At 56.2% G+C, this 54,702-nt stretch carries 60 protein-coding genes (1 of these 60 only partly in view); 20 read left to right on the top strand and 40 right to left on the bottom strand.

Features of this window, described 5'->3' with window-relative positions:
* The 3 genes from flbT to G7G_RS0109255 form a co-directional block, all read right to left on the bottom strand.
* A protein-coding gene (flbT, locus tag G7G_RS0109265; protein WP_010440747.1) for a flagellar biosynthesis repressor FlbT crosses the window boundary here: on the bottom strand, positions 1 to 319 show its 5' portion. 83 nt of this gene lie to the left of the window's left edge; only the first 319 of its 402 coding nucleotides appear in the window; the start codon lies at positions 317 to 319; its stop codon lies off the left edge, out of view.
* Complete coding sequence (gene flaF, locus G7G_RS0109260) at positions 319 to 693, bottom strand: flagellar biosynthesis regulator FlaF (protein WP_010440745.1); 375 nt, start codon at positions 691 to 693, stop codon at positions 319 to 321. The genes flbT and flaF overlap by 1 nt, the downstream gene beginning before the upstream one ends.
* Positions 694 to 770: 77 nt before the next feature.
* Positions 771 to 2,018, bottom strand: coding sequence for a flagellin (locus G7G_RS0109255; protein WP_010440744.1), 1,248 nt, complete (start codon positions 2,016 to 2,018; stop codon positions 771 to 773).
* Here G7G_RS0109255 and G7G_RS24485 point away from each other — a divergent pair.
* Positions 2,008 to 2,175, top strand: a complete 168-nt coding sequence (locus tag G7G_RS24485) for a hypothetical protein (protein ID WP_162096913.1) — start codon at positions 2,008 to 2,010, stop codon at positions 2,173 to 2,175. The genes G7G_RS0109255 and G7G_RS24485 overlap by 11 nt on opposite strands.
* A gap of 53 nt (positions 2,176 to 2,228) precedes the next feature.
* On the opposite strand, the gene G7G_RS0109250 is transcribed toward G7G_RS24485, so the two are convergent.
* Positions 2,229 to 2,576, bottom strand: a complete 348-nt coding sequence (locus G7G_RS0109250; protein ID WP_010440742.1) for a flagellar export chaperone FlgN — start codon at positions 2,574 to 2,576, stop codon at positions 2,229 to 2,231.
* Entirely contained in the window at positions 2,569 to 2,841 is a 273-nt protein-coding gene (locus tag G7G_RS0109245) for a rod-binding protein (protein ID WP_010440740.1), read from the bottom strand. The genes G7G_RS0109250 and G7G_RS0109245 overlap by 8 nt, the downstream gene beginning before the upstream one ends.
* Positions 2,842 to 2,954: 113 nt before the next feature.
* Here G7G_RS0109245 and G7G_RS0109240 point away from each other — a divergent pair, with 113 nt between their 5' ends.
* The 3 genes from G7G_RS0109240 to G7G_RS0109230 all read left to right on the top strand — a co-directional run bounded on the left by G7G_RS0109240 (position 2,955) and on the right by G7G_RS0109230 (position 5,765).
* Positions 2,955 to 4,175, top strand: coding sequence for a flagellar hook-length control protein FliK (locus G7G_RS0109240; RefSeq protein WP_010440738.1), 1,221 nt, complete (start codon positions 2,955 to 2,957; stop codon positions 4,173 to 4,175).
* A 3-nt stretch (positions 4,176 to 4,178) separates the two neighbouring features.
* Complete coding sequence (locus G7G_RS0109235; RefSeq protein ID WP_010440736.1) at positions 4,179 to 4,844, top strand: flagellar hook capping FlgD N-terminal domain-containing protein; 666 nt, start codon at positions 4,179 to 4,181, stop codon at positions 4,842 to 4,844.
* Between the two features lie 147 nt (positions 4,845 to 4,991).
* Positions 4,992 to 5,765, top strand: coding sequence for an aminoglycoside phosphotransferase family protein (locus G7G_RS0109230; RefSeq protein ID WP_010440734.1), 774 nt, complete (start codon positions 4,992 to 4,994; stop codon positions 5,763 to 5,765).
* On the opposite strand, the gene G7G_RS0109225 is transcribed toward G7G_RS0109230, so the two are convergent.
* The 5 genes from G7G_RS0109225 to G7G_RS0109205 form a co-directional block, all read right to left on the bottom strand.
* A complete protein-coding gene (locus G7G_RS0109225) occupies positions 5,760 to 7,061 on the bottom strand; it encodes an NAD(P)/FAD-dependent oxidoreductase (RefSeq protein ID WP_010440732.1) in 1,302 nt (433 codons plus the stop codon). The genes G7G_RS0109230 and G7G_RS0109225 overlap by 6 nt on opposite strands.
* The gene (locus G7G_RS0109220) at positions 7,058 to 7,876 is read right to left on the bottom strand and encodes an ABC transporter permease (RefSeq protein ID WP_010440730.1); all 819 of its coding nucleotides are present in this window, start codon (positions 7,874 to 7,876) and stop codon (positions 7,058 to 7,060) included. The genes G7G_RS0109225 and G7G_RS0109220 overlap by 4 nt, the downstream gene beginning before the upstream one ends.
* Positions 7,873 to 8,763, bottom strand: a complete 891-nt coding sequence (locus G7G_RS0109215) for an ABC transporter permease subunit (RefSeq protein WP_010440728.1) — start codon at positions 8,761 to 8,763, stop codon at positions 7,873 to 7,875. Before G7G_RS0109215 ends, G7G_RS0109220 begins: the two co-directional genes overlap by 4 nt.
* A complete protein-coding gene (locus G7G_RS0109210; RefSeq protein WP_029621870.1) occupies positions 8,763 to 9,890 on the bottom strand; it encodes an ABC transporter ATP-binding protein in 1,128 nt (375 codons plus the stop codon). Before G7G_RS0109210 ends, G7G_RS0109215 begins: the two co-directional genes overlap by 1 nt.
* A gap of 70 nt (positions 9,891 to 9,960) precedes the next feature.
* Positions 9,961 to 11,046: a polyamine ABC transporter substrate-binding protein gene (locus G7G_RS0109205; protein ID WP_010440724.1), complete on the bottom strand. Its 1,086-nt coding sequence runs from the start codon at positions 11,044 to 11,046 to the stop codon at positions 9,961 to 9,963.
* A 140-nt stretch (positions 11,047 to 11,186) separates the two neighbouring features.
* Here G7G_RS0109205 and G7G_RS0109200 point away from each other — a divergent pair, with 140 nt between their 5' ends.
* A complete protein-coding gene (locus G7G_RS0109200; protein ID WP_010440722.1) occupies positions 11,187 to 11,870 on the top strand; it encodes a GntR family transcriptional regulator in 684 nt (227 codons plus the stop codon).
* Between the two features lie 75 nt (positions 11,871 to 11,945).
* Positions 11,946 to 13,343, top strand: coding sequence for an aspartate aminotransferase family protein (locus tag G7G_RS0109195; RefSeq protein WP_010440720.1), 1,398 nt, complete (start codon positions 11,946 to 11,948; stop codon positions 13,341 to 13,343).
* 39 nt (positions 13,344 to 13,382) lie between these two features.
* Here the strand turns inward: G7G_RS0109195 and G7G_RS0109190 are convergent, their stop codons facing one another.
* Both G7G_RS0109190 and G7G_RS0109185 read right to left on the bottom strand, forming a co-directional pair.
* The gene (locus tag G7G_RS0109190; RefSeq protein WP_010440718.1) at positions 13,383 to 14,699 is read right to left on the bottom strand and encodes a lytic murein transglycosylase; all 1,317 of its coding nucleotides are present in this window, start codon (positions 14,697 to 14,699) and stop codon (positions 13,383 to 13,385) included.
* A 70-nt stretch (positions 14,700 to 14,769) separates the two neighbouring features.
* Positions 14,770 to 15,477: a helix-turn-helix transcriptional regulator gene (locus G7G_RS0109185; protein ID WP_010440716.1), complete on the bottom strand. Its 708-nt coding sequence runs from the start codon at positions 15,475 to 15,477 to the stop codon at positions 14,770 to 14,772.
* Between the two features lie 22 nt (positions 15,478 to 15,499).
* Between G7G_RS0109185 and G7G_RS0109180 the strand changes: the two genes are divergently transcribed.
* Both G7G_RS0109180 and G7G_RS0109175 read left to right on the top strand, forming a co-directional pair.
* Positions 15,500 to 16,258 carry a glutathione S-transferase family protein gene (locus G7G_RS0109180; protein ID WP_238528778.1) on the top strand — a complete coding sequence of 253 codons (759 nt, stop codon included), beginning with the start codon at positions 15,500 to 15,502 and terminating at the stop codon, positions 16,256 to 16,258.
* Positions 16,255 to 16,641: a DUF1801 domain-containing protein gene (locus tag G7G_RS0109175; RefSeq protein WP_010440713.1), complete on the top strand. Its 387-nt coding sequence runs from the start codon at positions 16,255 to 16,257 to the stop codon at positions 16,639 to 16,641. The genes G7G_RS0109180 and G7G_RS0109175 overlap by 4 nt, the downstream gene beginning before the upstream one ends.
* On the opposite strand, the gene rnr is transcribed toward G7G_RS0109175, so the two are convergent.
* The 3 genes from rnr to dapE are packed head-to-tail and all read right to left on the bottom strand — an operon-like array spanning position 16,632 to position 20,666.
* Entirely contained in the window at positions 16,632 to 18,890 is a 2,259-nt protein-coding gene (rnr, locus tag G7G_RS0109170) for a ribonuclease R (RefSeq protein WP_010440712.1), read from the bottom strand. The two genes, G7G_RS0109175 and rnr, sit on opposite strands and share 10 nt — an antisense overlap.
* A 57-nt stretch (positions 18,891 to 18,947) precedes the next feature.
* Positions 18,948 to 19,523, bottom strand: a complete 576-nt coding sequence (locus tag G7G_RS0109165) for a TIGR04282 family arsenosugar biosynthesis glycosyltransferase (RefSeq protein ID WP_010440711.1) — start codon at positions 19,521 to 19,523, stop codon at positions 18,948 to 18,950.
* A gap of 3 nt (positions 19,524 to 19,526) precedes the next feature.
* The gene (gene dapE / locus G7G_RS0109160; protein WP_010440708.1) at positions 19,527 to 20,666 is read right to left on the bottom strand and encodes a succinyl-diaminopimelate desuccinylase; all 1,140 of its coding nucleotides are present in this window, start codon (positions 20,664 to 20,666) and stop codon (positions 19,527 to 19,529) included.
* 207 nt (positions 20,667 to 20,873) lie between these two features.
* On the opposite strand from dapE, the gene G7G_RS0109155 reads away from it, so the two are divergent.
* Complete coding sequence (locus G7G_RS0109155) at positions 20,874 to 21,932, top strand: transporter substrate-binding domain-containing protein (RefSeq protein WP_010440707.1); 1,059 nt, start codon at positions 20,874 to 20,876, stop codon at positions 21,930 to 21,932.
* Here G7G_RS0109155 and G7G_RS0109150 read toward each other — a convergent pair.
* The 3 genes from G7G_RS0109150 to G7G_RS0109140 are packed head-to-tail and all read right to left on the bottom strand — an operon-like array spanning position 21,929 to position 23,188.
* Positions 21,929 to 22,273, bottom strand: coding sequence for a hypothetical protein (locus G7G_RS0109150; protein WP_010440705.1), 345 nt, complete (start codon positions 22,271 to 22,273; stop codon positions 21,929 to 21,931). The two genes, G7G_RS0109155 and G7G_RS0109150, sit on opposite strands and share 4 nt — an antisense overlap.
* A gap of 37 nt (positions 22,274 to 22,310) precedes the next feature.
* Complete coding sequence (locus G7G_RS0109145) at positions 22,311 to 22,904, bottom strand: TetR/AcrR family transcriptional regulator (RefSeq protein ID WP_010440703.1); 594 nt, start codon at positions 22,902 to 22,904, stop codon at positions 22,311 to 22,313.
* Between the two features lie 11 nt (positions 22,905 to 22,915).
* Positions 22,916 to 23,188 (bottom strand): hypothetical protein, encoded by a 273-nt coding sequence (locus G7G_RS0109140; protein ID WP_037321149.1) that lies wholly within the window; start codon positions 23,186 to 23,188, stop codon positions 22,916 to 22,918.
* 104 nt (positions 23,189 to 23,292) lie between these two features.
* Here G7G_RS0109140 and G7G_RS0109135 point away from each other — a divergent pair, with 104 nt between their 5' ends.
* Complete coding sequence (locus G7G_RS0109135; RefSeq protein WP_010440699.1) at positions 23,293 to 24,480, top strand: aromatic ring-hydroxylating oxygenase subunit alpha; 1,188 nt, start codon at positions 23,293 to 23,295, stop codon at positions 24,478 to 24,480.
* A gap of 55 nt (positions 24,481 to 24,535) precedes the next feature.
* Here the strand turns inward: G7G_RS0109135 and dapD are convergent, their stop codons facing one another.
* From dapD to G7G_RS0109110, 5 genes are all read right to left on the bottom strand, one after another.
* A complete protein-coding gene (dapD, locus tag G7G_RS0109130; RefSeq protein WP_010440698.1) occupies positions 24,536 to 25,363 on the bottom strand; it encodes a 2,3,4,5-tetrahydropyridine-2,6-dicarboxylate N-succinyltransferase in 828 nt (275 codons plus the stop codon).
* A 91-nt stretch (positions 25,364 to 25,454) separates the two neighbouring features.
* Complete coding sequence (gene bioB, locus G7G_RS0109125; protein ID WP_010440696.1) at positions 25,455 to 26,420, bottom strand: biotin synthase BioB; 966 nt, start codon at positions 26,418 to 26,420, stop codon at positions 25,455 to 25,457.
* Positions 26,413 to 27,000, bottom strand: a complete 588-nt coding sequence (locus tag G7G_RS0109120) for a biotin transporter BioY (RefSeq protein WP_010440694.1) — start codon at positions 26,998 to 27,000, stop codon at positions 26,413 to 26,415. Before G7G_RS0109120 ends, bioB begins: the two co-directional genes overlap by 8 nt.
* A gap of 118 nt (positions 27,001 to 27,118) precedes the next feature.
* Entirely contained in the window at positions 27,119 to 27,718 is a 600-nt protein-coding gene (locus G7G_RS0109115) for a GntR family transcriptional regulator (RefSeq protein WP_010440692.1), read from the bottom strand.
* Between the two features lie 44 nt (positions 27,719 to 27,762).
* Positions 27,763 to 28,674: a threonine/serine dehydratase gene (locus tag G7G_RS0109110; protein WP_010440690.1), complete on the bottom strand. Its 912-nt coding sequence runs from the start codon at positions 28,672 to 28,674 to the stop codon at positions 27,763 to 27,765.
* 78 nt (positions 28,675 to 28,752) lie between these two features.
* Here G7G_RS0109110 and G7G_RS0109105 point away from each other — a divergent pair, with 78 nt between their 5' ends.
* Both G7G_RS0109105 and G7G_RS0109100 read left to right on the top strand, forming a co-directional pair.
* Positions 28,753 to 29,595: an LOG family protein gene (locus G7G_RS0109105; protein WP_010440688.1), complete on the top strand. Its 843-nt coding sequence runs from the start codon at positions 28,753 to 28,755 to the stop codon at positions 29,593 to 29,595.
* A 3-nt stretch (positions 29,596 to 29,598) separates the two neighbouring features.
* On the top strand, positions 29,599 to 30,699 hold the full coding sequence (locus tag G7G_RS0109100) for a cystathionine gamma-lyase (RefSeq protein WP_010440686.1): 1,101 nt from the start codon (positions 29,599 to 29,601) through the stop codon (positions 30,697 to 30,699).
* On the opposite strand, the gene G7G_RS0109095 is transcribed toward G7G_RS0109100, so the two are convergent.
* Positions 30,694 to 31,083, bottom strand: coding sequence for a hypothetical protein (locus tag G7G_RS0109095; RefSeq protein WP_010440684.1), 390 nt, complete (start codon positions 31,081 to 31,083; stop codon positions 30,694 to 30,696). The two genes, G7G_RS0109100 and G7G_RS0109095, sit on opposite strands and share 6 nt — an antisense overlap.
* A gap of 161 nt (positions 31,084 to 31,244) precedes the next feature.
* Here G7G_RS0109095 and G7G_RS0109090 point away from each other — a divergent pair, with 161 nt between their 5' ends.
* The 3 genes from G7G_RS0109090 (at position 31,245) to G7G_RS0109080 (ending at position 34,219) form a co-directional block, all read left to right on the top strand.
* Positions 31,245 to 32,162, top strand: a complete 918-nt coding sequence (locus G7G_RS0109090; RefSeq protein WP_010440682.1) for a DnaJ C-terminal domain-containing protein — start codon at positions 31,245 to 31,247, stop codon at positions 32,160 to 32,162.
* Positions 32,159 to 32,503 carry a hypothetical protein gene (locus G7G_RS0109085; protein WP_010440680.1) on the top strand — a complete coding sequence of 115 codons (345 nt, stop codon included), beginning with the start codon at positions 32,159 to 32,161 and terminating at the stop codon, positions 32,501 to 32,503. Before G7G_RS0109090 ends, G7G_RS0109085 begins: the two co-directional genes overlap by 4 nt.
* Positions 32,504 to 32,566: 63 nt before the next feature.
* The gene (locus G7G_RS0109080) at positions 32,567 to 34,219 is read left to right on the top strand and encodes a peptidase U32 family protein (RefSeq protein ID WP_010440679.1); all 1,653 of its coding nucleotides are present in this window, start codon (positions 32,567 to 32,569) and stop codon (positions 34,217 to 34,219) included.
* A gap of 3 nt (positions 34,220 to 34,222) precedes the next feature.
* Here the strand turns inward: G7G_RS0109080 and G7G_RS0109075 are convergent, their stop codons facing one another.
* From G7G_RS0109075 to G7G_RS0109055, 5 genes are all read right to left on the bottom strand, one after another.
* Positions 34,223 to 34,846 carry a cytochrome P460 family protein gene (locus G7G_RS0109075; RefSeq protein WP_010440677.1) on the bottom strand — a complete coding sequence of 208 codons (624 nt, stop codon included), beginning with the start codon at positions 34,844 to 34,846 and terminating at the stop codon, positions 34,223 to 34,225.
* Positions 34,847 to 35,071: 225 nt separating this feature from the next.
* Positions 35,072 to 36,259 (bottom strand): dual-specificity RNA methyltransferase RlmN, encoded by a 1,188-nt coding sequence (gene rlmN / locus G7G_RS0109070; RefSeq protein ID WP_010440676.1) that lies wholly within the window; start codon positions 36,257 to 36,259, stop codon positions 35,072 to 35,074.
* Between the two features lie 77 nt (positions 36,260 to 36,336).
* On the bottom strand, positions 36,337 to 36,714 hold the full coding sequence (locus G7G_RS0109065; RefSeq protein WP_010440675.1) for a lysozyme inhibitor LprI family protein: 378 nt from the start codon (positions 36,712 to 36,714) through the stop codon (positions 36,337 to 36,339).
* 100 nt (positions 36,715 to 36,814) lie between these two features.
* On the bottom strand, positions 36,815 to 36,985 hold the full coding sequence (locus tag G7G_RS24520) for a hypothetical protein (protein WP_010440674.1): 171 nt from the start codon (positions 36,983 to 36,985) through the stop codon (positions 36,815 to 36,817).
* A gap of 176 nt (positions 36,986 to 37,161) precedes the next feature.
* On the bottom strand, positions 37,162 to 37,695 hold the full coding sequence (locus G7G_RS0109055) for an invasion associated locus B family protein (protein WP_010440673.1): 534 nt from the start codon (positions 37,693 to 37,695) through the stop codon (positions 37,162 to 37,164).
* Positions 37,696 to 37,874: 179 nt separating this feature from the next.
* Here G7G_RS0109055 and G7G_RS0109050 point away from each other — a divergent pair, with 179 nt between their 5' ends.
* Positions 37,875 to 38,873, top strand: a complete 999-nt coding sequence (locus G7G_RS0109050) for an asparaginase (RefSeq protein WP_029621866.1) — start codon at positions 37,875 to 37,877, stop codon at positions 38,871 to 38,873.
* A gap of 3 nt (positions 38,874 to 38,876) precedes the next feature.
* Here G7G_RS0109050 and G7G_RS0109045 read toward each other — a convergent pair whose 3' ends face one another.
* From G7G_RS0109045 to G7G_RS0109035, 3 genes are read right to left on the bottom strand one after another with little or no spacing between them, the layout of a single operon-like run.
* Complete coding sequence (locus G7G_RS0109045; RefSeq protein ID WP_010440670.1) at positions 38,877 to 39,197, bottom strand: YciI family protein; 321 nt, start codon at positions 39,195 to 39,197, stop codon at positions 38,877 to 38,879.
* Between the two features lie 22 nt (positions 39,198 to 39,219).
* Positions 39,220 to 39,648 (bottom strand): SRPBCC family protein, encoded by a 429-nt coding sequence (locus G7G_RS0109040; RefSeq protein WP_010440668.1) that lies wholly within the window; start codon positions 39,646 to 39,648, stop codon positions 39,220 to 39,222.
* Positions 39,636 to 39,965 (bottom strand): ArsR/SmtB family transcription factor, encoded by a 330-nt coding sequence (locus G7G_RS0109035; protein ID WP_010440666.1) that lies wholly within the window; start codon positions 39,963 to 39,965, stop codon positions 39,636 to 39,638. The genes G7G_RS0109040 and G7G_RS0109035 overlap by 13 nt, the downstream gene beginning before the upstream one ends.
* A gap of 136 nt (positions 39,966 to 40,101) precedes the next feature.
* Between G7G_RS0109035 and G7G_RS0109030 the strand changes: the two genes are divergently transcribed.
* Complete coding sequence (locus G7G_RS0109030) at positions 40,102 to 40,929, top strand: hypothetical protein (RefSeq protein ID WP_010440664.1); 828 nt, start codon at positions 40,102 to 40,104, stop codon at positions 40,927 to 40,929.
* Positions 40,930 to 40,959: 30 nt separating this feature from the next.
* On the opposite strand, the gene serB is transcribed toward G7G_RS0109030, so the two are convergent.
* The 5 genes from serB to hutI all read right to left on the bottom strand — a co-directional run bounded on the left by serB (position 40,960) and on the right by hutI (position 47,116).
* Positions 40,960 to 41,835 (bottom strand): phosphoserine phosphatase SerB, encoded by an 876-nt coding sequence (gene serB, locus G7G_RS0109025; RefSeq protein WP_010440661.1) that lies wholly within the window; start codon positions 41,833 to 41,835, stop codon positions 40,960 to 40,962.
* Positions 41,836 to 41,903: 68 nt separating this feature from the next.
* Complete coding sequence (gene hutU / locus G7G_RS0109020; RefSeq protein ID WP_010440659.1) at positions 41,904 to 43,586, bottom strand: urocanate hydratase; 1,683 nt, start codon at positions 43,584 to 43,586, stop codon at positions 41,904 to 41,906.
* A gap of 1 nt (position 43,587) precedes the next feature.
* Positions 43,588 to 44,379: an N-formylglutamate deformylase gene (hutG, locus tag G7G_RS0109015; protein ID WP_010440656.1), complete on the bottom strand. Its 792-nt coding sequence runs from the start codon at positions 44,377 to 44,379 to the stop codon at positions 43,588 to 43,590.
* On the bottom strand, positions 44,379 to 45,914 hold the full coding sequence (hutH, locus tag G7G_RS0109010; protein ID WP_010440654.1) for a histidine ammonia-lyase: 1,536 nt from the start codon (positions 45,912 to 45,914) through the stop codon (positions 44,379 to 44,381). The genes hutG and hutH overlap by 1 nt, the downstream gene beginning before the upstream one ends.
* The gene (gene hutI, locus G7G_RS0109005; RefSeq protein ID WP_010440652.1) at positions 45,911 to 47,116 is read right to left on the bottom strand and encodes an imidazolonepropionase; all 1,206 of its coding nucleotides are present in this window, start codon (positions 47,114 to 47,116) and stop codon (positions 45,911 to 45,913) included. The genes hutH and hutI overlap by 4 nt, the downstream gene beginning before the upstream one ends.
* A gap of 81 nt (positions 47,117 to 47,197) precedes the next feature.
* Between hutI and G7G_RS0109000 the strand changes: the two genes are divergently transcribed.
* The 3 genes from G7G_RS0109000 (at position 47,198) to G7G_RS0108990 (ending at position 50,846) form a co-directional block, all read left to right on the top strand.
* Positions 47,198 to 48,553: a formimidoylglutamate deiminase gene (locus tag G7G_RS0109000; RefSeq protein WP_010440650.1), complete on the top strand. Its 1,356-nt coding sequence runs from the start codon at positions 47,198 to 47,200 to the stop codon at positions 48,551 to 48,553.
* Positions 48,554 to 48,556: 3 nt separating this feature from the next.
* The gene (locus G7G_RS0108995) at positions 48,557 to 49,261 is read left to right on the top strand and encodes a GntR family transcriptional regulator (RefSeq protein WP_010440649.1); all 705 of its coding nucleotides are present in this window, start codon (positions 48,557 to 48,559) and stop codon (positions 49,259 to 49,261) included.
* A 67-nt stretch (positions 49,262 to 49,328) separates the two neighbouring features.
* A complete protein-coding gene (locus G7G_RS0108990) occupies positions 49,329 to 50,846 on the top strand; it encodes a malonate--CoA ligase (RefSeq protein ID WP_010440647.1) in 1,518 nt (505 codons plus the stop codon).
* A gap of 3 nt (positions 50,847 to 50,849) precedes the next feature.
* On the opposite strand, the gene G7G_RS0108985 is transcribed toward G7G_RS0108990, so the two are convergent.
* The 3 genes from G7G_RS0108985 to G7G_RS0108975 all read right to left on the bottom strand — a co-directional run bounded on the left by G7G_RS0108985 (position 50,850) and on the right by G7G_RS0108975 (position 54,510).
* On the bottom strand, positions 50,850 to 51,578 hold the full coding sequence (locus tag G7G_RS0108985) for a metallophosphoesterase family protein (protein WP_029621865.1): 729 nt from the start codon (positions 51,576 to 51,578) through the stop codon (positions 50,850 to 50,852).
* 124 nt (positions 51,579 to 51,702) lie between these two features.
* Positions 51,703 to 53,298 carry a phosphoglycerate dehydrogenase gene (gene serA / locus G7G_RS0108980; RefSeq protein WP_010440643.1) on the bottom strand — a complete coding sequence of 532 codons (1,596 nt, stop codon included), beginning with the start codon at positions 53,296 to 53,298 and terminating at the stop codon, positions 51,703 to 51,705.
* A gap of 57 nt (positions 53,299 to 53,355) precedes the next feature.
* Positions 53,356 to 54,510, bottom strand: coding sequence for a phosphoserine transaminase (locus G7G_RS0108975; protein ID WP_010440642.1), 1,155 nt, complete (start codon positions 54,508 to 54,510; stop codon positions 53,356 to 53,358).
* Between the last annotated feature and the right edge of the window lie 192 nt (positions 54,511 to 54,702).

Genomic DNA, 54,702 nt, shown 5'->3' with positions numbered 1-54,702 from the left:
CCAACGCTTCTGTGGCATCGGCCAACACCCGGCGGCTATCGGTATCTGTAAAGACTTGGCTTAACTCCTCTACGCGTCGCAGCAACTGCTGACGCGCCTGATCGGGTTCTGTGTCACCAGACAGCACAAGCTGTGCTGCATAGCAGACACGACGCACTGGAGTGTTCACCTCTTCAGGGTGAATAGCATCGCGCAGACGCAGAACATTGGCTTGCGGTGTCATGATGGAAAATCTGCTGCGGCGTTCACCATTTTCGATGACGACACCGTTGATCAGAACCCGCTCTTTTGGGGCAAGCTTTAGCACCAGACCGCCCATCAATTCCCCCTCATTTGACGCAGTCCTCGCAAGACTGCCATGTTGATTTCAAGCAGCGGCTCTACTGTCGCTTTATTTCCCAACACCTGACTGCTGTGTTGTTCCGTGAATTCAGCGAGATAAAATATTCGAGCCCGCAGATTGTTCGGCAGTGCATTATCAGCATCCGCAACATCGGTCGCCAACACGCTCCATAACCGGCGGTTTTCATGCAATGCCTGGACGAAGGCGCTAAAATCCGTTTCCATGCGTGCTGACGCAGACTTTAGGCGATGTGTGATTTTGGATATCGCCTCATATTCCGTATCCCGGGGCGTTCGCGTCGGTGCAGCAGATTGCGCATAAGCGCGTTGGGCGAGCGTTTGCGGAGTCACTTGAAATCCTTCCGATTGTCCATCAGCGGGCAGTTAAGGCCGGGGCACGGTACGCGCGCCCCGGCTGAGTTCCTGAATTAGCGGAACAGCGACAGGATGGACTGCGGAGCCTGGTTCGCAATAGAAAGAGACTGCGTCGCCAGTTGTTGTTGCACCTGCAGAGCCTGCAACCGCGCCGACGTCTCTTCCATGTCGGCGTCGACCAATGAGCCAATACCGGATTTGAACGAGTCCGCCAGGTTCGAGATGAACTCTTTCTGGGTTTCAATCCGGCCCTGCGACGAACCAAATGCGGCCGATGCATCAATCGCGGTATTGATCAGTGTCTCGATGGTTCCTAGTGCTGCCGCGGCACCTGCATCGGTCGATACGTCAATCGACGACAACGCACCCAAACCGCCTGCTCCGGCATTGGTGAATTGCGCCGAAACGGTCACATCGCGATCTGCGTCGGAACCCGCTGTTGCAGTCCCGGTAACGAATGAGAGCGTACCCGCCGCGCTGGAGTCATAGTCGATAGCCACACCGGTAATACCCAAGGCATCAATCTGGTTCTTCAACCCAACTGCGACAATCGCATCAGTATAAGCTGAGTCGTAGGTGCCCGACGGGTCCAGATCTCCAGCTTGAACCGTATAGGAAGCAACTTTGTCACCGATGGTAATCGACACCTGGTCACCAGCAGCAAAGTTGTCAGTCGAGCTGTCGATAACGATATCACCCGAACCGCCGGACTTATCCATTGTGAACCCGGCCGCATCATTGTCGGTGGTTACGTTATCCGACCCCGCCAGAACCCCCTTCGACGCATAGCCGCCGGTCGACAAATCCTGGCTCGCAACCGAAATTGATGATGCATTTACGTTTCCAGCGCTATCACGATCCAGCGACGCAAGAATGGACGCTGTACCTGCCGACCCATCGACTAGGTTTAGACCATTGAATTGCGCCGCGCCTACGACCGATGCGATCTGGTCCCGCAATGCCGTCACATCGTCATTGATCTTGCCGCGGTCGACATTGTCTTCCTGTGCCGCAACAATCTTGCCTTTCATCTGGTTCAGCAGATCTGTAACCGTTTCCGAAGCGTTCCGTGCAACTGCCACTGTGGATTCACCCAGCGCCAGGCTGTCTTTGATGGCGTTGAAACCCTTAACGTCCGATTCCATCACTTTGGAAATAGCCCAGACGGCAGAGTTGTCCTTGGCCGTCGCCACATCTTTACCGGTCGAAATCGCGTTCTGCGTCATCGCCAGGTTCTTGTTTACGGATTTGAGAGTTTGCAGCGCAACCATTGCGCCATTGTTCGTCAGAATGCTGGACATATTTGTCATCCTCTTTGCGTTCGAGCGCCTTCGACGCCCATGTTGGACCCACCGAACCGGCGGGCATTCCGTCGTTCTGACCTTTGCGTCGCGCCCTGTGGCCTTCGCGCCACCTGCTGTTCCAGGTGCAATCCCAACTTTGACCCTGATCCCCTAACGGAGTGCTAAGACGAATAAATCCAAAGCTTTGGATTTGAATCAAACCCAGCCTTATGCACGCTTCTCCAGCTTTGCCTGCAAGCGCACCGAATACCCATTCCGCTGACCCGCCGCGTCATAAGTACTGAACTCCTGACGCACGCGACGCAGTTCCGACATGCGTTCAGCAACGGCGCGGATGCCCTCGGCTGCACTGGTCAATAGTGCCTGATTACGCGCGACTTTCATCTGAACACGAACAAGGCCGTCGCTATCAATGACTTTCAGGCCGTTGAGAGCATCAATCAGGTCTTCCTTTTCAGGTGCCAATCGGTTCAGGTCGTCAAGATCGCCGCCTATCAATGCCTTACGCTCCTGATCCAGCAGATCCTCCAACGCCTTTATCGGATTTTCACCCATCGGCCTTCTCCATCATTGCATTAAAGAGAACCTCTGACAGACCAATTCCACCAGCGCGGGCCATCTGCTGGGCCTGCTGCTGAATTAGAAACGAAGAAAACTGATCTTCACCTGCGCCTCCTCCGAACGATTGCCGCGCCTGCCCAAGGCCCGCGGATTTCAACATCTCGGCGAGAAAGGTCGCCTCAAGCTCGATTGAGGCAGCTCTAAGCTTATCTGAAGCTTGAGCGGCCGGCGTCGTTGCTCCAATCGCTGATATCGACATTGGATTCTCCGTAAATTGCTTCGAACTTTCATGATCAAAGAGGAAAGCAGTTAAAATAATTGTAACCTCCTGAGGTCAGAGTCCGGGTCAGGCAAACACAGCCGGAGCAAGAAATGTCCAACCCGCTGACCGTTTTGACGGCCTCAACCACAACAGGAAGCAAATCCGATGCCCAGCACGGGGGGGCGCGAGAGAACAAGGGAGCTCAGGCCTTTGAGGACGTCATGAACGAAGAGGCCGAGTTGAACGATCCTGAGAGCTTGCCAACAATTTCAAAACAGAAAGTCGCAGTAGAAGAACAGCCGGATGTCGAAATCAACGACTCTGTTAGAACTACTGTGAAACCACTATCCCAAAACGGTGATGAGGAGCTGCCAAATCCCGAGGCTGCGTTTCCGCAACTGTTGACGCTTGCGGACAGCGAATTGCAAGCGCCAAGACAGTCGGAAATAGCAGTACCCTCGCCCGCTGTAGATCCGGTGTCTAATCAGAACATATCCACTTCACCAACCGATCAGACAAATAGGTCGACAACAATAAGTTCGACCACCCCTGCAGCGTCCGAAATCCCGCCAGCGCCGGAACAAAAATCCGATAAAGTTGAAAAACGGGTGCTCACACGGACGCTAGGTCGGTCCGGGATCAGCCCGGATTCGAATGCACGCCCGTTTCAGTCTCGAAATTCGACCGAAGTCGGCATCCGCCCGGATTTAGACACACCGATCGCGTCGGTATTTAAAGTAGTCTCGCAGCAGCAAACAGCTAGCGCCACAAATGCGCTGATATCGGCCCAAGCCACAAATATAGCTCCTGTGGACACAATCCGCGAACCTGCAACAGTACACGAGATTCTCGATATTCCGACACTAAAGGAAGCCACAATTGTGCCCACGCAGCGGGAAACCATGGGCATAACACCATTTATACCCCATCGCGCCGAATATGCCCGCGCCATTGCGGGCCAACTGGCAGCCGTCATCTCAGCAAGGCCCGGCGTTCAGGGCGTAGACATTGCCCTCAACCCCGAGGAACTGGGCCGCGTCTCGATCACATTAACCAACCGTGAAGATGGGTTGCATCTGATGATCATGACGGAACGGCCAGAAACGCTTGATTTGATGCGGCGGCACATCGCGCTGTTATCCGCTGAATTCGAGAAACTTGGATACCAAGGTATGTCGCTTGATCTGGGCCTGTCCGGTAACACAGCAGAGCAAGAAAAAGATCCCGAGGCTCAGCAGTTCTCTGACACATCGGAGGTCGCTGTTGATGAGTTTCATAATGCACCAATAGTTCAATCCGGCCCGCGTGGTGGCCTTGATGTGAGGCTTTAAGCGATGATCACCCTGTCGAGTTCAACCGCAAACCCAATTGCAACCTCAGGTGTACCCAGCAACGCGCAACGTTCTGCTCTGACGTCGGATTTCGAGACATTCCTGCGCATGCTGACGGTACAGGCACGAAATCAGGATCCGCTGGAACCATTGGACTCATCAGAATACGCCTCGCAGCTCGCGCAGTATTCGATGGTCGAACAACAGGTCAAAGCAAATGAACTTTTATCTGGTCTGGCTTTGACGTTGGGATCGGTCAATCTGAATCAGCTTGCCAGTTGGGTTGGTATGGATGTTCAAGTTGCCGCACCATTTCAGTTTGAAAACCAGCCTGTTACGCTCTTTTCCAGTGCAGCTCCTGATGCAACCAGAGCTGAACTGATCATCCGCAACACGCAGGGCGACGTGGTCGACCGAATTACCGTACCCGTCGATGAAACCGAATTCGAATGGCACGGTGTTGACAGTACCGGCACTGCGTTTCTGGCAGGGAGTTACTCTGCGTCTCTCGCGAGCTATAAGGGAGACAAATTGCTGGCTGAAACCCCCACCGCAGCTTTTGGCCGTGTTGTTGAGGCCCAAGTTGGTGACGGCGCGGTCATGTTAACACTTGAAAGCGGGGCAGAAGTATCTGCGAATGAGGTTACTCAAATCCGAACAGGTGCTTGATCTGTTGGGCGGCGCAGGTCAAAGCTTGGCAAAATCGACTCGCTGCTCAATCTGGTAACTTCCCTGTCTGACCAAATCCCACCTCCGCCAAAGCTGGTTGCCCAGTTACATTCTCAAGGGCTGATTGATGTTCGAGCCCAATTCCAGGTGCTGTACGGTGGGCGTACAAATCAGGTGTGGAAGGTACTGTCGGATCACAGCGACGCGGTCCTCAAGCTGTATCGCGCACCGTTTCAGAACCCACTGTTTCGCAACGACGCTAGACTTGAGGCGAACTGCTTGCGCGCACTCAACAGCACCGGCTTCGTGCCCAATCTACGGGCGACCGGGTCTTTCGAGAAGGCGAGCTGGGTTTACTACGATCATGCACCAGGCAATCCATGGCGCGAAGGCGTCGAAAACGTCGCGGTTCTGCTGAGGCGACTACACAGTCTATCGATAAATCTGGACCTCCCCACTGGCTGCAATGGCAGCGAGGATCTGAGATGCCATGCTGAGCAGATTTTGCGCAGTTGCCAGAACGCTGAGACACAGCAGCTGATCGCGTTGAAACCGCGGGGGCAAATACCACCCTTTGCCGAGCGATGTCTGATCCATGGTGACCCGGTGGCGGGCAACATTCTGCAATCATCAGCCGGGCTGACACTCATCGACTGGCAATGTCCGGCCTCGGGTGACCCATGCGAAGACTTAGCGATATTTTTATCGCCCGCGATGCAGCAGCTTTATCGCGGTACACCTCTGTCGGAGGTGGAGGTAACGAACTTTCTAACCGCCTATGATCGGCACCAAGTTACTGCGCGATACTTATCTCTGCGCTCTTGGTATGGCTGGCGAATGGCGGCCTATTGTCTGTGGCGGGTCGAAAACGGATCACCCGAATATGTTCGGGCCTTTGAATTGGAAATTCAGGCCTTATAGATCCGCAAGACCAAGCAATGCATAGGCTGGCGGCATCAAGGCACGACGCCATCTACCCAATGGAAAACGGGTTGGCGGTTGCTTGATCGGCAAAGGAAGCTCGCTCGGTTGCCCGAGGACCATCCGGGCGAGGGCTCGGCCACAATAGGTCCCCATAGCAACGCCGTTGCCGTGATATGCAAAGCCCGCAAACAACCCGGCTTGATCCGGAACCGGACCCGCAAAGGGCACGAGGGCGCGGGACAGGCAGACCATACCGGACCAGATATGCGTAACGTCAATCGAGGCCCACGCAGGAAACAAGCGTCTGAAATCCTGCAACGCCTTTTGCCGAATGCGCATTTCGGCACGGGGTGACGACATCAATCCCCCACGCATTCCGAACAGAAACCGCCTATCGGGCATCAACCGGAAATAATGCAGCAGGTTGCGCGTGTCATATGCGATCTGATCCGAAGTCCAGCCTTGAGCCTGTAATTCGTTTTGGGACAGAACGCGTGTGACAAAAGCCGTCGATTGCGTCGGCATATAGCGCGCAGCCATCCATTGGGGTAAATCCTCGCTGGAATACCCATTTGTGCAGGTTAGCACGTTCGAAGCCCGAACTTGACCGGTGGGGGTATGCAGATCAAAGCCTTGCGCGATTTTGCATATCTTCTGAACCGGGCTGTGTTGGTACAACTTTGCACCCTCAGCCTGCGCTGCGTTGGCCAAACCAAAAAGGTACTTACGAGGGTTCAAACCAAAGCCTACAGGCGTTGTGTATCCGCCAAAGAACGCGCCTCCCAACCCTAAATCTGCCAGTTCATGCTGCTCATGCAGCTGGCCTTCTGAGGCGACGCTTTGACGTAGTCGTGCCATCGCTCGCTTGGAATGGGCCAGTTGAGTTTCACCCCGCGAGTGCCTGTCCGCATCGATTTCATGACGCGCCAGAAGATCGGCAACCAACGACACTGCGTCTTTTTCAGCCTGAAAATATGCTGCTGCCTCAATTGCACCGTAACGGCGTCTGAGAGTGGCTTCACTGAGCTTCGAACCACCCAGACAGCAGAATCCTCCGTTTCGCCCTGACGCGCCCCAGCCCAGAGAGTTCGCCTCGAACACAGCAACCGATACGCCCTCTTTCGCTAAATGCAGCGCTGCAGATAGGCCCGTGAACCCGCCACCGATTATGGCAACATCGACCTTCAGCTCTCCTTGGTGCTTAGGCCAATCAGGTGCCTCAATCGTCTCGTCCCACCAGCATCCTGAACGAGGGGCCGCACTGTAGGCGTAATCCGAAAAGATTCGCTTCATTCGGTGCGCGCCGCGGCTTGTTCATCCTGCTTTTGCCGCATCATCGCGCGTTTGGTCACCAATGATGCGGTGATGACACCCACCGTTACCACAGCGATCATAAGCGTCGACAACGCGTTGATTTCTGGACTGACACCCAGACGCACAGCCGAGAAAATCTTGATGGGAAGTGTCGTGGCGGATGGTCCTGAGGTGAAGGACGCAATGACTAGATCATCAAGCGACAAGGTAAACGCCAATAACCAGCCGGAAACTACGGCGGGCGCAATGATCGGCAACGTCACTAGACGAAAAGCCTGCCCCGGCGAGCACCCCAAATCCAGCGCGGCCTCTTCCAGCGACCTATCAAATGTAACAAGGCGCGAAGAGACGACGACCGAAACGAAACACATGGAAAATGTCGTATGAGCCAGAACGATGGTCAGGATCCCCCGATCCAACCCGATCCCGATGAATAACAGCAGCAGAGACAGGCCCGTTATCACCTCTGGCATCACCAGAGGGGCGTAGATCATCCCCGAGAATAGCGTTCGTCCAAAGAACCGCCCGCCACGCACCAGAACATATGCCGCAGCCGTGCCAAGGATCGTCGCCAAAGTAGACGAGAACACAGCAACCCGCAGTGTAACCCATGCCGCGTCAAGGAACGCTTCGTTCTGAACCAGCTCTCCGTACCATTTGGTCGAAAACCCGGCCCAGACCGTGACAAGCTTGCTTTCGTTGAAGCTGAAGATGATCAGGATGATCATCGGGATATACAGGAACGCGAACCCCAACGTCAGCGACACTGTGTTGAACCAGCTGAGTCTGCTCATTGTTCAGCCTCCGTCTGCTTTTGCTGGTTGCGCTGGAACAGCACGATCGGAATCACAAGGATCAGTAGCAAAACAACGGCCACCGCACTGGCGACCGGCCAGTCGCGGTTCGAGAAGAACTCTTCCCAAAGAACCTTACCGATCATCAGAGTTCCGGAGCCACCCAGAAGCGACGGGATCACGAACTCACCAATCACCGGGATCATCACAAGAAAACAACCCGCGATGATACCCGGGCGTGAAAGAGGGATTGTGATCAACCAGAAAGCCTGCATGCGCGAACACCCAAGGTCTTCGGCGGCCTCGATCAGCGACCCGTCCATACGTTCTAGAGACGAGTAAATCGGCAGAATCATGAAGGGCAAATAAGTGTAGACGATGCCAATATAGACCGCCGTATTGGTGTTAAGAATGGTCAGCGGGGTTGAGATAATGCCCGTCCACAGCAGCAGTTGGTTCAGATAACCTTCATTGCTGAGAATGCCCATCCACGCGTAGACCCGGATTAGGAATGACGTCCAGAAGGGCAAGATAACCAACATCATGAATGTGGGCCGCCATTCTTCAGGCGCGCGCGCCATCGCGTAGGCGATCGGGTAGCCGACAATCAGCGTAAGAATTGTTGAAATCAGGGCGATTTTGACGCTGGAAAGGTAAGCTTTCCAGTATAGATCGTCCTCGGTCAGCCAAACGAAGTTCTCAAGATCAAGCTGGCTGAAGAAGTTCTTAATGCCTGTCCAGCCCTCAGAGAAATCCAATGTCGGCGTGTAAGGTGGAATGGCCAGCGCGGTGTCCGAAAGTGAGATTTTCAGAACGATAAAGAACGGCACCAGAAACAGCGCCAGAAGCCAGACATAGGGAATGGCGATCAGAACAGCGCGACGCATCAGTTTTCCAACAAGACTGCGGCAGTCGCTGTCCAGGACAGCCAGACCGGGTCTTCCCAAGTAAACGAGCGGCGCGAGATACGACGGGTATTCGCCGTTTGTGCTTTGATGATCGTGCCGTCTGGCAGCTCAACATGATAGGTCGACAGGTTGCCCAGATAAGCGATGTCATGCACCTTGCCCTGGATCGCATTGATCGCATCTGTGGGGCGCTCGGCTGAAATGGCGACTTTCTCGGGACGGATCGCCAGATGGCAGCCCTGCCCATCGGACAATTGGGTTGCAGTTGAGGCTGTGAGCGGAGGTTGCCCCTCGGCCCAATCAATCCGATAGTTTTCATCCCCTTGTGCCGTGGCGCGCCCTTCGATGATGTTCACGTCGCCGATAAAATCAGCGACATAGACGGAATTCGGTGTCTCATAGATGCGATCGGGTGTCGCCACTTGCATCAACTTGCCCTGATCCATGACAGCCACTCGGCTGGCAACGGTCATCGCCTCTTCCTGGTCGTGAGTCACGATGACAAAGGTCGTGCCGGTCTTTTCCTGAATGTCCATCAACTCGAATTGGGTATCTTGACGCAGCTTCTTATCCAGCGCCCCCAAGGGTTCGTCGAGTAAAAGCAGTTTTGGCGCTTTGGCCAATGACCGGGCCAGCGCCACGCGTTGGCGTTGACCGCCCGAGATCTGATGCGGCTTACGGCGCGCAAACTGCTCAAGGCGGGTCAGGCGCAACATCTCTTCAACTCGTTCTTCCAGATCGCGCTTGGGCATGTTGTCCCGACGCAGACCAAAAGCGATATTGTCCCAGATGCTCAGATGAGGGAACAGGGCGTAAGACTGAAACATCATGTTCACCGCCCGCTTATTGGGCGGGATCGGATCGATATCCTGACCCCCAAGAAGGATATGGCCATCGGTCGGAGTTTCAAAACCGGCCAGCATCCGCATCATCGTGGTCTTTCCGCAGCCCGACGGCCCAAGCAGAGCAAAGAACTCACGCTCATAGATATCCAGCGAAAGGTTATCGATTGCGGTGAATGCGCCAAATCGTTTGGTGACGTTCTGGAACTGGATCAAGGGTTTCGCCTGCGGGTCGTCCCACGGCGCAAAGACTTCAGTGTTCAAAGTGGCCCCCGGTAATCGGTCAGGATAAATATGGCGCAAGGCAGTTTGTCTGCCTTGCGCATCAATCAGATCAGGTGCCTGATTTCACTTTGGTCCAGAGACGAGTCACCACCCGCTGGGTTTTTGCCGGATAAGGCGTGGTGATATAGAGATTCTGCATCGTCGTATCATCCGGATAGATCGCCGGATCTCCGATTACGTCCTCTTCCAGGAACTCTTGCGAAGCCTTGTTACCGTTGGCGTAGTAAACATAGTTCGACGCGGCAGCCATGTTGTTGGCATCCAGAATAAAGTCCAGAAACTTGTGTGCGCCTTCCGGATTTGGTGCATCAACAGGTATCGCCATCTGGTCAAACCACATCAGCGAGCCTTCCGCGAATGGATGGTATTCGATGACCACACCATTTTCTGCCTCATCGGCACGATCCCGAGCTTGCAGAATGTCCCCTGACCAACCGACGGCCACACAGATATCACCGTTGGCAAGCGCATTGATGTATTCCGAGCTGTGGAACTTCTGCACATATGGACGCACGCCGGTCAGAACCTCTTCGGTCTTCGCAATGACGTCCGTGTCATGGCTATCCGGGTCCTCGCCGATATATTGCAGCACCATCGGAATGATCTCGGCGGGTGCATCCAGGAAATGGACACCGCACGAGGCCAGCTTTTCCATGTTTTCAGGCTTCAGCACCAGATCCATGCTGTTGAGCGCAACATCGTCGCCCAGCACCTCTTTGACCTTGTCGACATTCAAGCCGATGCCGGTGGTTCCCCACATATAGTTGATCGAGTAAGCATTGTTGGGGTCATACCCTGCGGTGCGCTCCTGAATCACATCCCACAGGTTTCCTGCATTCGATAGTTTGGCTGCGTCGAGTTCCTGGAACGCGCCGGCTTGAATCTGGCGTTGCAAAAACGTTCCCGAAGGCACAACCACATCATAACCTGACCCACCGGCCAGCATTTTGGTTTCCAGAACCTCATTGCTATCAAACACGTCATAGATCAGGGTCAGGCCTGTCTCTTCTTCGAATTTGCTCAGCAACTCCTCGTCAATATAGTCGGACCAGTTATAGACACGCACTTCTTCGGCAAAAGCGGCCGAAGTCCCCAATGCGACGATCGCTGTCATCCCCAGCGTTTTTAGTTTCATAGTCTTCTCCCTGCGATTATGCGGCTATTTTCACTTTTTTTTGGATTTGATCAAGTTTTGCGTTTTGCAGTGGTTTCACCTATGGTCGGAACAGGTGTAAATTCAGACAAGATAGAAACGCGCGGATTGAGGTAAACCATTTGGATTTGATCAAAAATAAGGCGAGCACACAGCCGGATGATGAAGAAAAACGCCCTGCGCATGAACAGGTCTATCGCACTCTGAAATCGCAGATCCTGTTTGGTGATCTTGTGCCAGGACAGCCGGTAACGATTCAGGGTCTGACTGATTCGTTGGGCGTAGGCATGACCCCGGTGCGCGAGGCGATACGACGCCTAATTTCTGACGGCGCCCTGATCTTTCAAGGCAACCGACGGGTCAGCGTACCCTTATTATCTGCCAATGATATCGAACAGATGATTTTTGCAAGAATATCAATAGAAACAGAGCTTTCAAGGCGTACCACCAGGAACATTTCGTCGACCGAAATTGACCATCTGGAGAAGCTGGATCAACGGCTCGACCTCATGATTACAGATGGGGATGTTGGCGGATATCTGCGATTGAACCACGCCTTTCATCAAGCCCTGTATTCGCATGCCGATGCCCCGATTCTGGTCGACCTGGCCGAACGTCTGTGGTTGAGATTCGGCCCTTCATTGCGGATTGTTTGCGGTCGATTCGGCACCCAAAGCCTACCCGATAGACATAAGGATATCATCGTCGCACTGCGCAATAAGGATGCGGAGAAGGCTGCTTTGGCAACGGCACAGGACATTGAGCAAGGTATGGGAATGATGGGCGACGCGCTGCCCAGCACCTAGAATGCAGCGATTCGATTGACAGTGTAAAATTTGATCATATTCTATCCTGCAATCACGCTTGCAGGAGAATCGCCGATGTCCACTATCACCAATCACATGCCCACCGCCGAATTGCAGGCGCTGGATGCGGCGCATCACATTCACCCGTTCTCGGCAAATGGATCGCTGGGTGAGGAAGGCGCACGTGTCATCACCCGCGCCAACGGCGTGTATCTGACCGACAGCGAAGGTGAAGAGATTCTGGATGCCATGGCCGGGCTCTGGTGCGTCAATATCGGCTATGGCCGCGATGAACTGGCCGACGCCGCCGCCCGTCAAATGCGCGAACTGCCGTATTACAACACGTTCTTCAAAACGACCCACATCCCGGCTATCGCACTGGCCGCCAAGCTTGCTGAACTTGCACCCGGTGATCTGAATCACGTGTTCTTCGCCGCTGGCGGGTCCGAGGCCAATGATACCAATATCCGTCTGGTTCGCACCTATTGGGCTGAGAAAGGTCAGCCGGACAAGAATATCATCATCAGCCGCAAGAATGCCTATCACGGTTCTTCGGTTGGATCCGCATCGCTGGGTGGTATGGCCGGAATGCATGCGCAAGGTGGCATTCCGATTCCAAATATTCATCACGTTAACCAGCCAAACTGGTGGGCCGAAGGTGGTGACCTCGCCCCTGAAGAGTTTGGCCTCGCCCGCGCACGCGAATTGGAAGAGGCCATTCTAGAGCTTGGTGAAAACCGAGTCGCAGCCTTCATCGCCGAGCCAGTGCAGGGTGCGGGTGGTGTTATCGTTGCGCCAGACACTTACTGGCCGGAAATCCAACGTATTTGCGACAAATACGATATCCTGTTGATCGCAGATGAGGTGATTTGCGGGTTTGGTCGGACTGGGAATTGGTTCGGGTCACAAACTGTCGGCATCAGACCACACATCATGACCATCGCCAAAGGCCTCAGCTCGGGCTACGCGCCTATCGGTGGGTCTATCGTAAATGATGAAATCGCCGAAGTTATCGGCAACACCGAATTCAACCACGGTTATACATATTCCGGCCATCCCGTTGCTGCTGCGGTTGCGCTGGAAAACCTGCGCATTCTGGAAGAAGAAGGAATTGTGGATCATGTCCGCGATGTTGCGGCCCCCTATCTGAAGAAGAAATGGGAGGCACTGGTTGATCACCCATTGGTCGGCGAAGCTAAGATCGTTGGAATGATGGCGTCAATCGCGCTGACACCGGATAAATCAAGCCGCGCCAAATTTGCGTCTGAACCCGGCACGATTGGGTATATCTGTCGCGACCGCTGCTTTGCGAACAACCTGATCATGCGCCACGTGGGCGACCGGATGATCATCTCGCCACCCCTGATCCTGACGCCTGAGGACATCGATGAGATGTTTGTGCGTATTAACAAATCGCTGGACGAAGCATTGGAAGAAATCAACAACAGGGGATTGATGAAATCCGCGTCCTAATCACGATCAAAGGGCGGCCCATTTGGTCCGCCCTTACTTTCAACGCATCCGCTCCAGCAGACTGAGCGACGGGTACCCGTCCGGAACCAGCCCTTGAGCGACCTGGAACGCTCGGACCGCATTGATCGTATTCGGACCGGTGCGACCATCAATCCCTTGAGTGTCAAACCCAGCCTGCGTCAACCGACGCTGCAACTCTTTCTTTTCGGTAAAACTCAGCACGCGATCTCCACGTGGCCATTCGGCTTGAAACGGAGCACCGCCTGCAAGCCGGTCAGACAGATGCCCGATCCCGATCACATAAGCATCGGCACCATTGTATGCCTCGATCACCTTGAAATTATCGAAAATCATCAGAGCAACACCACGGCCACCCGCTGGCAACAAAATTGCAGCTTTTCCATAGTCGGACACCACCTGGCCTGTGTGCGCCAGAACTCCTCGGGCCGCCCATTCTGACGGCATCAGTGTAACGTCTCGTCTTGCATCTGCATAATCAAAGCCGGATGGTAACTTGACCTCTACCCCCCATGGTTGGCCTTTGGTCCATCCATGCTTTGCCAGATAGGCAGCGGCCGACGCCAGAGCATCAGTTGGATCGTCCGACCAAATATCGCGGCGCCCATCGCCATCGAAATCTACTGCGTGATCCAGAAATGAGGTCGGCATGAACTGCGTGTGCCCCATCGCTCCGGCCCAACTGCCGACCATATTCACAGCATCCACGTCCCCGGACTGCAGGATCTGAAGGGCCGCGATAAGCTGGGATTCAAAGAAACTCGCCCGCCGTGCATCAAAGGCCAGTGTCGCGAGCGATCTGATAGTTTGCTTGCCACCCCGATAGGTTCCGAACGAGGTTTCGAGCCCCCAAATAGCGGTGACAACCTCTTTTTCAACGCCATATTGCGCCTCTATCCGCGTCAGAGTTTCCCGATGCCGGTCCAAGCCCGCGCGTCCATTCGAAATCCGCGTTTTTGAAACTGCCGAATCCAGATACTCCCAGATCGGTTTTGAAAACTCAGCCTGATTGCGATCTCGTTTGATGATGTTGCTGTCATAGGTCACCCCGGCCAATGCTCTGTCCAGCGTCCGGGCCGAGATTCCTTGAGCGCGGGCCCGCTCGCGAAACGCTCCAAGCCAAGCCTGAAAGCGCGCGTTCCCTTCGGCAGATACGCGATAATGTTCGACCTCAGGACGCAATACTGGTCTTACCGAAACCATCACGTCTGCCGAAGCCAGTTGAATATTGTCGACCAATGGTCGGGCCAGAGGCCTTATCGATTTGTCTGTTGTATCCGCCTGCACGATGGATGCCCATAATGCGGCGGTCATGACGCCACCTACGCACTTACGCATTCCGATTTTTCCTGATTACTGCTCAGGTTCAATGATAGCGCAAAATCGGTATTTCTCAAAATGTAGAAAATTAGCTTTCCTGTTCCTGTGCCTCGCGTTCAGCACGAATGCGGGCAATCGCCTCTCGCAGTAACGGCACGCGCTTGGGGCGGAAGCTTTCGTCGGACACGTCCATGTCTTGCATACGGTCCAGCCGGAAAACGCGAAAGTCCTCGCGCAAGTGACACCAGCTGAGCAGAACGCTGGCGCGATCCATGTAGACGATACTCAGTGGATTGACCCGACGCCGGGTTCCCACGCCCTTGGCATCGGTATAGGCAAACTCAACCGCGCGTTCGTCCCATGCTGCTTGGCGCAGGACTGCAACATCAATTGTTGGCACCGCTGGCCTGTCAAACCGCGTGGCAGTCAGAACAGCATGACTTAGTCGGTGGGATTGGCGCTGCGGCAACCGGCCCTGCAGCTTTCGCAAGGCCTCGCTTGCCGCATCAGACAGCGCCGGATCGCCAATCAACTGCACCTCTCGTAGACCTAATACCAATGCTTCAAGCTCGTCATTGGTAAAACCCAGTGGTGGCAAAGTTGCATCTTCGATCAGGGTAAACCCAAACCCGGCCTCGCCGTCTATTACGGCCCCCAGAGCACGCAAAGCATCGATGTCCCGATGTATTGTACGCGGTGAAACGCCCAAATCCTGTGCCAGCTGGACCGACGTTCTGGGTGATGGGCCAGAACGCAGGGCTTGCATCAACTGAAACAGGCGAGCGGTACGAGACATACTGCACACTAACCTAAACCTAATGTCAGAAACTGTCATTAGTCAGGCGTATCCCTCGGACATCCCAATTATGGAGCTGATGATGCTGACCCTTCTTACTTTCCCCTCTGCGTTCGGCCTGTTCAGTGCCAGCCCGTTCTGTGTGAAAACCGCCCTGATGCTTCAACGGGCAGGACAGCGCTGGCAGCGGTCCGACCTTTTGGACCCCCGCAAGATGCCGCATCAGAAACTGCCGGTTCTGCGCACACCCGAGCGCCTGATCCCCGACAGCGACTTGATCCGCGAGTGGCTCGAGTCTCAGGGTGCAGATTTCGATGCCGGTTTGAATGGCCTGCAAAAAGCCCAATCCCGTACTCTAATCCGCATGGCCGAGGAACATCTTTACTTCCATGTCGTCCAGGATCGCTGGGCCAATGATGAGGTCTGGCCAATCCTGCGCGATACGTTCTTCACAGTCATTCCAGCACTGATCCGCAAGCCGGTTTCGAACTCGATCCGTAAATCCGTTGTCAAAGGGTTGGCCTTTCAGGGTGTTTCCCGATTCTCACCCGCAGAACGACAGGACCGGCTAGAGCGCGACCTTGAAGCTATCTCAACCTATCTTTGGCAATCGCCCTACCTGATGGGAGAGGAACCGACCTCGGCGGACATGAGCGTCGGTCCAATGCTGGCGGCAATGCGCGCGACACCGTCCGACACCCCCCTGACCCGCCGGATCAAACAGGATAAGCTGCTCAGCAGCTATATCGATCGAATGGAACAGGCGATCCCACTGTCATGACACCCTTTGAGGATGCAAAAGTCGCCGCAGCTTACGGGGCGATGCCAGAAGAAACTCGCGCAGGAGCACTTATGCTGCGCGAGTTGATTTTCGAAACTGCGGCCTCGCTACCGCCGGCCCAGCCTCTGGAAGAAGCGTTGCGGTGGGGTCAGCCAGCCTATTTGGCACCCAAGGGATCAACGATCCGACTGGGCGGACACAAAGCCGCTCGGTTTGCGTTGTTCGTGCACTGCCAGAGCAGACTGATGGGGGATTTCACTTCTGCTTTTCCCGGTGAGGATCAGATCGATGGCAATCGCGCCATTCTATTCGATGCGCCCGATCAGATTGACCCCACACGCCACGGCTGGCTGATTGCGCGCGCGTTAACCTATCATCTCTGACGGCGTTTGCGTTCAACCTTGCGCTTGATTTTGTCCTTCTTGCGCTTGGTGCTGACCGCCTTGCGCCGCGACCCGCGTTTGGTTGGACCGCGTCCTCGTGGCAGGGCTTGATCATCGATGGAGAGCAGTTCCAATTCCAATCCACCGGTTACAGGCGTAGCCTCGGTCAGCCGCACGGTGACACGCTGACCAATGGCAATAATCAGGCCGGTATCCGAACCCATCAGTGTCCCGGCTTCACGGTCAAAATGAAAGAACTCACGCCCCAGCGAGCGCACGGGCACCAGACCGTCCGCTCCGGTCTCATCCATCTTCACGAAGGCCCCGAAACGTGCGATACCGCTGATCCGGCCTGTGAACTCATTGCCGACCCGCTCGCTAAGATAGGCCGCCAGATAGCGATCAGTCGTATCGCGCTCGGCCATCATGGAACGGCGTTCCGTGTCCGAGATATGGGTGGCCGTTTCCTCCAGCCGCGCGATTTCCTCCTCGGTCAGCCCATCCTTCCCCCAGCCATGGGCCGTGATCAGCGCGCGGTGCACGATCAGGTCCGCATAGCGGCGGATGGGTGAGGTGAAATGTGCATAATTCCGCAGGGCGAGTCCAAAATGTCCAAAGTTTTCAGGACTGTAATAGGCCTGCGCCATCGACCGTAAAGTGGTTAGGTTGATCAGCTCGGCATCTTCGGTACCCGCGGCAGCATTCAGCAGCGCGTTCAGGTGGCGGGTCTGCAACACCTGCCCTTTGGCCAGATTCAAACCTGCTGCTTGCGCCGTCTCTCTCAGGCTTTCCAGCTTCTCAGGTGCGGGCTCTTCGTGGACGCGAAACAACAGCGGGCGGCGTTTGGCAATCAGTGTCTCGGCGGCAGCGACATTGGCGAGGATCATGAACTCCTCAATCAACTTATGCGCATCCAATCGGTCACGGAACGCGACGCTGGTCACCTCGCCAGCATCGCTCAGAACGATCTTGCGTTCAGGCAAGTCCAGCTCCAACGGTTGGCGCTCCGCCCGCGCTTTTTTCAACGCGTCATAGGCGGCATAGAGCGGTTTTAGAACGGTCTCCAGCAACGGCTCGGTGCGGTCGTTCGGGTTGCCATCGATCGCTTCCTGCACCTCGGAATAGTTCAGTGAGGCGGCTGAACGCATCAGACCCCGTGCAAAGCGGTGGCCGATCTTGTTACCCTCGGCATCAATCTGCATCCGAACCGCGATACAGGCGCGCGGCACGCCTTCGTGCAGGGAACACAGATCACCGGACAGGCGATCCGGCAGCATCGGCACTACGCGGTCGGGGAAGTAACTGGAATTGCCCCGTTTGCGTGCCTCACGATCCAGCGCCGTACCGGGCTGCACATAGGCGGCCACATCGGCGATGGCGACCCAGATTACATGGCCACCTTTGTTCTTCGGATCATCGTCTGCGTGCGCATAACAGGCGTCGTCATGGTCCCGTGCATCCGCAGGATCGATGGTCAGCAAGGGCATATCCCGCAGGTCTTCGCGCCCTTTCAGGCCAACAGGTTTGGACTTGTCGGCTTCTTCAATCACATTGTCCGGGAAATCGTCAGGAATGCCATGTTGGTGGATGGCGATCAATGAGACAGCCTTGGGCTCGGTCGGATCGCCAAGCCGTTCAACAATGCGCGCGCGTGGCAGGCCCATGCGGTTCTTGGGTCCGGCCTGCTCGGCCTCGACCAACTCCCCGTCCTTGGCGCCCAGAACGGCCCCGTCCGCGACCAGCCATTCGGTGGAACCAGCCTTGTCGATAGGTACGATCCGGCCACCCTCGGCCCCTTTGCGGAAGATGCCAACGACCTTGCGTGGGTTGGTTCCGATGCGGCGGATCAGACGCGCCTCGTAATTATGGTCTTCCTCGTGCACAACGATCAGACGGGCCAGAATGCGGTCACCCTCGCCCAATGCCGGATCGCTGGCGCGGGTGATGAGCAGAATAATGGGCTCGATCCCCTCACCGTGCCATTCCAACGGTCGCGCAAACAGATCGCCATCCGCGTTCGGAGCCTTGACCTGCAACACGCTGACCGGCGGCAGGCGGTCAGGATCACGATAGCTGCGCTTGCGCTTTTCCAAATGCCCTTCGGCCTCAAGCTCTTTCAGGATGCGCTTCAGGTCGATCCGATCTGCGCCCTTGATGCCAAAGGCCTTGGCGATATCACGTTTCGAGGTCAGGGTAGGGTTCGCCGAGATCCAGTCGAGGACCTCTTGCTTGGTCGGAATGCGTGTCATGAGTTTGGCCTAGCACGGGCATGCGACCGCGTCATGACCAAAAAGCGGCCTGTCGGGTCAGCCGTGCAGATCGGCCACGGTATCCACATCGCGCAGGTGATCCAGCAACGTCACTCGACGTCCATTTACCGAAGCCAGCGTGTCGGCCAAAGCACTCTCAGTCGACCAGCGCACGTTGTTGAACATCCCTGACGGCAACGCACTATAACGCTGCGCACCAACCAACCAATAGCCCCCGTCAGGGGCTGGCCCGAACACGATTTCAGCCCGGCCCAATGCGTCGAAGGCCCGCGCGATGTGTCCGCGTGTAATCCCCGGAATATCTGCACCGATCAAACATACTGGCCCATCGGGGGCACCGCGCAGCATCCGCCCCATACGATCACCGAGATTTCCGCGCCCTTGCGGCTTACGCGGCAGATCGACTGGCCAGACACGGCTTTTCATCCCCTCCCGATCCGGAGTAACCGCCAGAACAATCTGCCAGCGCGGATCGCGCAGGCGTCGGACAAGTGACCGCGTTTGATGTCGAAACCACCAAGCCGCACCGACCATGCCAATATCGCGTCCCAGACGGGTTTTCACCCGCCCCGGACGTGGCTCTTTCACCATGATGACCAAAGTCTTTTGCATCAATCAGGCAAAATAATCCGATAGAATACGCGCGTATATTGCCTTGAGCTGATGAATTTGTGCCACCTCAACGCACTCATCAACCTGATGCATCGTGCGCCCGACCAGCCCGAATTCGACCACTGGGCAATGGTTCTTGATGAACCGGGCATCCGATGTGCCGCCAGTGGTTGAAAGCTCGGGGCAGATATTGGTTTCTGACTCAACGGCGCGCGCTACCAGATCCGAAAGCCGACCCGGAGGAGTCAGAAAGCTCTCACCTGAGATTTTGATCTTGGTTTCGATTTCAACTCCAAACGCCTTGGCAACTGATTCAGCCTCGGATTTCAACCAGTCGCTCAGGCTGACGCCCGAGTGCAGGTCATTGAACCGAATGTTCACTGTTCCAGAGCATTGCGCCGGGATGACGTTCGTCGCTGGATTGCCCGTATCGATCGTCACCACGGCCAATGTTGAGGCATCAAAGTGGTCGGTCCCCTGATCCAGCTCGCGACTGGCCAGCCGATCCATCAACCGCGCCATTGCTGGCAATGGGTTATTCGCCCGGTGCGGATAAGCAGAATGCCCCTGCACCCCGGTCACGATAAACCAAGCTGACATTGAGCCGCGCCGACCGATCTTCATCATTTCACCCATCTTATTCGGACAGGTTGGTTCCCCTACTAGACAGACCGACATCCGCTCATCCGTCGCATCCATGTGATCCAGCAGGGCGACAGTGCCATCGACCGCATCACCCTCTTCATCACCTGTAATTGTCAGAATCACCGCACCATCCGGAGGCGTATTGCGCACAAAATCAATGGCTGCTGCGGCAAAGGCTGCCACACCAGATTTCATGTCCGTCGCACCACGGCCATACATCACTCCATCACGAATTTCTGCTCCGAACGGGGGCGCGGTCCAAGCGGCCTCATCACCCAAGGGAACAACATCCGTGTGGCCGTTGAAGCCAAAGCTGCGAGCGTGTCCTTTCTTGCCCCAACGCGCAAATAGGTTGCTGACGCCTCCGCGATCCACACGGGTGCATTCAAAACCTGCATCCGCAAGTTCACGTTGCAGTAAAACCAGCGCGCCGCCCTCTTCGGGTGTGACCGAAGGGCAACGGATCAGATTTGCGGTCAGCTCAACTGGATCGGTCATAACGGGCCTCTTGTTCTGATGGATGCCGGTGTTCGTGCACAGATTCAACGAATTGCCCGGCTTGCCAACCCCGAATAGTCAGATTTCCAATCCAAAATCCAAAGACTTCGATTTTAGCACCCCAACAAAACATGAGCCTTGACCCTGCGGCTGCCTTGCCGCGCTGCCCCGAACTAGGTTAGAGGGCCGCGAAACAGGTGATTCCAAATGAAGCGCGTCTTCTTCGCATTGATCTGCCTGACTTTCGCGACTCTCGCGCAGCAAAGCCAGGCTCAGACCCTCACGGTTACAACTGTGACCCGCCCTCCGTTCTCGTTTGTCGAGGACGGGGTCCAGACCGGTTTCTCGATGGACCTGCTGGCGGCGTTATCTGAGTCGCTGGGCTGGGAGTATTCGATCAACCGGGTCGAGAGCTTTGGCGAAATGCTGGGGGCCGTTCAAGACGGGTCAGCCGATCTGGCCATTGCGAATATTTCAATCACCGCCATGCGTGAAACCCGAATGGATTTCACCCAGCCCATCTTTGAAGCCGGGCTACAGATCATGGTTCCGTCCGAGGCAGCGCGCCAACCGTCTTTACTGCACGCCCTGCTGTCGCGCGAGCTGTTCATCGCAATTGGTCTGGCCTTTGCCATTCTTCTGGGCGGCGGCATGCTGATGTGGAGTTTCGAGAAACGCGCGCAGCCCTATTTTGACCGGAAACTGAATGAGGCTTGGTTCCCTTCCTTCTGGTGGGCGCTCAACCTCGTGGTCAATGGCGGGTTTGAAGAGCGGATGCCCCGCACGCCGTTTGGGCGCATTCTGGGGGTTGTGCTGGTGGTTTCCTCGCTGTTCATCGTATCGGTGTTTACGGCCCGGATCACATCGGTGATGACTGTAGATGCGATAACCGGCAGCGTGAATTCGGTTAATGACCTCTATGGCAAGCAAGTCGGAACCATCTCTGATTCAACAGCAGCCAACTTTCTGAACCGCCGCGAGATCGAGTTCACGGGCTATGCCGACCTTCAGGACATGCTGGCTGCGTTCAAAGACAAGGATCTGGATGCAGTCGTATTCGATGCGCCCATTCTGTCCTATTACGCCAGTCATGAGGGTCGAAGAACGGCAAGTATGACCGGCGGGATTTTCCTACGCGAAAATTATGGCATCGCCTTCCCAACCGGATCGCCTTTGGTTGAAGACGTCAACCAAGCACTGCTGTCTCTTCGCGAAGACGGTACCTATGATGAAATCTACCGCAAATGGTTCGGAGCGCGAAACTAAGCCGGGCTCTCGTCTCCAAAGAATGGCGTCATCTGCGCAACTATGACGGCGTTTTCGTCCAGCGCCCGCTGCATCAATGCCCGCTCATCCGGATCGATATCGTGCCCCTGCGCTTCACGCTCGGCAAGCGTGCCGTAGCCGGTGACATCCAGAGGAGCGGTATCGGCCTGTTTTAAAATCGCCACCGTTTCACGCACGGCTTCTGCCTCATCCACACCGCTGGCAAAGCACATCAGCGCGGCTCCGGTTGCGTCTTTTGGCAAACCATCTCCATCCTTCCGGCCAATCTGAACCAGAAGAGTATAGACTTGCTGACGCGAGGGTTTCTTTTGCTTCTGCATAAGGCCCGCAATACGCTGAGCCAGAGTGTGGGTCAACTCAGGTCCGATCGCTCTGGCAGGCCGCTTCCAGCAAAACCAATGCGGCTGCCCGTTGCCTGTCGCGCCAACCTTCCTTTGGAACCAAGGGCATTACAGCATCTGTATTGAAGTAAATCGCTGTGATCCCTGCAGCCGCGACATCCACAAGATTCGGATCAGCGCTTGTATTCTCAGCACTGATCTCAGCAGCGATACGATCTTCAAACTCGTATACGAAGCGCAACAGGGGTTGGCGAATTTCTTTGTGTCGCTCCGAGGCCGCTACCAAAGCCGCAAAAACGGCGGCGCTTTCAGAAGAATAATCAACGCGTCCAAACAACGCTTCGATCAAAGCATCAATGCGCCCTGTTGCTGGCAACATATCGAAGAAGGTTTTTGTCCGCATAGCAAAATCACTCAGGACATGGTCCAGCAGGCGCTGGATCATTTCTTCGCGATTGCCAAGGTAGTGACGAAGCAGAGGCCGCGCGATCCCCGCTTCTTCGGAGATACGGGCGAGTGTTGAGCCATCCAATCCATACCGCGCGACACATCTGGTAAATGCGCTCAGTATTTCCTTCGTACGGACATCTTTCAAACTGGTTCTGGGCATGAGTCAATCATTCAGGCGGTCTGAGTGGGGAAAATGTCCGTCAGGATGTAAAGTACTCCGAAGCCGAACCACATCGCCGTTAGCACCCAGAACAAAACCGGGTTCTCTTTGCGCTCAATAGCTTCAACAAGAAAGGCCTGCCCTGATCGAATTGCCAGAACGCCCCAGTACACAAAAACCACACCCCAGATCGCATATACCCCCGCCAGTGTTGATGCCAGCAGCACCAGCACAGCCGCGATAGTCATCCATTTGTGATGCCTTAGGCTTTTTCCAGGTTTCATCTACCCGCCTTATCCTTCGGTCGAAATCTTGAAATTGGATACTGGACAAATCGCTTTATTGTCAATAATGACAATTATCATTTTTGACAATCTAAGGAAGTGACATGCAAGCCCCGGCATCGCTACCCGACAAACCGAAAAACCGACTACCGCGAGAAGCCTATGTTTCAGAGGATTGGTTTCAGGTTGAGCAATCACAAATCTTCAGCCGCTGCTGGACCTTTGCCGGTGTGACAATGGATTTTCCTGAACCCGGAGATTTTCGCACGATCAAAGCCGGAGCAAATTCCGTAATTGTCATCAAAGGCGCCGATGGTGAGTTACGCGGGTTTCACAATCTTTGCCGCCATCGTGGTACAGAACTTCTGGAAGGATGCGGCAATGCAGGCAAAACCATTGTCTGCCCCTATCACAACTGGGTCTATAATCTGGACGGTGCTTTGCGCGGAGTTCCTGCCCAGCGTGAGTGCTTTCCTGATCTCGACAAGAAATCCAATGCTCTTTTTGGGGCGGCTGTGGGCGTATTTCGCAATCTTGTTTTCGTTAATCCTGACCCGGATGCGGATTTTGACAACTGGCTGAGCGGGCTGGATCAGGTTCCTTGGCCGCATGATCTGACCTCGACCGAGCTGCAGGAAAATCCCGACAACGTGGTTTATGAAATCGAGTGCAATTGGAAGGTCTTCTTCGAGAACGCAATTGATGGCTATCATCTCGCCTATCTGCACAAAGACACGCTGGGAGGGCCGACCCATGACAAAAACCTGTGGGAGGTGTTTGGTCAAAATATGATTTGGTGGTCGACCGAGCGCGAAGGTGTGAAACACAGGATTCCGCAATTCGTTGAAAACTCCGCCAAAGGTTCAGGTTTGAAAACCGTTAAAAATGCTGAAACTCCGGGGTATGGCGGGGTCTACATGCTCTTCCCAACCACGATCCTAACGCCCAATCCCTGGGGATTCTCGATTTCAACGATGGAACCCATAAGCGCAAACAGGATGCGATTAAGGGTGCGGAACTGGTCTCCGAAGGGCTGGTTTACTTACACGCACCGCGCGGCTGACATTCCCGGGTACGATGCCGAAACAGGGCTGATCAAATCCTCGCACTGGACCAAACACCCGTTGGAAACGGGCGATTTCCAAACCGAAGATGTCTGGGTTTGCGAAAAGATGCAAAAATCCATGCAATCTCCGCGCTTCGAAGTGGGCGCTCTCGCCATAGGCGCTGGCGGCGAGGCCGCAATAGATTTCTTTCAACAGACAGTGCTGGGGTTGATGCCCAAGCAATAATAGATTTGGCCGCAACATCTGCTCTGCGGCCAAATCTTAAATAAACAGCTCAGGATCAGTCGCGCAGCAGATCGTTGATCCCGGTTTTCGAGCGCGTCTTTTCATCAACGCGTTTCACGATGACCGCGCAATACAGGCTGACGTTGTTCTTGGACGGCATCGAGCCTGCAACAACCACCGAATAGGGCGGAACCTCGCCATACATAACCTCACCGGTTTCGCGATCGACAATCTTGGTCGACTTGCCAATGAATACGCCCATGCCCAGAACCGAGCCTTCGCGGACAATACAGCCCTCAACAACCTCGGAACGGGCGCCGATAAAGCAGTTATCTTCGATGATGGTGGGACCAGCCTGCATTGGCTCCAGCACTCCGCCGATGCCAACACCGCCCGACAGGTGCACATTCTTTCCGATCTGTGCGCAAGAACCGACCGTTGCCCAGGTATCGACCATGGTGCCTTCGTCCACATAAGCACCCAGGTTCACAAATGACGGCATCAACACCGCACCGGGTGCAATATAGGCTGACTTGCGCACGACGCAGTTGGGCACCGCCCGGAATCCTGCAGCGCGCCACTGGTTCTCATCCCAACCGGCGAACTTGCTGTCGACCTTGTCCCACCAGCCACCGGCTTGCGGGCCGCCATTTTGGATCTCCATATCCTTGATACGGAAACCCAGAAGAACGGCCTTCTTAGCCCACTGATTTACGTGCCAGTTGCCATCTGCCTGCTTTTCGGCAACGCGCAATGAACCGCTGTCCAACGCATTCAGAGTATCCTCGATGGCCTCACGCTGCTCGCCCGTCGTGGCCGGTGTGATCGTATCACGCATGTCCCAGGCGGCTTCGATGGCGGCTTCCAGTTGCGCGTTTGACATAGGCGTCTCCCTAGAGAATCTGTTCACGTTGATGTGGCCTATACGCAAGGTGGAACCATGGCGCAATGCGACGCAAGCAACCCTACATGCGTCAATCTTCTGCTATTGCGCCAAGAAGTGTAAACATGTTCCTGTCATTTTGTGTTCCAGCATTGGGTGCGGTCAGCAAAACATCTCCGTAGAAAACCGAGTTTGCGCCAGCGAGAAAACACAATGCCTGCTCTGCGGTCGAAAAGTCAGACCGGCCCGCCGACAGGCGTACGCGGGTTGCTGGCATGGTGATACGTGCGGTCGCAACCATGCGCACCAGATCGAAGATGCTCACCTTCTCTCGATGCTCCAGCGGAGTACCCTTAATCGGGATCAGAGTATTGATCGGAACGCTTTCGGGATGTGGGTCAAAACTCGCTAGAACCTGCAATAGTGAAGCACGATCCCGCAGACTTTCACCCATGCCGATGATACCTCCACAACACAGATCGATACCTTCGTCACGGCAATAGCTGAGTGTTTCCAACCGATCCTGATAGGTGCGCGTCCCGATGATCTCACCATAGAATTCCGGCGAGGTGTCGAGGTTGTGATTGTAGGCGGTTAGTCCCGCGTCGGCGAGTCGTTGGGCCTGATGCGGCTTTAACATGCCCAGTGTCACGCAGGCTTCCATCCCCAGATTGCGAACGCCCCGAACCATTTCAAGAACATTGTCAAATTCTTCCCCATCCCGCACTTGGCGCCACGCGGCCCCCATGCAGAACCGCTCGGCCCCGGCCTCCCTGGCCTGTTTCGCCAGCGAGACCACATGCCCGGGGTCCATCAATTTCTCTTTGGTCAGTTCGACCTCGCGGTGATGCGCGGATTGAGGGCAATAGGCACAATCTTCTGGGCAGCTGCCGGTTTTGATCGATAGCAGGCTGGCCTTCTGAATGTCTTCCGGGTCGTGATACGTCCGATGGATGGTATTTGCACGGCCAACCAGATCCAGCAGCGGGAGGCGCAGTAGCGCCTCCACCTCATCCACGGTCCAGTTGCTGCGGATGTCCTGTCCTGTATCAAGCATCCGCTTGCGACCCGCGGATTTTCTGCATCAAACCCGTTGGCAGGCCAATCACGATAACGGCCGCCAACGCGATCTTTACGAGATCACCTACGATAAACGGGCTGAAACCGTAAACCAGCACTTTGTCCGCAGGTACAAACTGGGCCAGCCACCCCAGACCCAGAGCGTATATCGCTACAAGTCCAGCTAACATGGCCGGGACCAAAAACAGCTTGCGCAGATTATCCGCCACCCATCCGACGATGGCCGAGGCAAAAACGAAGCCCAGCAGATAGCCACCAGTGCCGCCCATCATATAGGCCAGTCCGATGCCTTTTTCGGGTGTCCCAGCAAAAACCGGCAGACCGACGGCCCCAGCCACCATGTAGCCAATCACAGTTGCGGATCCGAGGCGCATCCCGAAAGCTGCAGAAATCGCCATGACGGCAGCGACCTGCAGGGTCATCGGCACCGGCCAAAATGGCACTTGGACTTTTGCGCTGGCTGTCAGCAGAAGGATGCCCATCACGACACGGATGATCTGTCCCGCCGGGCTGAGCGCACCGGTAGTCGGCAAGGCGGATCGCAGCATGGCTTTCATTGTACTTCCTTTTATAGATAATTATTTGCCAGTTGACTCATGATCAACATTTTTATCTATTAAAAATCAAGTGAAATCTTCAGCGGTGAAAAAATAGCACTTAACTGCCTGAAAGAACTCAATTTGCGCGGCGAATATGGCGCACCAGAATCGATGTCGCCGCTGACACATCTTTGCTTTTTAACGCCTGAATTATGGCCGCGTGATCCGTATCGATCCGCTGCATCCATTTTGGTCGCCAGTGCGCGAACAGATGCCGCGCGCTGGCAATATGCAGATCATCAATCGCATGCAACAGGCGAGGTAGGCCGCATGGCGTCAGGATAGCTCGGTGAAAGATTCTGTTCCGCGCTTCCCATTGCGGCATACTGTCAGCCTCATCGCAGTCTTTTCGCGCCCGATCAGCTACTTTCAGTGCGGTTGGGGTCATGTTTTGCGCTGAATGCTGCAATGCCAGAGATTCAAGCGCGACACGCATTTCGATCACCTCACGCACTTCGGCGGGGTCCAAGGCAGTGACACGCATGCCCTTTCGCGGCTCGCTTTTGGCCAATCCATGTGCCTCAAGCCGCAGCAGCGCTTCGCGCACCGGCACATGGCTGGTTTCAAAGTCGCGCGCGATATGGTCCTGACGCAACTTCTCACCGGCGGCAAGGTCGCCAGTTATGATCTTCTGGCTCAGCGCTTGATATATCGTGTCGGCAATGGTCGCAGTCATAAATTATAGATAAAATTCACAACGTGTTTCCACAAGCAGTTAATTCAATCAGCCAGGGGGTCCGGCGCAATATTCCCACCGCAGATAAGAACCGCAACCCGCTCATCTGGTTCGGGCTGATATGCACCTGAGATCAGCGCAGCCATGGCTGCCGCCCCAGCTGGTTCCACCAAAATTCGATGAGCTTGCCACAATGTCTGCTGGGCCTGCGCTATCGCCTCATCGGGAACCAAAACCGAAGTCATCCCCTGTGCCAGACCGAAGCAGATATCGCCAATTCGACGTGCGCCTAACGCATTCGCTGCAATGCCTGAGACCGAAACATCAACCGGCTCACCTTCAGCCAAGGCAGCATTCAGCGCGCAGGAGGTTTCCGGCTCGACAGCCACAACCTTGCGCGCACCCTGAAACCAAGCCAGCGCCCCAGCAATCAGGCCGCCGCCACCGACAGCAACCAGAACTGTATCTGCCTGCAAACCCTGCGCGTCCCATTCAGCAAAACACGTCCCTTGCCCGGCAACAGTTGCGGGCGCGTCATAGGCGTGGATTTGCATTGCACCAGATTCAGCCTCATGTGCCTGAGCCATGGTCAAAGCGTTGGCATATTCCCCCGGAACCACGCTCAGATCGGCTCCGATCCGTTCGATCAGGGAAATCTTCGACGGTCCTGCAAGCTCGGGCACAAAAATCTTCGCCGGATGACCTAACGCATGCGCCGCATAAGCCGCAGCCGCTCCATGGTTGCCACCCGATGCCGCCACCACGCCCGCCGAAGGAACATCCATGCTGAGCAAAGTGTTGAACGCGCCGCGCGCTTTGAAGCTGCCAGTGTGTTGCATATGCTCCAGCTTCAACTCGAGCGGATAACCCAGCGCATTGCTCTGCATCACAGGTGTGATTTGTGCATGTCCGGCAATGCGATCCCGCGCTGCCAATATTTCACTTTTCCAATCCATTCTTGTCTTTCCGTGACTGGCACTCTTCCCGCGAACCCTATAGCTGTTTTGGAAACACGCAAGCAGGGAACCCCGTTTATGAGAGAAGATCGCCTCAGCCCCTTTCGCGACGCACAGACCGACCGCTCGACCGCAAGCGAAGTGCCGGACACGCCGCAGACGCGGTCATCGGCCTATCGACTTGCCTTCGCTGATGATGATTTCCTGTGCCGGGATGAGCTGCGCCCCGTTCGCCTGCAACTGGAGTTGCTCAAGCCCGAGATGATCATGACCGAGCGTGAGATCACCTCGACTATCGTCATGTTTGGCGGTGCGCGCATCCCGGAACCAGCCCAGAAACACACGGCGCGGACTGAGACTTTGGCCGGGCTGTCAAAATACTACGATGAGGCGCGCGAGTTTGCGCGCCTGATGACAGAGAAATCGAACCAGACCGGTTGCCGTGAGAATGTGATCGTCACCGGCGGCGGACCCGGCGTAATGGAAGCGGGTAATCGCGGTGCACTGGATGCGGGTGGCTATTCGATCGGCCTGAACATCGTGCTGCCGCACGAACAGGCCCCGAACCTGTATGTAACGCCTGATCTCAGCTTCAACTTCCACTATTTTGCTATCCGCAAAATGCACTTCCTGATGCGCGCCCGCGCCATCACTATTTTCCCGGGCGGGTTCGGCACCATGGATGAGTTGTTCGAATCCCTGACCCTAATCCAGACAGGACGGATGGAACGCGTTCCGTTCCTGCTGTTCGGGCGTGAGTTCTGGGAGAGAGTCATCAACTGGGAGGCGCTGGCGGACGCGGGCACCATCTCGGACGAAGATCTGGACCTGTTCCGCTTTGTCGACACCGCGCAAGAGGCGGTCGAGATCATCGAGAACTGGGAACCTGCTCCCCCGCGTGACCAAATTCCGGGGCGCTGAGCTATGACTAAACCCAAGACCGGCGAGATGCTCCACCTGCGCGGAAACGCGTTGGACAAGGGCGAGCCTGTGGCCCTGCCATTGACCCAAAGCAGCATGTTTCATTTGCCGGGTGATCCAGACGGTCACGCCAGTTATGGCCGAGTCGACAACCCGACTTGGGTTCACCTGGAGCACGTCCTGTCGCATCTCGAAAACGCGCCTTGCCTCAGCTTTCCTTCTGGCATGGGGGCGATTTCGGCTGCGCTGTTTGCCACGGTCAAAGCAGGGTCTCGTTTGCTGATCCCATCCGACGGATACTATGTGACCCGGCTACTGGCCGACCGGTTCCTGTCGAATCTAGGCGTTTCAATCGTCGAACGCCCAACTACTGCCTTTGCCGAAGGTGGCTTTGATGGAATTGATGTCGTGTTCTTGGAAAGCCCATCGAACCCCGGTCTGGATATGCTTGATCTGCCAGCAATCGCCAGGCCCGTGCGCGAGGCTGGTGGCATCACGATTGCCGACAACACAACCATGACACCATTGGGCCAACGCCCACTGGACCTTGGCGTCGATGTGGTGGTGAGTTCGGATACGAAGGCGATGGGCGGGCATTCGGACCTGCTGATGGGCCATGTCGCCAGCCGCGATGCGCAAATCATGGAACGGGTAGAGGATTGGCGCCGCGTTTCAGGTGCGATACCGGGGCCGCACGAGGCGTGGTTGTTGCACCGTGGCCTTGAAACGCTGGATGTGCGGTTTGATCGCATGTGTAGCTCGGCGCAAGTTCTGGCCGAACTGTTGGCATCGCACCCGGCCGTGAAACACATTCGCTATCCCGGCCTGCCCGGTGATCCATCGCACGCATTGGCGGCTGCCCAAACCGCTCGGTTCGGTTTTCTGCTGACAATCACGCTGGAGTCTGAGGCCAAGGCCGAACAGTTCATCAACGCCTGCCCCCTGCTGCGCCCTGCCACATCCTTCGGCGGTGTCCACAGCTCAGCCGAGCGGCGTGCCCGCTGGGGCGATGCGGTCGACCCTGCCTTTATCCGCTTGTCTGTCGGGTGCGAGCCGGTAGAAGAACTGTGGCCGGCGATCGAGGCCAGCCTGAACGCGTTATGATTTCTTCTTAGGTTCACGCAGCTCGGTGAACACGTAGATTGGCAGCACGATGCTGGCGATCAACGCGCCCAGCCATACCAGCAAAGTCGCTGCCAGTAAGTTGGAAATACCTCCAACTGTTAGCCCCGCTGTTATCAGATCGGTCACCAGCAAGCCCACAAATGTGACAATCAGTGCGATCCCACCTTTCAGCGCCGGGGCCTTCTTCTCGCCCAGCTTCAGGATCAACGGTTCGGCTACGACTTGAACCAGCGTAAAGACAATCACTACAACGATGAACGAGATCGGCTTGATTGCAAAGCCCGCCAGCAGCAGCGAAGCAAGCAACAACCCGATGGCATTCCCGACTAGTAACGCGAGAGCGGATTTTATTCTGCGCGACATAAGGTGATCTCCGACAATCAACACTTCGAAACATGCAGATATTAGCAGGACAACCAGAATTTGCGAGGTAATTCGACTCCGAAGGTTTTTTGACCTGTTGAAATCACATGATAAAATACCTTCATCAAGGCCAGACCATACCTACATCGACGAGAGGCAATATGAGCGACGATCCCTATTCCGTTCTTGGCGTCGCCAAAGACGCCAACGATGCCGAGATCAAGAAAGCCTACCGGAAGATCGCGAAGGAGTGTCACCCGGACCTTAAGCCGGGTGATGCGGAAGCCGAAGCCAAGTTCAAAGCCGCTGCCGCTGCTTATGACCTGTTGAAAGATCCCGAAACACGCAAACGCTATGACAATGGCGAGATCGATGCGTCCGGTCAGGAACGTCCACGGCAGCAATATTATCGGGACTATGCCGAAGCTGCAGGCAACCCCTATCGCGGGTATTCGACCGAGCAAGACGACATGTCCGACATCTTCGCCGAGTTCATGCGCGGGCGGGGTGGTTATGGCCAACGAACACAAGAGTTCCACGCGCCAGGGCACAACCTGAATTACTCACTGCATATCAGTTTTCTGGATGCTGTATTCGGCGCCAGCCAAAAGCTGACCCTACCGAATGGGAACCGGATTGAAGTGAAGATACCGGCGGGCATCACGACCGGTCAAACCATCCGCCTGCGTGGCAAGGGAGCACCGGGATATGGTGAAGGCCCTCCTGGGGATGCGCTGGTCACCATCTCGGTCACGGATCATCCGGTGTTTGACCGTCAGGGCGATGACATCCATATTACGTTGCCCATCACCATTGACGAGGCGGTATTGGGCGGCAAGGTCCAAGCGCCCACCATCGACGGGGGCGTCAATGTCAGTGTCCCTGCAGGGACCAGCAGCGGCAAAACCCTGCGCCTGCGTGGCAAAGGGGTCAAGAAGCGCGGCTCGTCCGATAGGGGTGATCAGTTCATCGAACTGACCGTCGCAATGCCGGACATGGTAGACGATGAATTGAAGCAATTCATGGAGACATGGCGCGAAACCCACAGCTATGATCCGCGCAAAGGAATGCCGTCATGAGCCGCACATTGACCGAAGCCGAACTGATCGAAACCATCGCCCGCCTGACTTCGGATCGCCTAACCGAATATCTGGCAGCTGAGATCGTGATCCCCGAGCAATCGGAGCAAGGGCTGCGATATCAGCGCATTGACGTTGCCCGACTGGAACTGGCATGCGAGCTGCATGACCAATACGATATGGAGGCCGACGCACTGTCGATGATGATCTCGCTGATCGACCAGATGCATGGGCTGCGCGCCGAATTGCGCGAGGTGCTGAACGCGGTCGAGGCGCAACCGGAACCTGTTCGAAAACAACTGATCGAGGTCATCGGCACAGCGCGGTTCAGTCGCAGGTAACGGGGTTTTGGGCACAGGGGTTTTGGCGTAGAAGACGCCCTTGATCCTTAGCCCGGTATCTCTATGACCCAGTCCAGATCCGAATTGCTGATGCCTGCGGGCAATCTACGCAAGTTAAAACTCGCCATCCTATATGGCGCGGATGCGGTCTATCTGGGCACACCGGATATGTCGCTGCGCACGAAATCCGAGTTCTCGCTGGAAGAGGTAATCGAGGGGGTCGAGTTCTGCCATAACCATGGCCGGCGCGCGTACCTGACGCTGAACCTGTTCTCGCACAATAAGGACATTCCGAAGCTGGACGAATACATCGACACTGTCCGCAAGGTGAAACCTGACGGGCTGATCATCGCCGACCCCGGAGTGTTCCAATACGTCCGCGAACGGGCACCGGAACTGCCGCTGCATATCTCGACGCAAGCCAATATCTGTTCGTGGCTGTCGGTGAAGTTCTGGCAGGATCAGGGGGCTGAGCTTGTAGTACTGGCGCGCGAAGTCTCATACCCCGAACTGGTCGAGATTCGCGAAAAATGTCCCGACATCAAGCTTGAGGCATTCGTCCACGGCGCCATGTGCATGACCTATTCGGGCCGCTGCCTGCTATCGAACTTCATGGCCGAACGCGGAGCGAACCAAGGCAACTGCGCCAATTCCTGCCGCTGGAATTATGGTCTGAAGCTGCGCCTCAAAGATGGCACGCATCAGGAGCTACGCATTACCGACGAAAACGCCGACCTGTTCGAGTTCTTGTTGGAAGAAGGCTGCCGCCCCGGCGATTTAATGCCCATCGAAGAGGATGACCGGGGGTCCTACATCCTCAACTCGCGCGATCTGTGCATTATGCCGAAACTGGATGAATACCTGAAGATCGGCGTCGACAGCCTGAAGGTCGAAGGGCGCGGCAAGTCGGAATACTATGCTGCCATCGTCGCGCGCGCCTATCGCATGGCTATCGACGATTATCACGCCGACCCCGAGAACTGGGACCCGAAACCTTACATGCGTGAGCTCGAAACCGTCGGGAACCGAGGCTACACGCTGGCCTTCCACGAAGGCCGACTGACAAACTACGCCCATGACTACGAGCACACTGCGTCTATCGCGCAGTGGGAATATGCGGGGATCGTCACCGAGGTGATTCAGGATGCCTTTCTGGTTGAGGTGAAAAACAAGCTGGAACCGGAGGACGTGTTGGACTTCGTCTCTCCGATTTCACGCGAGACGGTTCTGTTACGAGTCTATGACTTTGAACGCGCCCAAGATGGCGCGAGACTAGACGTGGTGCATGGGAGCACTAAGACAATTATCCGCCTGCCATTCACGCTGTTCGATCACGAGGATATCGAAGATTTACGCGCGCGTTTCCCTGTCTACTCGGTCCTGCGCAAGGAACGCGCCCTGACGGACGAACACTGGAGCCGCATTCGGTTCGACAAGCTGGTGCAAGGGGTGGAGACCACGGGTCGCGACAACGCCAAAGCTTATGCGCGCCGCCGCGATGAACTGATTGAGAAGATCGGAGAAGACGGCAACGAACGTCGCTTCAAAACCAATCGCATCGGAACCGAAGGGTGTTGCGGCAAAGGCTGCAACGGCTGTTTGATCTTCTGGCAGGATGAGAAATACGCGCGTGCACGCGAGGTTCTGTCCAAACGCAAGCAGGGTGAACAACTTAGCCGCCGTGAGGCCACCGAACTGAGCTTACCGGCAAGCTGAAGTTCAGTTCTCGACGCGATACTCTTCAGGTACGTAAAACGTATAATCCCTGTCAGCAACGGCCTCGTGGCAGACATGGCAGTAATCGACCTCGGACGCGCGAAAGCCCATCGTGTCGCCAAACAGTGAACCATCCGGCATCACCATGATATATCGCCAATCTGCTGTCTCAGGGTTGGTACCCGCCGGTAGTTTTTCCATCACGAACAAGGCACCCGGATGCACGTTACCCTCGTCGGTGACTGTCATGCTGTCTTTGGCCAGAACCGAGCCCACAGGCAACAGCTCACCTTCCTGCAAGGTTCCGTAATTATGCGCCATGCGATTGGCGTAGCTGTTGACATAGCGCTGCCCATGGGTGGCCGAGATATACGGCGCATCGTTGAACAGCGGCCAGGCTTGATAGTTCAAAAGCACGTCCAACTGGGCTGCGGCATAGCCTCGTTCCATGCGCCGGGACAGAGATTTGTAATGAGCCTGAGCATCTTCCTTGGACAGATCAGCCGGGTTTTCAATGGCCAGATGAGCATCCTGATCGTTGTTCTGTGCATTTCCCGCAACAGAAATAAGCCCCAATACCGCAATAAACAGCACGATCTTAACGATCGGCAGGTGTCTTGTAATCATTCTATGGCCTCCCTGACTGATCAGTTCGCCGAAATGCCGCATTAAGTTCGAAAAATGATAGCGGCCTTAAATAGTGTTGCCAGCACCGCCCCAGCAACTTCACCACTTTGTGTTTGCTAGTGACCCCCCAACCAGAGCAGATGCCCCTTAGACATAGCAAATTCTGAATGCCAAAACAGCATTCAATTTATTAAGTTTATCGTAGTGGCGGACAATCTGCGGAATCTAACGGTTCAGGCCAGCCTCGGCCTCAATCTGCTTGCGCGATTTTCGGGCGCGTTCGGTGGCCGATTTCAACTGCCCGCAGGCAGCCATGATATCCTCACCGCGCGTTTTGCGGATGGGTGAGGCATAACCCGCCTGATAGATGATATTGGCAAAGGCTCGGATGCGATTGTTCGAGCTACGCTTGTAAGGCGCACCGGGCCATTCGTTGAACGGAATCAAGTTGATTTTGGCCGGAATCTTATGGCGCTTGATGTGCTCGATCAGTCGATGCGCGTCCTCATCGCTGTCGTTCACGCCATCCAGCATCACGTATTCAAACGTAATTCGCTCGGAGTTCGAGGCATTGGGGTAGCTGGCCAGTGCCTGCAGCAGCTCTTCGATGTTCCAGCGCTTGTTGATTGGCACCAGCACGTCGCGGGTTTCATCGGTTGTGGCGTGGAACGAGATCGCCAATAGGCAGCCAATTTCCTTGGCGGTACGTTCAATTTCAGGCACCACACCCGAAGTCGACAGGGTAATACGTCGGCGCGACAGAGAAATTCCTTCGGGGTCCATGGCAATCTTCATTGCGTCACGGACATTTTCAAAGTTATAGAGCGGCTCGCCCATACCCATCAGCACGATATTCGACAATAGCCGTGTCTCGTCTTTGGGGGCACCGGGTGTCGGCCATTCCTCAAGATCGTCCCGCGCCATCATGACCTGCCCGACGATCTCTGCCGCAGTCAGATTGCGCACCAGTTTCTGTGTACCCGTATGACAGAATGAGCAGGTCAGCGTGCAGCCGACCTGAGACGAGATGCACAGCGTACCGCGATCTTCTTCGGGGATGTAGACGACCTCTACTTCGTGCCCTCCCGCGATGCGACACAGGTATTTGCGTGTGCCGTCCTCGGACACCTGACGTGTCACGACTTCGGGGATTTCGATTAAGAAATTCTCGGCAAGTTGTGCCCGATAAGCTTTGGCGAGGTTGGTCATCTCACCAAAATCGCGCACACCCCATTGATAGATCCACTGCCAGATCTGGCCGGTGCGCATCTTTGCCTGCTTTTCCGGTGTACCATGCTCAATCAGCACATCGCGCAATTGATCACGGGTGAGGCCAACAAGGTTCACCTTCCCCTCGGGCAATTTGCGGGGGATGGTCATGACATCTTGAGTGATCGGCGCTTTGGGCGACATGTGGCTATCTCAATGGATTCTGGCTTGGGATGCGCCTCTATATAGGAACGCGCACAAAGATCAAAAGAAATCGTGCATCAATTTGCATAGCGCAGCAATTCGTCAACACGTGCCCGCCCAAGATCAACGCGGCACGCAGTTATGGCAATGCCGGTGCCTGATCCACCACCAAACGACGCACCCACCGCTTCGCACTGTGCATCGCGATAAGCTGTCCACGCGTTTTGCGATGCCTCCAGCGCGGGCGTGGCAACAGCGCGGCCGGTGACGTCATCCAGTTCCCTTGCAGCGCCAAGTGCCAAGGAATAGCTGGAGTCTATCGCGGCATTCACGCGCGTTTCCATGTCCGAAACACAAGACCCAATCTCAACCTGCGATCCGGCGTCGATACACTCCAGTGTTGGGTCCGCAACTGCGGACATGGGAAACAGCAGAAAAACAATAGCCCATCGCATACCTCGATCCTCCTGACAGAGACACCTGTCTATCACAGATCAAAACCCACGCCCAATCAAGTTGGACCGCCAAGGCAGAAACCTCAGCGGTCCATTTTTATCAGTTTACTGCAGGTGGGATGTAACAATCTTCTGCATCCAGAGTTTTTACGGGATCTTCCGGTCCACATTGCTCACCCGTAATTGGATAAGTTTCCGCTTCCTTCTCGCATCCTGCAAGGATCACCGAAGACGCCACCAAAAGCGCGGACAGATATTTGTTTGGATTCATTGCCAACTCCTCAAATTGGTCTAAACTGATTAGTTCAGAAATTTGAGAAGTCGGCTTTGACACGGATCAAAAACACATTCTGACGTTGGATAAATTTCCAATAAACCCAAAAGATCTACCCATACGTAGAAAACCCCGCCGGATAGCGGGGTTTCGAGGTCATATCTGTGTGCACTTTAGTTCGTGCAGCGCTTTTCAGCGTCTTCGATCGCGGCCGTGAAACCCAGCAATGAGAACGTATCTTTGGTTTGTGTTCCACGTTCCGAACGGGCAGTCAGCACGGCTTCGCTTCCGCGCTTCATAGCCGTGACGATCTTGGCATCGTCCGAGGCAGTTGCAGGCCACGCCCATTCGCCATCCGTGAACAGTTCGAATTCGCTGCCATCGACAAGTAGATTGACAGTCGATCCAGAGGCAAACGGATAGCCGCCGGTAAAGGTCACTTGCCCTTTGACCTCAGCATTTGGGCGGTAGAACACAAACAGCAGGATATCGCTGCGCCGCACGGAAACGACGCGACCACCGCGTGTGTTCACTGTTTCCTTGGGCGCGGAAACGCTCCAGCATTCGGTGGGGTCTTCTTCGACAAACACGCTCCAATCGGTCTTTGCCGCGACGCGGTTCGTACTAGTCGCCTGCTGAGCGATTGCCGTTGTCGCCATTCCTGCCATACACAGGCCCGCGATCACGCGAACGAGCTTTAGTCCCATCTGTCCAGCCTCCTAGCCCGACCTAATACCTCATACCCATCGGACATGCGTGCGAACCCTGCCGGTTCGTCTGTTCAGTTGCGTATTCCGATGATTGTCGACATACACACACTAACGCAGGTTTCGCCACAGGCGAAAGGGCGATTGGCAGATTTTTGCGCATGATTTATGGGGTGGACATGACACAAGCCGTACCGATGACAGAACTCTGGCGCGGATCGCTATTAGAGAGCCTGCATCTGGGTCACGCAGTGATCTGTGACGATCGTGGTCAGATCGTGCGCAGTTGGGGGGATCCGAACGCGATAATCTACCCCCGATCCTCGGCCAAAATGATCCAGGCCCTGCCGTTGATCACCTCGGGTGCGGCGGCGAAATACGGTTTGAACAGCGAACATCTGGCACTGGCCTGTGCCTCGCATAACGGGGCGCATATCCATACCGATCGCGTGTCCGCATGGCTCGATCACCTCGGCCTGTCCGAGCTCGATCTGCGCTGCGGTCCGCAGGAACCCGCTGACATGGCAGCCCGAGACGGACTGATCCTGGCGGACGATACGCCCTGCCAGATACACAACAATTGCTCAGGCAAGCATAGCGGGTTCCTGACATTGGCACAGCATATGGGCGCCGGGCCGGAATACTTGGAAATCGACCATCCAGTTCAGCAGGCCTGTCTGTCTGCCATAGAAGAAACCACAGGCGAGACCAGCCCAACCTATGGGATCGATGGTTGCTCGGCCCCAAATTTTGCGACGTCACTGGTAGGGCTTGCACGATCGATGGCTTGGTTTGCCTCTGCCGCAGACCGTTCTGATCGCTCCAGCGAAGCGGCGGTGCAGCTTACGGCGGCGATGGTGAAGCACCCTGAACTTGTCGCCGGAGAAACCCGCGCCTGTACCGAATTAATGCGCGCGATGAATGGACGCGTGGCAATCAAAACAGGGGCCGAAGCCGTCTTTGTCGCCATCATTCCCGAGAAGAGGATGGGTGTGGCGTTGAAAATCACCGATGGCACGACCCGCGCCAGCGAATGCGCCATCGCGGCCATTCTGGTAAGCTTGGGCGTGCTGGCGGCCGATCACCCGGCCACCCGCAAATTCATGAACGCTACGCAATACAGCCGTCGCGGGCTGGAATGTGGTGTGATCAAGCCAGCGCCGGACTTCCCCGGCTAAGACTTACATCTCGATCTCGTGCACCTCGGCCACTTCGACCGAGCCTGAGCCGTTCACCACCATCGGGCAGCCCTTGGCCATCGCGGTTGCGGCTTCGATGCTATCAGCCTTTACAACCGTAAACCCCGAGGCCGGATTGGCGCCGCCATTATCTTCGACCCCGCCTCTGCTGACCGTATAGGATTGACCCACGGGGTTTCCGGGAACCTCCAGCGAACCGCCAATGTCCTGAAACCATGCACCCCAGGCGGCCATGGTCGCCTCGACCTCGGCGGGATCAGTTGGGGTGTGGCCCCCGTGATAAACAAACAAATATTGGGGCACATCGCTCCTCCCTGATGAAAACCTAATTGCAAAGTGCTTCGAGCTTGCGCAGCGAAGACGTCCAGCCTTCGTTGTGGTTCGTGGCCGACTCGGCATCAACAAGCTCGCGATGATCGACCACCAGCCGTGATCCGCTGTCGGTCGCGGAAACCGAAAAGGTCACATGGCTTTCGGCACCGCGCTGATCCTGATCGTCGTGCCATGCCCATGTAAATCCAACCGATTTTGGCCGATCGATATGGGTGACGTGCCCCGAAACCTTGAATTGCTGGCCCTCGCCATTCTGCATCACCGAATACCACGGACCAATGCGCGAAAAATCGAGATCATGTTCCGGCACATGCAGACCCTCAGGCCCCCACCACTTCAGCAGCTTTGCGCCATCGCTAACCCATGCGAACAGGTCCTCGGGGCTGACGGGAAAATCTCGTTCCAGTTTCAGGTCGGCCATGAGTTCTCCTTTTCAATAAGTTCGCCCAAACGGTCGAGGCTGCTTTCCCAAAATTGTCGTTTCGAAATCGTCCACTCGGCAATTGCGCGTAGACCCTCAGGCTGCACCGAATACATCCGCTGCGTGCCGCGCACCCGTTGTTGCACCAACCCGGCCTCGCGCAGGACCTTCAGGTGACGCGAGATCGCAGCCCCTGACATGCCTTTGCCTTCAATCAGGTCGCCGACGGGCAGCTCGCCTTCGTCCATCAGTTGCTCAACAATCGAGAACCGAGTGGCATCAGACAAGGCGGAAAATGCGGTCAGCAGTGGCGTCATAAGTCTACTATTTAATTTTTTGGTTAAATAATCAAGTGGCCGGTCTATTCGATTGGGTTTCGCTGATAAATCCCTAGCTTGCACCGGAAGATTCCACGACTTATTGCTTAGGAAAGAGTGGAGTTAAGAAACCAATATGGCGACCGTCAGATTTCTTCTTTCAACGGGTCGAACATCGACACAAAATCTGGCGTCGATACTGGCAGATTCATTGCCTCAAGTTACCGTTGAGCATGAAGGAATCGGCCCGGATTATCATTCCAGAAGGGTATTCCGTCGCCCACGGAATTACTTTGGCGTTCTTGGCAAACATGTGCAGATCCAGCGCAAGCTGATCGAGATTGAAGATCTTCTTGCGGAAGACAAAAGCTACATCGATGTAGGTTGGACAAGTTACGCATGGCTGCCCTATTTTGCGGCGCGCTTTGGTGAATCTCTGCGATTTGCGCATCTAGTTCGAAATCCATTTAGTGTCGCCGCGTCTCACGCCACCCATGGGATATTTGTTCCAAATGTCTCCAGAGGTAGGCGCACGGAAAGAATTGCTGCAATTCATCCGAACGACCCAACTGTCTATCACAAGAATGTGGCTGAGAATGCTGAGACCTTCTCGCCATTCGAGAAAAACTTGTTCAATTGGCTTGAGATCAACCAATTCGCTTTAGAACAGCACGATGTGCCAGGATTTTCGGGAATTTATAAGTTTGAGGACCTATACGCGGCTAACGATCCAAAGTTGAAATTATTTCTGAACAGGTTCGCCGGTCCGGCCCAGTACAACGTTTCGTCACCGCCTGTAGATAAAGTACAGCGAATCCTGCGAACAGATATTGGAGAGATTCAAGAACCGCTTCTGAACGCGGTACTAAACTTGGCCATCAAACTTGGTTATTCGACCACCGAACTTGAAGCATTTTGGGACCCGGTAGCATTGCAGCAAAATTACTCTGCTCGCAGGCTTTGAGCAACCAAATTGAAAGGTGAATATACGCGATCAGTAGCGATGAGACGCCTTAGCATATCCCTGCAAATATAACAGAGCAGTCAGATCGCCGTGATTTACGCGGACATCACATTCGGCAGCGACCGAGGGCTTGGCGTGCAGCGCTACACCCGTGCCCGCGCGGCCCAACATTCCCAGATCATTGGCCCCGTCACCAACGGCGATTGCATCACTTTCTGAAATGCCAAGGCTGGCCGTTATCTGCTCCAATGCCTCAATTTTGGCCTGTCGCCCAAGAATGGGCCGCTTCACGTCGCCGGTAAGCTTGCCATCCTCAGCCAGCAATGTATTCGCCCGGTTCTCATCGAACCCAAGCTCTTCGGCGACCTTGGCTGTAAAAGCGGTAAAACCACCCGATACCAAAGCGGCGTAGGCACCATTCGCGCGCATCGTGGAAAGTAAGGCCTTACCGCCGGGCATCAGCGTGATCCGTTCCTCAAGAACCTTGCCGATCACGCCTTCATCCAGCCCCTTCAACAGGCCGACGCGCTCGGTCAGCGCACCTTCGAAATCCAGCTCGCCATTCATCGCGCGTGCGGTGATGTCCTTGACCCGATCGCCCACACCAGCCTCATCAGCCAGTTCGTCGATGCATTCCTGCTGGATCATCGTGCTGTCCATATCGGCCAACAGCATCTTTTTCCGGCGACCTTCGGCCTTTTGCACGACCAGATCCACGCCCATCTGCTGCAAGTCGGCCCATACGTCCCAGCGATTGTCGGGAATATGTCGCAAGGAAAACTCAGCCGCCTCATCGGGACACAGCCAGTTCGCATCACCCCCGCCCCAAGCATTCCGCAACGACTCGACCAGCGTTGCCTCTAGCGAAGGGGTCGCTGGGTTGGTCAGCAGAGTGGCTACGTACATGTCAGGCCTCCGAGTTGCGCACCCGCGAGATATCGCAGGTGCAGCATTTTCACCAGAGGCAGTTTGGCCTAGCCCAGAATACCTGGCAGCCGCAGCCCATGTTCGCGGGCGCAGTCTTTGGCGATCTCGTACCCCGCATCCGCGTGGCGCCACACGCCCGAGGCGGGATCGTTCCACAACACCCGCTCCAGGCGCCGTGCGGCATCTTCGGTGCCATCTGCACAGATCACCACACCTGCGTGCTGGCTGAAACCCATGCCAACGCCGCCGCCATGATGCAACGAAACCCATGTCGCACCGCTCGCCGTATTGATCAGCGCGTTCAGCAGCGGCCAATCCGATACCGCATCCGATCCGTCCAGCATCGCCTCCGTCTCGCGGTTGGGGCTGGCTACCGAGCCCGAGTCCAGATGGTCTCGTCCAATGACAACTGGCGCTTTCAGCTCGCCATTGGCTACCATTTCGTTGAAGGCCAATCCGGCGCGATGGCGATCGCCGAGGCCGATCCAGCAAATACGTGCGGGCAGACCCTGAAACGCGATGCGTTCCTGCGCCATGTCCAGCCAGCGATGCAGGTGTTCGTTCTCGGGAAACAGCTCCTTCATCTTGGCGTCGGTCTTATAGATATCCTCGGGGTCACCAGACAGGGCGCACCAGCGGAAAGGGCCGATGCCCTTGCAGAACAACGGGCGGATATAGGCAGGGACAAAGCCGGGGAACGCAAAGGCATTCTCCAAGCCTTCGTCCTGCGCCACCTGCCGGATGTTGTTGCCATAGTCGAGCGTCGGAACGCCCGCGTTCCAGAAATCAACCATCGCAGCCACATGCTGTTTCATCGACGCACGCGCAGCCTTTTCAACCGCTTTGGGATCAGTCTCACGCTTGTCCTTCCACTGTGCCATGCTCCAACCGATCGGCAGGTACCCATTGATCGGGTCATGGGCGCTGGTTTGGTCAGTGACGATATCGGGGCGCATGCCACCGGCCTGCATCCGCGCGTAAATCTCGGGGAACACCTCCGCCGCATTGCCCAGCAGACCCACAGATTTCGCCTCGCCCGCCTTTGTCCAGCGGTCGATCATCTCAAGCGCTTCGTCCAGCGTTTCGGCTTTTTCGTCGAGATACTTGGTTCGCAGGCGGAAATCGATCGAGTCCGGATTGCACTCAACTGCCAGACAACTGGCCCCGGCAAACACCGCTGCTAGAGGCTGTGCGCCACCCATGCCGCCCAGACCACCGGTCAGAATCCACTTGCCAGTAAGGTCACCGCCATAGTGCTGACGACCTGCCTCGGCAAAGGTCTCATAGGTGCCCTGAACGATGCCCTGCGTACCGATATAGATCCACGAACCAGCCGTCATCTGGCCGTACATCATCAAGCCCTTCTTATCGAGCTCGTTAAAATGATCCCAATTGGCCCAATGCGGCACGATGTTCGAGTTGGCGATTAGAACGCGCGGTGCATCTTTATGAGTACGGATGATCGCCACCGGTTTGCCCGACTGGACAATCAGGGTTTCATCCTCTTCGAGATCCTTCAGCCCTGCGACGATCCGGTCGAAATCGTTCCATGTCCGCGCCGCGCGACCGATGCCGCCATAAACCACCAGCTCATGTGGGTTTTCGGCCACGTCCGGATGCAGGTTGTTCATCATCATCCGCAATGGTGCTTCGGTCACCCAGCTTTTTGCGTTCAGTTCAGGGCCGGTGGGCGGATAGATATCGCGGGTATTCTTGCGAGGATCGGTCATGTCAAAGCTCCAATGCGGTGTCTTGGATGGCGTCGAGAATATCCACCAGCCAGCGGCGCAGACGGCTGGCTTTCTTCTCGTCAAACGCCCACGGAGGGGTTTCGGTGGAAAGATACGTGGATTGCGCCAGCTCCATCTGGATCGCGTGCAGGCCTTCATTCGGGCGGCCATAGTGGCGGGTCGTCCAGCCCCCTCGGAATCGCCCGTTCAGGACGGTGCTGTAAGGGGAGGAATGCGAAAATTCGTAGGCCGCAGCCTCGATGCCAGATGCGCAGGTCACCCCACCATCGGTGCCGATGTTCATATCCGGCAGGGTGCCTTCGAACAGGAACGGGATCTTGCTGCGGATCGAGTGGCAGTCAAACAGGATCGCAACCCTGTGTTTTGCGCGCACCCTTTCAAGCTCTTGCTCAAGCGCGTTGTGGTAGGGCGCGTGGTAAGCGATGCGTCGCGCTTCAATCTCATCGGCTGAGGGCTCCTGTCCTTCTGCCCAGATCGTCTGACCGTCAAAATCGGTCAATGGCACCAGTGTTGTCGTATTCTGCCCCGGATATAATGATGCGCCCGCAGGGTCTCGGTTGGCGTCGATCACATAACGGTGGATATGGGATTGCACGACCGTCGCATTGGCCACCAGCCCATCGTAGAGCTTGTTGATGTGCCAATCCGTATCCGCCAGATTTTGCCCGTTCGCGTTCAATCGCGCGGCAATGTCGTCAGGTACAAACGTGCCGCCATGCGGCTGTCCCAGAACGATAGGCCCATCGCCACGCTGAACGCTGAAAACCTGCATCACGACAGCTCCGGCATAGTCAGAGCAGCCGCCTGTAGAACAGCGCCGCTTTCGACCAACGACTTCGCCGACTCCAACTCGGGCGCCAGATAGCGATCATCGCCTAGCGACGGAATATCCTCGCGCAAACGCCCAACGACGCTGATCAGCGACTTGCTGGTAGCCAGAGGCGCACGGAACTCGATGCCTTGTGCGGCACAGAGCAGTTCGATCCCCAAAATATAGTTCAGATTATCCACCATCCGGCCCAGCCGCCGCGCCCCGTGCGCAGCCATCGAGACGTGGTCTTCCTGGTTGGCCGATGTGGGCGTGCTGTCTGTCACGCAGGGGTTGGCCAGGTGCTTGTTTTCGCTCATCAGAGCGGCCGTAGTGACCTCGGCGATCATCAGGCCCGAGTTCAGCCCTGGCTCTGGCGTCAGGAATGGTGGCAGATCAAAGCTGAGCGCAGGATCGACCATCAGCGCAATCCGACGCTGTGCGATCGCTCCAATTTCAGACAGGGCCAGTGCGATCATATCCGCGGCAAAGCCCACCGGCTCGGCGTGGAAGTTCCCGCCCGATACGATGGTATCCGGATCGGTCAAAACCAGTGGATTGTCGGTGGCCGCGTTGGCCTCGATCACCAGTGTTGCGGCAGCTTGCCGGATTACGTCCATCGCCGCTCCCGTCACCTGTGGCTGGCAACGAATGCAGTATGGGTCCTGAACGCGAGTATCCCCATCGCGATGGCTTTCGCGGATTTCAGAGCCGTCCAGTGTGGCCCGCATCGCCGCTGCTGCCTCGATCTGGCCGCGATGCCCCCGCAGCGCGTGAATTTCGGGCTGCAGAGGGGCGGTGGATCCCATGATTGCATCCGTCGAGGCCGCCGATATCACCAGTGCGTTTTGCGCCGAACGCCAGCCTTCGAACAATCCAGCCAGCGCAAAGGCGGTCGAAAATTGCGTCCCATTGATGAACGCAAGACCTTCCTTTGGACCAAGCTGAATCGGCTCTAACCCGGCTGCCCTTAAAGCTTCGGCACCCGGCATAACGGAGCCGTTTACCTCTGCCTCGCCCTCCCCGATCACCACTGCGGTCATATGCGCCAAGGGCGCCAGATCACCTGACGCGCCGACCGAACCCTGCGCCGGGATCACGGGCGTCACACCTCGCGCCAGCATTTGTTGCAGCAATTCGACAAGCTCCCAGCGAACCCCTGACGCCCCGCGCCCGAAGGACAGCAGCTTGAGCGACATCATCAGCCGCGCCAGACGACGCGGCACCGCAGGACCCACCCCGCAACAGTGGCTGAGGATCAGGTTGCGCTGCAGGGTCGAGGTGTCCTTGGCCGCAATCTTATGGCTCGCCAGCTTACCGAAGCCGGTATTCACGCCATAGACGGGCTCAGTCCCTTCGGCGGCTTGCGCTATACGAGCCGCAGCGGCGTCTACCTTGGGTCGGCAGGCATCATCAAGCGAGATCGCAGCCTCGGTCCAATAAATCTCAGCCAATTGATCCAGCGACACCTGGCCCGGAGTGAGCGGTAGGGGAGTCATTCCTCACCTCCAAAGATACGTTTGTGCAGCGGGTTGAAACCGATGCGATAGGACAGTTCGGCCGGATGGGAGATGTCCCAGACAGCGAGATCAGCACTCAAACCGGGTGCGATCATGCCCGTATTATCCAGACCCAAGGCGCGGGCCGCGACGCGGGTGACACCTGCCAGGGCTTCCTCGGGCGTCATGCGAAACAGGGTGCATCCCATATTCATCGTCAAAAGCAGAGAGGTCAGCGGTGATGACCCCGGATTGCAATCGGTCGCCAGCGCCATTGGCACATTCTGCTGGCGCAACATCTCAACTGGCGGTATCTGCGTCTCGCGCAGCGTGTAGAATGCGCCGGGCAGAAGGACCGCAACCGTTCCGGCGGTGGCCATGGCGGCAACACCGTCGGCGTCCAGATATTCAATATGATCAGCGGAAAGAGCCCCGTAGGCTGCGGCCAGTTTAGCCCCGCCGAGGTTAGACAGCTGCTCAGCGTGCAGCTTCACCGGCAAGCCAAGCTCTTGCGCGGCAACAAAAACCCGTTCGATCTGTGTGGGGTCAAAGGCAATGCCTTCGCAGAACCCATCCACCGCGTCCACCAGTCCTTCGGCATGGGCCGCGCGTAGGGTCGGAATGCAAACCTCATCGATATAGGCATCGTCGCGGCCCGCATATTCTGGCGGAGTGGCATGTGCGCCCAAAAAACTGGTCTTAACCCGAACGGGTCGCTCCTGCGCAATCCGGCGCGCGGCACGCAGCATGCGCAACTCGGTTTCGGTATCCAACCCATAGCCGGACTTCACTTCGATGCAGGACACACCTTCGGCCAACAGCGCATCCACGCGCGGAAGAGCGCTTGCAAGCAGCTCATCTTCTGTTGCCGCCCGCGTGCCGTTTACGGTCGACAGGATGCCCCCGCCCGCGCGCGCGATTTCCTCGTAGGTCGCTCCGTTTAGGCGCATCTCGAATTCAACCGCGCGGTTGCCGCCAAATACTACATGGGTGTGGGCATCAATCAGCCCGGGCGTGATCAGTCGGTCACCAAAATCAACACGCTGCCAATCAGCATAAGCTGCAGGAACTTCAGATTGGAGGCCCACCCATACGATATGCGATCCTTCGACGGCAATCGCGCCATCCTCAATCATCCCATAGGGCTGGTCGCCCCCCATGGTGGCCACCTGTTTGCTGCAAATTACGGTTTTTTTCGTCATGGCGATTCTTTTGGGCTCCCCCTGCGCTTGATTTTTTCGTATACGGGTAAATACATAAAGTCTACACAAAATGGAATTGCGATGACGGTTCATGCCAAAACGGCCCTGTTAGGCTCTGACTGGGTTAGCGATCTTCGGGTTGAAATCGAACACGGCCGGATCACGAAGCTGGAACACGGGAAAGACGCCCATCCAAGCGACACCCGTGTCGATGTCCTGCTTCCCGCTTTGGCCAACCTGCACAGCCACGCCTTTCAGCGCGCCATGGCCGGTATGACCGAAACCCGCGCTACCGGGCGCGAAAGCTTTTGGACCTGGCGCACCCTGATGTACCGCTTTCTGGATCGCCTCACCCCTGAGCACATCGAAGCCATCGCTGCACTGGTTTTCATGGAAATGCAGGAGGCCGGGTATGCCTCGGTCGGGGAGTTTCACTATGTCCACCAACAACCCGGCGGTGCGCCCTATACGCAGCTTTCCGAGCTGAGCCAGCGCATCTTTTCAGCAGCAAGCCAAACCGGGATTGGCCTGACGCATCTGCCGGTGCTCTACACCTATGGCGGCGTCAAACAAGAGCCGCTGGCAGGGGGTCAGTTACGCTTCAGCAATGATGTGGATCGGTTTTTGCGGCTTACTGAAGAGTGCCAACCACTGCTGCCCCACGCAGATAGTCAGATTGGCATCGCGCCGCATTCCTTGCGCGCAACCTCACCGGATGACCTGCATCAGGTGCTCGAGGCAACTCCTAACGGTCCGGTGCACATCCACATCTCTGAGCAAGAGAAGGAGGTCGCGGATGTCGAGACCGCTCTGGGTCAGCGTCCGGTGGATTGGTTGCTGAACAACGCGGACGTGAACGAGCGCTGGTGCCTGATCCACGCCACCCACATGACCGATGATGAAACCCGCGCCCTCGCCCAATCCGGAGCGGTGGCAGGTCTCTGCCCGATCACCGAGGCCAATCTGGGCGATGGCATCTTCAATGGGGCTTTCTATACCGACGCCGGAGGTGCCTTTGGTGTCGGATCAGACTCGAATGTACGCATTTCACTGCCTGAGGAGTTGCGGACGCTGGAATATTCCCAAAGGTTGCGTGACAAAGCGCGCACGGTTTTGGTGCGCGGCGAAGGATCGGTTGGTCAGGCTCTATATACCGGGGCCGCACGAGGTGGAGCGCAAGCCCTTGGGCGCGCGGCTGGAAATATAGCTGTGGGTCACCTTGCCGATCTGGTCGCAATCGATCGCAGCCACCCAACTCTGTGCAGTCTGCGCGACGATCAACTGCTTGACGGGCTCTGCTTTGCGGCGCCAGACGGAACTGTGACCGATTTGTGGTCTGCCGGGCGACATCAAGTGTGCGGCGGGCGGCACATCGCTCGCGATGCGATCCTGACCAATTATCGCGCGGCGATGAGTGACCTGCTGGCGGAACTTTGAATCATGACCCAGACAAGCGATACCACCAGCTACAAAGACATTAAGCAAACCGTCCTGCAACGCATCCGATCCGGCGAATGGCAACCGGATGCCCTGCTTCCCAATGAGCAAGAGCTTGCGGTGGAATTTTCGTGCACCCGCACCACAGTCAACCGTGCGCTGCGGGAATTGGCGGATGAAGGGTTTCTGGAAAGGCGTCGAAAGGCGGGCACCCGGGTTCTCAGCGCTCCGCAGCGTCAGGCACGATTCACCATTCCTCTGGTCCGTGATGAGATTGAAGCTGCGGGCGGCACCTATCGCTATGCTCTGGTATCGCAGGAAACACAGACCGCTCCCGATTGGCTGACGGCTCGTCTGGCCCTGCGCGTGGATCAGCGAGTCATGCATGTGCGATGCATGCATTTTTCCACCAACACACCCTTTCAGTTCGAGGACCGCTGGATCGTGATCGACAGCGTACCGCAAGTGGAACAGGCCGATTTCTCAAGTATCGGACCGAATGACTGGCTGGTGCAAACCGTCCCGTTCACAAATGTCGAGCTGACATTTCTAGCCAGCCGCGCTGACGCCACATTGGCCGGGTTTTTGGATGTGTCCGAAGGAGAGCCCGTCTTTACGGCAGAGCGCATCACATGGCTGCAAGGTCAGCCGGTGACCTTCGCCAAAATGTACTTTGCAGCGGGCTACCGGATGTCCACCGAATTCTGATTTTCCGGGCTTTACCCCCCGCCATTTACGAGACAGAATTCCAGCGTCGGATGGAAAGGAAACCGGGATGGGCAACCCGCTTTATGATCGTTTGTTTGGCATTCATGCGGGCAAGGATACGCCGTTTCTGCATCTCGCCGATGGTCAGACACTGACCCATGCCGCGTTTCTGGACATGGCCGCCCGTTTGGCCAATGCGCTGACCGGACTGGAACTGGAACCTGGCGACCGTGTCGCAGTGCAGGTGGAGAAGTCCGCCGAAGCACTGGCGCTTTATGCCGCCTGTGTCCAGGCGGGGCTGATCTTTCTACCCCTCAACACGGGCTACACGACGCAAGAGCTGAGCTATTTCATCGAAAACAGCGGCGCATCTCTGGTTGTCTGCGATGCAGCTAATGCGGCAGGGCTTGCTGATATCGCACAAAAGAACAACGCCCGGTTAGAGACGCTGAACGCGGACGGTTCGGGCAGCCTGACACGGCGTGCGTTGGGGATGCTTCCTGCCTTTGAACCGGTCCGCCGGACCGAGGACGATCTGGCCGCTTTCCTCTATACGTCGGGCACGACGGGACACTCGAAAGGGGCGATGCTGACGCAAGCCAATCTGCTATCGAACGCGGAGACTCTGGTAAACGAGTGGCGGTTTACCAACAGCGACGTGCTGCTCCACGCACTTCCGATTTTTCACACGCATGGGCTGTTTGTTGCGACCAATGTCATGCTCGCCTCGGGTGGATCGATGATCTTTCTGCCGAAATTCGATCTGGACGACATGGTGCGCCTGATGCCGCAGGCGACAACGATGATGGGCGTGCCTACCTTCTACACCCGGCTGCTAAGCGACGACCGGTTCACGCGGGAGCTGACGCAGGATATGAGGCTGTTCATTTCAGGATCGGCACCTTTGCTGGCAGACACGCATGTTCAATTCGAAGACCGGACCGGCCATCGCATTCTGGAACGCTACGGAATGACCGAAACCAACATGAATACGTCAAACCCATACGACGGCGAGCGCCGCGCAGGAACCGTTGGATTTCCCTTGCCAGATGTCGAATTGAAGGTCACGGACCCTGAATCGGGGGAGACTCTGCCAAGTGGTGGAATCGGGATCATCGAAGTACGCGGCCCCAACGTGTTTCAGGGCTATTGGCAAATGCCCGAGAAAACCGCCGCCGAACTGCGCGAAAATGGGTTCTTCATCACCGGTGATCTGGGACGGATCGACGAGGATGGATATGTCCACATCGTCGGACGCGGGAAGGACCTGATCATCTCAGGCGGGTACAACATTTACCCTAAAGAGATCGAGCTGCTGCTGGATGAACAACCCGGCGTGCTGGAGAGCGCGGTGATCGGCGTACCCCACCCGGATTTTGGAGAAACCCCGGTTGGCATTCTGGTTCCGACCCCCGGTCAGACGCCTGATATCGAAGCGATCATGGATACGATACAGGGTGCTTTGGCCCGTTTTAAACATCCCCGCCAACTGATCCTGCTTAACGAACTACCGCGCAATACCATGGGCAAGGTGCAAAAAAACATCCTGCGTGACCGCTGCAAAGACCTGTTCACAGAGTCCTGATCGTCAGGGCAAAAGCGCAACGCGGCCTTTATCCGTCAGCAACCAGCAATCCCGACCTTCAAACACCGCAACGCCTATCGGGCGGCCATACCCTGCACCGCTATCCAGATTGATGCGATTACCATAATGCGTCGCCCGATCCACAGGCGTATGTCCATGGACGATAAGCTTCGGATGCGGGCCACGGTGATTGTGAAAGCTCTGCCTGATCCACACCAGATCATTTTCCCGTTGTTCGCTCAGCGGTATTCCGGGCCGGATGCCTGCGTGAACAAACGCAATCTCTGGCGTTTGATGCATGGCCACGAGCCCCCGCAGAAACATCCGATGCGCCACAGGAACCGCGCCCCGTGCAATGGCATGTAGATCCTCTAGGCGCGTCTGCTGATCGAAGAACACGTCATAACTTTGAAGTGTTTCGACACCACCCAACCGCTCGTGCAGCCAATGATATCCTACCAACATATGCGGATCGTGACGTGGCACATCCTCCAGAAACCACGAAAACATCCGGTCATGATTGCCTAGCAGGGTGACCCAGCGCCTGCCCGCATCACGTCCTGCGATCAAACAGTCAATGACGCCCCTGCTATCTGGGCCTCGATCGACGTAATCACCCAAAAATACGATTTCGGCGTCCGGACCACCATCGTGCTCAATCAGCGACAATGCGCGGTCAAACTCGTCCACGCGCCCGTGCAAATCACCGATTGCGTAGATCGGGTTGGTCATCTGGTTCCCCTCGGGCATCTGCGATTGCTGCACTTCTGACGCAAATACGACTCTTTGAAAAGGCGGTGCCCGCGCTTTGCATAAGCCCGGGCATCAATCTGTTTCAGAAATTCAACAGCGACACTCAGGCCACCTCAAACTCCAGTGGCTTGATCTGGGTAAACAGACCGGTTTCCGCCAGCTGCGCGCGCGCTTCAGCCGGAACTGGTTCGTCGACGTATAACAGCGCGATCGCTTCGCCTCCCGCCTCAGCACGACCAAGGGTAAAGTTCGCGATGTTCACACCATGCGTGCCCATAGTTTGCCCCAAGGCACCGATGATACCCGGCACATCCTCGTTGGTGGTATAAAGCATGTGGGCACCAACCTCGGCATCGATATTGATGCCTTTGATCTGAATAAAGCGCGGCTTGCCGTCACTGAACACGGTTCCCCCGATCGAACGTTCGCGTTTCCCGGTCACGACGGTCACCTTGATATAGCCTTCAAAGGCTCCGGACTTATCCTGATTGGTGGTCGAGATTTGAATCCCCCGCTCTTTGGCCACGACCGGAGCAGAAACCATATTCACTTCGGGGTTGAATTTCTTCATGATCCCAGCGACCACCGAACAGTTCAGAGCCGCCAGGTTCATCTCGGCCGCAACGCCATCATAAAGGATGTTGATCGCCTTAATCGGTTCGTCCGTCATCTGACCAATGAAACTGCCCAAATGGCCGGCCAACTTGATCCACGGCCCCATGACCTTGGCCTCTTCTGCCGTAACGCTTGGCATGTTCAGCGCGTTTTCTACCGCGCCGGTCAGCAGGTAGTTCGAAATCTGCTCGGCCACCTGCAACGCCACGTTCTCCTGCGCTTCGGTCGTTGCCGCGCCAAGGTGAGGTGTGCACACAACATTGGGCAGATTGAACAGCGCGTTCTCTTTGGCAGGCTCCTCGCTGAACACATCAAAAGCCGCCCCAGCGACATGTCCCGACTGCAACGCCTCCGCCAGCGCGTCTTCGTCGACCAAACCGCCGCGCGCGCAATTGACAATGCGCACACCGGGTTTGGTTTTGGCAAGGTTCTCGCGGCTCAGAATGTTACGAGTCTGGTCGGTCAGCGGCACGTGCAGAGTAATAAAGTCAGCACGTGACAGCAGCTCGTCCAGCTCGACCTTTTCAACGCCCATCTTGGCGGCTTTCTCTTCGCCCAGATAGGGATCATAGGCGACAACCTTCATCTTTAGCCCCAGCGCACGCTCGCAAACGATGCCGCCGATATTACCCGCGCCGATCACGCCGAGTGTTTTGTTGGTCAGTTCGATCCCCATGAACTTGGATTTTTCCCACTTGCCAGCATGGGTCGAGGTGCTGGCCTCGGGAATTTGCCGTGCGACCGCGAACATCATCGCAATGGCGTGCTCGGCGGTGGTGATCATGTTTCCAAACGGCGTGTTCATCACGATCACGCCTTTTTTTGAAGCCGCATCCTTGTCGATATTATCGGTGCCGATCCCTGCACGGCCGATGACCTTCAGCTTGTCGGCTTTATCAAGAATGGTGGGCGTGACTTTGGTGGCCGAACGGATGGCGAGGCCGTCATACTGACCGATCACCTCGGCCAATTTGTCTTTGTCCTTACCCAGATCGGGCATGAAATCCACATCAATGCCGCGATCACGGAAGATCTGTACGGCGGTTTCGCTGAGTTTGTCAGATACGAGTACTTTGGGGGCCATATCTTTGGTCCTTGAATTGTATGGAAGCGCCGGGCCTTGGGTGGCCCGGCAATAACATCAGGCAGCTTCAGTCTGCGACGCGATCTCGGTCTCGAAGGCCCATGCGAGCCATGGCAACATCGCCTCGATATCCGAGGTCTCGACCGTGCCACCGCACCAGATGCGCAAACCCGCAGGGGCATCGCGATAGGCACCGATATCCAGTGCGATGTTTTCGGCTTCGAGCCGTTTGGCCACGGCCTTGGCAAAAGCCGAACCATCCTGAATACGCGCGTCGGTGAACTTAAGACAAACTGAAGTGTTCGAACGTGTCGCTGCGTCCTCGGCCAAATTGCCGATCCAGTCGTTTTGATCGCAGAACGCATGCACCGCACCCGCATTGGAATCCGCACGGGCGATCAGGCCTTGCAAGCCACCAACCGAGCGCGCCCAGTCCAAAGCGAACAAGTAGTCTTCGACCGCCAGCATCGAGGGCGTGTTGATCGTTGCTCCGGTGAAAATGCCCTCGATTAGCTTGCCCGCCTTGGTAAGTTGGAAAATCTTCGGCAATGGCCATGCCGGGGTATAATTTTCAAGCCGCTGAACAGCGCGGGGCGACAGGATTAGCATCCCATGCGCAGCCTCTCCACCCAGCACTTTCTGCCAACTAAAAGTGGTCACATCCAGCTTGTCCCAAGGCAGATCCATCGCAAACGCTGCCGAGGTCGCATCACAAATCGTCAGACCCTTACGGTCCTTGGCAATCCAGTCGCCATTCGGCACCCGCACACCCGAGGTGGTGCCGTTCCAGGTAAACACAACATCATTGGAGAAATCGATAGATGCCAGATCAACGATCTGACCGTAATCGGCGGTCTTCACCTCGGCATCGATCTTCAGCTGCTTTACAACGTCAGTGACCCAACCAGAACCAAAGCTTTCCCAGGCTAGCATCTCGACCTTGCGTTCGCCCAGCAGAGACCACAACGCCATTTCAACCGCGCCAGTGTCAGACGCAGGAACGATACCGATGCGGTAGTCAGCAGGTATGCCCAAAATCTCGCGCGTGCCTTCGATGGCTGCCTTCAGCTTGCCCTTGCCGACCGCAGCACGATGCGAACGACCCAAGGCAGCATCCGCCAGTTTGGTCAGATCAAATGTGGGGGGTTTGGCACAAGGGCCCGAGGAAAAACGCGGATTGGCCGGCCGCGTCGCCGGTTGTTCGATTGTCATCTGTATTACCCTTCCAGATACACGCCCCTCGTTGGGGAGGGGTGTCCCACGGGCAGAGGTACGGGGCCTTCGCACCTGCAGCAAGCAGAAAAGACGCTTCGCTGGGTAAAAACGACATCTAAAACAGGCTCAAATCAGAACACAGGTTTCCGATTGGCGAAACCCCCGCTTTTTTGGCGGGGGTTTTGAGAA

The organism is Ruegeria conchae (genome assembly GCF_000192475.1).
GTDB lineage: Bacteria > Pseudomonadota > Alphaproteobacteria > Rhodobacterales > Rhodobacteraceae > Ruegeria > Ruegeria conchae.
This window is presented reverse-complemented; position numbering and strand designations above follow the sequence as displayed.

What these genes read in the sequence shown, in the direction of transcription:
- G7G_RS24520 (WP_010440674.1), bottom strand. Translation starts at nt 36,985, where the DNA reads ATGAATCCAAACAAATATCTGTCCGCGCTTTTGGTGGCGTCTTCGGTG.
- G7G_RS24485 (WP_162096913.1), top strand. Translation starts at nt 2,008, where the DNA reads ATGCTGGACATATTTGTCATCCTCTTTGCGTTCGAGCGCCTTCGACGC.
- G7G_RS0109155 (WP_010440707.1), top strand. Translation starts at nt 20,874, where the DNA reads ATGAAGCGCGTCTTCTTCGCATTGATCTGCCTGACTTTCGCGACTCTC.
- G7G_RS0109250 (WP_010440742.1), bottom strand. Translation starts at nt 2,576, where the DNA reads ATGGGTGAAAATCCGATAAAGGCGTTGGAGGATCTGCTGGATCAGGAG.
- rlmN (WP_010440676.1), bottom strand. Translation starts at nt 36,259, where the DNA reads ATGTCGCCCAAAGCGCCGATCACTCAAGATGTCATGACCATCCCCCGC.
- G7G_RS0109215 (WP_010440728.1), bottom strand. Translation starts at nt 8,763, where the DNA reads ATGCGTCGCGCTGTTCTGATCGCCATTCCCTATGTCTGGCTTCTGGCG.
- G7G_RS0109040 (WP_010440668.1), bottom strand. Translation starts at nt 39,648, where the DNA reads ATGGCCGACCTGAAACTGGAACGAGATTTTCCCGTCAGCCCCGAGGAC.
- G7G_RS0109055 (WP_010440673.1), bottom strand. Translation starts at nt 37,695, where the DNA reads ATGGGACTAAAGCTCGTTCGCGTGATCGCGGGCCTGTGTATGGCAGGA.
- hutU (WP_010440659.1), bottom strand. Translation starts at nt 43,586, where the DNA reads ATGACCGATCCTCGCAAGAATACCCGCGATATCTATCCGCCCACCGGC.
- G7G_RS0109235 (WP_010440736.1), top strand. Translation starts at nt 4,179, where the DNA reads ATGATCACCCTGTCGAGTTCAACCGCAAACCCAATTGCAACCTCAGGT.
- G7G_RS0109050 (WP_029621866.1), top strand. Translation starts at nt 37,875, where the DNA reads ATGACACAAGCCGTACCGATGACAGAACTCTGGCGCGGATCGCTATTA.
- G7G_RS0108995 (WP_010440649.1), top strand. Translation starts at nt 48,557, where the DNA reads ATGACCCAGACAAGCGATACCACCAGCTACAAAGACATTAAGCAAACC.
- G7G_RS0109120 (WP_010440694.1), bottom strand. Translation starts at nt 27,000, where the DNA reads ATGAAAGCCATGCTGCGATCCGCCTTGCCGACTACCGGTGCGCTCAGC.
- G7G_RS0109225 (WP_010440732.1), bottom strand. Translation starts at nt 7,061, where the DNA reads ATGAAGCGAATCTTTTCGGATTACGCCTACAGTGCGGCCCCTCGTTCA.
- G7G_RS0108985 (WP_029621865.1), bottom strand. Translation starts at nt 51,578, where the DNA reads ATGACCAACCCGATCTACGCAATCGGTGATTTGCACGGGCGCGTGGAC.
- bioB (WP_010440696.1), bottom strand. Translation starts at nt 26,420, where the DNA reads ATGCTTGATACAGGACAGGACATCCGCAGCAACTGGACCGTGGATGAG.
- G7G_RS0109090 (WP_010440682.1), top strand. Translation starts at nt 31,245, where the DNA reads ATGAGCGACGATCCCTATTCCGTTCTTGGCGTCGCCAAAGACGCCAAC.
- G7G_RS0109195 (WP_010440720.1), top strand. Translation starts at nt 11,946, where the DNA reads ATGTCCACTATCACCAATCACATGCCCACCGCCGAATTGCAGGCGCTG.
- G7G_RS0109245 (WP_010440740.1), bottom strand. Translation starts at nt 2,841, where the DNA reads ATGTCGATATCAGCGATTGGAGCAACGACGCCGGCCGCTCAAGCTTCA.
- G7G_RS0108975 (WP_010440642.1), bottom strand. Translation starts at nt 54,510, where the DNA reads ATGACAATCGAACAACCGGCGACGCGGCCGGCCAATCCGCGTTTTTCC.
- G7G_RS0109145 (WP_010440703.1), bottom strand. Translation starts at nt 22,904, where the DNA reads ATGCCCAGAACCAGTTTGAAAGATGTCCGTACGAAGGAAATACTGAGC.
- G7G_RS0108990 (WP_010440647.1), top strand. Translation starts at nt 49,329, where the DNA reads ATGGGCAACCCGCTTTATGATCGTTTGTTTGGCATTCATGCGGGCAAG.
- G7G_RS0109000 (WP_010440650.1), top strand. Translation starts at nt 47,198, where the DNA reads ATGACGGTTCATGCCAAAACGGCCCTGTTAGGCTCTGACTGGGTTAGC.
- serA (WP_010440643.1), bottom strand. Translation starts at nt 53,298, where the DNA reads ATGGCCCCCAAAGTACTCGTATCTGACAAACTCAGCGAAACCGCCGTA.
- G7G_RS0109030 (WP_010440664.1), top strand. Translation starts at nt 40,102, where the DNA reads ATGGCGACCGTCAGATTTCTTCTTTCAACGGGTCGAACATCGACACAA.
- hutI (WP_010440652.1), bottom strand. Translation starts at nt 47,116, where the DNA reads ATGACGAAAAAAACCGTAATTTGCAGCAAACAGGTGGCCACCATGGGG.
- G7G_RS0109190 (WP_010440718.1), bottom strand. Translation starts at nt 14,699, where the DNA reads ATGCGTAAGTGCGTAGGTGGCGTCATGACCGCCGCATTATGGGCATCC.
- G7G_RS0109080 (WP_010440679.1), top strand. Translation starts at nt 32,567, where the DNA reads ATGACCCAGTCCAGATCCGAATTGCTGATGCCTGCGGGCAATCTACGC.
- G7G_RS0109115 (WP_010440692.1), bottom strand. Translation starts at nt 27,718, where the DNA reads ATGACTGCGACCATTGCCGACACGATATATCAAGCGCTGAGCCAGAAG.
- G7G_RS0109255 (WP_010440744.1), bottom strand. Translation starts at nt 2,018, where the DNA reads ATGTCCAGCATTCTGACGAACAATGGCGCAATGGTTGCGCTGCAAACT.
- serB (WP_010440661.1), bottom strand. Translation starts at nt 41,835, where the DNA reads ATGTACGTAGCCACTCTGCTGACCAACCCAGCGACCCCTTCGCTAGAG.
- hutG (WP_010440656.1), bottom strand. Translation starts at nt 44,379, where the DNA reads ATGCAGGTTTTCAGCGTTCAGCGTGGCGATGGGCCTATCGTTCTGGGA.
- G7G_RS0109135 (WP_010440699.1), top strand. Translation starts at nt 23,293, where the DNA reads ATGCAAGCCCCGGCATCGCTACCCGACAAACCGAAAAACCGACTACCG.
- dapD (WP_010440698.1), bottom strand. Translation starts at nt 25,363, where the DNA reads ATGTCAAACGCGCAACTGGAAGCCGCCATCGAAGCCGCCTGGGACATG.
- G7G_RS0109185 (WP_010440716.1), bottom strand. Translation starts at nt 15,477, where the DNA reads ATGTCTCGTACCGCTCGCCTGTTTCAGTTGATGCAAGCCCTGCGTTCT.
- G7G_RS0109240 (WP_010440738.1), top strand. Translation starts at nt 2,955, where the DNA reads ATGTCCAACCCGCTGACCGTTTTGACGGCCTCAACCACAACAGGAAGC.
- G7G_RS0109035 (WP_010440666.1), bottom strand. Translation starts at nt 39,965, where the DNA reads ATGACGCCACTGCTGACCGCATTTTCCGCCTTGTCTGATGCCACTCGG.
- G7G_RS0109175 (WP_010440713.1), top strand. Translation starts at nt 16,255, where the DNA reads ATGACACCCTTTGAGGATGCAAAAGTCGCCGCAGCTTACGGGGCGATG.
- G7G_RS0109150 (WP_010440705.1), bottom strand. Translation starts at nt 22,273, where the DNA reads ATGCAGAAGCAAAAGAAACCCTCGCGTCAGCAAGTCTATACTCTTCTG.
- G7G_RS0109165 (WP_010440711.1), bottom strand. Translation starts at nt 19,523, where the DNA reads ATGCAAAAGACTTTGGTCATCATGGTGAAAGAGCCACGTCCGGGGCGG.
- G7G_RS0109220 (WP_010440730.1), bottom strand. Translation starts at nt 7,876, where the DNA reads ATGAGCAGACTCAGCTGGTTCAACACAGTGTCGCTGACGTTGGGGTTC.
- G7G_RS0109105 (WP_010440688.1), top strand. Translation starts at nt 28,753, where the DNA reads ATGAGAGAAGATCGCCTCAGCCCCTTTCGCGACGCACAGACCGACCGC.
- G7G_RS0109085 (WP_010440680.1), top strand. Translation starts at nt 32,159, where the DNA reads ATGAGCCGCACATTGACCGAAGCCGAACTGATCGAAACCATCGCCCGC.
- dapE (WP_010440708.1), bottom strand. Translation starts at nt 20,666, where the DNA reads ATGACCGATCCAGTTGAGCTGACCGCAAATCTGATCCGTTGCCCTTCG.
- G7G_RS0109100 (WP_010440686.1), top strand. Translation starts at nt 29,599, where the DNA reads ATGACTAAACCCAAGACCGGCGAGATGCTCCACCTGCGCGGAAACGCG.
- hutH (WP_010440654.1), bottom strand. Translation starts at nt 45,914, where the DNA reads ATGACTCCCCTACCGCTCACTCCGGGCCAGGTGTCGCTGGATCAATTG.
- G7G_RS0109075 (WP_010440677.1), bottom strand. Translation starts at nt 34,846, where the DNA reads ATGATTACAAGACACCTGCCGATCGTTAAGATCGTGCTGTTTATTGCG.
- G7G_RS0109180 (WP_238528778.1), top strand. Translation starts at nt 15,500, where the DNA reads ATGTCAGAAACTGTCATTAGTCAGGCGTATCCCTCGGACATCCCAATT.
- G7G_RS0109205 (WP_010440724.1), bottom strand. Translation starts at nt 11,046, where the DNA reads ATGAAACTAAAAACGCTGGGGATGACAGCGATCGTCGCATTGGGGACT.
- G7G_RS0109095 (WP_010440684.1), bottom strand. Translation starts at nt 31,083, where the DNA reads ATGTCGCGCAGAATAAAATCCGCTCTCGCGTTACTAGTCGGGAATGCC.
- G7G_RS0109140 (WP_037321149.1), bottom strand. Translation starts at nt 23,188, where the DNA reads ATGAAACCTGGAAAAAGCCTAAGGCATCACAAATGGATGACTATCGCG.
- G7G_RS0109110 (WP_010440690.1), bottom strand. Translation starts at nt 28,674, where the DNA reads ATGGATTGGAAAAGTGAAATATTGGCAGCGCGGGATCGCATTGCCGGA.
- G7G_RS0109065 (WP_010440675.1), bottom strand. Translation starts at nt 36,714, where the DNA reads ATGCGATGGGCTATTGTTTTTCTGCTGTTTCCCATGTCCGCAGTTGCG.
- rnr (WP_010440712.1), bottom strand. Translation starts at nt 18,890, where the DNA reads ATGACACGCATTCCGACCAAGCAAGAGGTCCTCGACTGGATCTCGGCG.